At 54.7% G+C, this 50,620-nt stretch carries 43 protein-coding genes and 1 pseudogene; 32 read left to right on the top strand and 12 right to left on the bottom strand.

The window, feature by feature from the left end:
• Nucleotides 1-187: 187 nt before the first annotated feature.
• Genes BF12_RS0114435 through BF12_RS0114445 form a run of 3 tightly spaced genes read right to left on the bottom strand, consistent with a single transcriptional unit; the run spans nt 188 to nt 1,603 of the window.
• Nucleotides 188-595, bottom strand: a complete 408-nt coding sequence (locus tag BF12_RS0114435; RefSeq protein ID WP_024952880.1) for a DUF2069 domain-containing protein — start codon at nt 593-595, stop codon at nt 188-190.
• The gene (gene wrbA / locus BF12_RS0114440; RefSeq protein WP_024952881.1) at nt 596-1,213 is read right to left on the bottom strand and encodes an NAD(P)H:quinone oxidoreductase; all 618 of its coding nucleotides are present in this window, start codon (nt 1,211-1,213) and stop codon (nt 596-598) included.
• A gap of 30 nt (nt 1,214-1,243) precedes the next feature.
• A complete protein-coding gene (locus BF12_RS0114445) occupies nt 1,244-1,603 on the bottom strand; it encodes an arsenate reductase family protein (protein WP_024952882.1) in 360 nt (119 codons plus the stop codon).
• 105 nt (nt 1,604-1,708) lie between these two features.
• On the opposite strand from BF12_RS0114445, the gene BF12_RS20380 reads away from it, so the two are divergent.
• The 7 genes from BF12_RS20380 (at nt 1,709) to smrA (ending at nt 9,425) form a co-directional block, all read left to right on the top strand.
• Nucleotides 1,709-3,022: a YihY family inner membrane protein gene (locus BF12_RS20380; RefSeq protein ID WP_088743838.1), complete on the top strand. Its 1,314-nt coding sequence runs from the start codon at nt 1,709-1,711 to the stop codon at nt 3,020-3,022.
• A gap of 325 nt (nt 3,023-3,347) precedes the next feature.
• Entirely contained in the window at nt 3,348-4,340 is a 993-nt protein-coding gene (locus BF12_RS0114455) for an alpha/beta fold hydrolase (RefSeq protein ID WP_084488136.1), read from the top strand.
• Nucleotides 4,341-4,679: 339 nt separating this feature from the next.
• On the top strand, nt 4,680-5,831 hold the full coding sequence (gene potA / locus BF12_RS0114460; protein WP_024952885.1) for a spermidine/putrescine ABC transporter ATP-binding protein PotA: 1,152 nt from the start codon (nt 4,680-4,682) through the stop codon (nt 5,829-5,831).
• Entirely contained in the window at nt 5,828-6,709 is an 882-nt protein-coding gene (gene potB, locus BF12_RS0114465; RefSeq protein ID WP_035160254.1) for a spermidine/putrescine ABC transporter permease PotB, read from the top strand. The genes potA and potB overlap by 4 nt, the downstream gene beginning before the upstream one ends.
• On the top strand, nt 6,706-7,494 hold the full coding sequence (gene potC / locus BF12_RS0114470) for a spermidine/putrescine ABC transporter permease PotC (RefSeq protein ID WP_051511041.1): 789 nt from the start codon (nt 6,706-6,708) through the stop codon (nt 7,492-7,494). Before potB ends, potC begins: the two co-directional genes overlap by 4 nt.
• A gap of 1 nt (nt 7,495) precedes the next feature.
• Nucleotides 7,496-8,587, top strand: a complete 1,092-nt coding sequence (locus BF12_RS0114475) for an ABC transporter substrate-binding protein (RefSeq protein ID WP_024952888.1) — start codon at nt 7,496-7,498, stop codon at nt 8,585-8,587.
• Nucleotides 8,588-8,789: 202 nt separating this feature from the next.
• Entirely contained in the window at nt 8,790-9,425 is a 636-nt protein-coding gene (smrA, locus tag BF12_RS0114485) for a DNA endonuclease SmrA (protein ID WP_246116550.1), read from the top strand.
• A gap of 131 nt (nt 9,426-9,556) precedes the next feature.
• Here smrA and BF12_RS0114490 read toward each other — a convergent pair whose 3' ends face one another.
• Entirely contained in the window at nt 9,557-10,099 is a 543-nt protein-coding gene (locus tag BF12_RS0114490) for a hypothetical protein (protein WP_035160255.1), read from the bottom strand.
• A 287-nt stretch (nt 10,100-10,386) separates the two neighbouring features.
• On the opposite strand from BF12_RS0114490, the gene BF12_RS0114495 reads away from it, so the two are divergent.
• Both BF12_RS0114495 and BF12_RS0114500 read left to right on the top strand, forming a co-directional pair.
• Complete coding sequence (locus BF12_RS0114495; RefSeq protein WP_024952892.1) at nt 10,387-12,411, top strand: BCCT family transporter; 2,025 nt, start codon at nt 10,387-10,389, stop codon at nt 12,409-12,411.
• A gap of 458 nt (nt 12,412-12,869) precedes the next feature.
• Nucleotides 12,870-14,540 (top strand): AMP-binding protein, encoded by a 1,671-nt coding sequence (locus BF12_RS0114500; RefSeq protein ID WP_035160266.1) that lies wholly within the window; start codon nt 12,870-12,872, stop codon nt 14,538-14,540.
• A gap of 134 nt (nt 14,541-14,674) precedes the next feature.
• Here BF12_RS0114500 and BF12_RS20385 read toward each other — a convergent pair.
• Nucleotides 14,675-15,921, bottom strand: a pseudogene (locus BF12_RS20385) (dicarboxylate/amino acid:cation symporter).
• A gap of 606 nt (nt 15,922-16,527) precedes the next feature.
• On the opposite strand from BF12_RS20385, the gene BF12_RS0114510 reads away from it, so the two are divergent.
• The 5 genes from BF12_RS0114510 to BF12_RS0114530 all read left to right on the top strand — a co-directional run bounded on the left by BF12_RS0114510 (nt 16,528) and on the right by BF12_RS0114530 (nt 23,272).
• Complete coding sequence (locus BF12_RS0114510; protein WP_084488138.1) at nt 16,528-17,730, top strand: thiamine pyrophosphate-dependent dehydrogenase E1 component subunit alpha; 1,203 nt, start codon at nt 16,528-16,530, stop codon at nt 17,728-17,730.
• Between the two features lie 98 nt (nt 17,731-17,828).
• Nucleotides 17,829-18,797, top strand: a complete 969-nt coding sequence (locus BF12_RS0114515) for an alpha-ketoacid dehydrogenase subunit beta (protein WP_035160270.1) — start codon at nt 17,829-17,831, stop codon at nt 18,795-18,797.
• Between the two features lie 88 nt (nt 18,798-18,885).
• Nucleotides 18,886-20,625, top strand: coding sequence for a dihydrolipoyllysine-residue acetyltransferase (locus BF12_RS0114520; RefSeq protein ID WP_024952896.1), 1,740 nt, complete (start codon nt 18,886-18,888; stop codon nt 20,623-20,625).
• Between the two features lie 65 nt (nt 20,626-20,690).
• A complete protein-coding gene (locus tag BF12_RS0114525; protein ID WP_024952897.1) occupies nt 20,691-22,625 on the top strand; it encodes a protein kinase domain-containing protein in 1,935 nt (644 codons plus the stop codon).
• A gap of 194 nt (nt 22,626-22,819) precedes the next feature.
• Nucleotides 22,820-23,272, top strand: a complete 453-nt coding sequence (locus BF12_RS0114530) for a hypothetical protein (RefSeq protein WP_024952898.1) — start codon at nt 22,820-22,822, stop codon at nt 23,270-23,272.
• Nucleotides 23,273-23,383: 111 nt separating this feature from the next.
• Here BF12_RS0114530 and BF12_RS0114535 read toward each other — a convergent pair whose 3' ends face one another.
• On the bottom strand, nt 23,384-24,793 hold the full coding sequence (locus tag BF12_RS0114535; RefSeq protein WP_248623731.1) for an aspartate ammonia-lyase: 1,410 nt from the start codon (nt 24,791-24,793) through the stop codon (nt 23,384-23,386).
• Between the two features lie 322 nt (nt 24,794-25,115).
• Here BF12_RS0114535 and BF12_RS0114540 point away from each other — a divergent pair, with 322 nt between their 5' ends.
• Entirely contained in the window at nt 25,116-26,048 is a 933-nt protein-coding gene (locus BF12_RS0114540; RefSeq protein ID WP_024952900.1) for a LysR substrate-binding domain-containing protein, read from the top strand.
• Nucleotides 26,049-26,177: 129 nt separating this feature from the next.
• On the opposite strand, the gene BF12_RS0114545 is transcribed toward BF12_RS0114540, so the two are convergent.
• The 3 genes from BF12_RS0114545 to BF12_RS0114555 form a co-directional block, all read right to left on the bottom strand.
• The gene (locus BF12_RS0114545) at nt 26,178-27,335 is read right to left on the bottom strand and encodes a bifunctional nicotinamide-nucleotide adenylyltransferase/Nudix hydroxylase (RefSeq protein ID WP_024952901.1); all 1,158 of its coding nucleotides are present in this window, start codon (nt 27,333-27,335) and stop codon (nt 26,178-26,180) included.
• Nucleotides 27,336-27,681: 346 nt separating this feature from the next.
• Nucleotides 27,682-28,635: a nucleoside hydrolase gene (locus tag BF12_RS0114550; RefSeq protein WP_024952902.1), complete on the bottom strand. Its 954-nt coding sequence runs from the start codon at nt 28,633-28,635 to the stop codon at nt 27,682-27,684.
• Nucleotides 28,636-28,794: 159 nt separating this feature from the next.
• Nucleotides 28,795-29,715 (bottom strand): ribokinase, encoded by a 921-nt coding sequence (locus BF12_RS0114555; RefSeq protein ID WP_024952903.1) that lies wholly within the window; start codon nt 29,713-29,715, stop codon nt 28,795-28,797.
• A 170-nt stretch (nt 29,716-29,885) separates the two neighbouring features.
• On the opposite strand from BF12_RS0114555, the gene BF12_RS0114560 reads away from it, so the two are divergent.
• The gene (locus tag BF12_RS0114560) at nt 29,886-31,814 is read left to right on the top strand and encodes a PDC sensor domain-containing protein (protein ID WP_024952904.1); all 1,929 of its coding nucleotides are present in this window, start codon (nt 29,886-29,888) and stop codon (nt 31,812-31,814) included.
• Between the two features lie 169 nt (nt 31,815-31,983).
• On the opposite strand, the gene BF12_RS0114565 is transcribed toward BF12_RS0114560, so the two are convergent.
• Complete coding sequence (locus tag BF12_RS0114565; protein WP_024952905.1) at nt 31,984-33,039, bottom strand: NAD(P)-dependent oxidoreductase; 1,056 nt, start codon at nt 33,037-33,039, stop codon at nt 31,984-31,986.
• 314 nt (nt 33,040-33,353) lie between these two features.
• On the opposite strand from BF12_RS0114565, the gene BF12_RS0114570 reads away from it, so the two are divergent.
• From BF12_RS0114570 to BF12_RS0114630, 13 genes are all read left to right on the top strand, one after another.
• Entirely contained in the window at nt 33,354-33,578 is a 225-nt protein-coding gene (locus BF12_RS0114570) for an FmdB family zinc ribbon protein (protein ID WP_024952906.1), read from the top strand.
• 118 nt (nt 33,579-33,696) lie between these two features.
• Nucleotides 33,697-35,481, top strand: coding sequence for an aspartate--tRNA ligase (gene aspS / locus BF12_RS0114575; RefSeq protein WP_024952907.1), 1,785 nt, complete (start codon nt 33,697-33,699; stop codon nt 35,479-35,481).
• A 240-nt stretch (nt 35,482-35,721) separates the two neighbouring features.
• Nucleotides 35,722-36,300, top strand: a complete 579-nt coding sequence (gene ruvC, locus BF12_RS0114580; RefSeq protein WP_024952908.1) for a crossover junction endodeoxyribonuclease RuvC — start codon at nt 35,722-35,724, stop codon at nt 36,298-36,300.
• 302 nt (nt 36,301-36,602) lie between these two features.
• Nucleotides 36,603-37,217: a Holliday junction branch migration protein RuvA gene (gene ruvA / locus BF12_RS0114585; RefSeq protein ID WP_024952909.1), complete on the top strand. Its 615-nt coding sequence runs from the start codon at nt 36,603-36,605 to the stop codon at nt 37,215-37,217.
• A gap of 202 nt (nt 37,218-37,419) precedes the next feature.
• Nucleotides 37,420-38,463 carry a Holliday junction branch migration DNA helicase RuvB gene (gene ruvB, locus BF12_RS0114590; RefSeq protein WP_024952910.1) on the top strand — a complete coding sequence of 348 codons (1,044 nt, stop codon included), beginning with the start codon at nt 37,420-37,422 and terminating at the stop codon, nt 38,461-38,463.
• Nucleotides 38,464-38,480: 17 nt separating this feature from the next.
• The gene (ybgC, locus tag BF12_RS0114595) at nt 38,481-38,894 is read left to right on the top strand and encodes a tol-pal system-associated acyl-CoA thioesterase (protein WP_051511042.1); all 414 of its coding nucleotides are present in this window, start codon (nt 38,481-38,483) and stop codon (nt 38,892-38,894) included.
• A 123-nt stretch (nt 38,895-39,017) separates the two neighbouring features.
• Nucleotides 39,018-39,695 carry a protein TolQ gene (gene tolQ, locus BF12_RS0114600; RefSeq protein WP_035160274.1) on the top strand — a complete coding sequence of 226 codons (678 nt, stop codon included), beginning with the start codon at nt 39,018-39,020 and terminating at the stop codon, nt 39,693-39,695.
• Nucleotides 39,696-39,708: 13 nt separating this feature from the next.
• Nucleotides 39,709-40,155: a protein TolR gene (gene tolR / locus BF12_RS0114605; RefSeq protein WP_024952913.1), complete on the top strand. Its 447-nt coding sequence runs from the start codon at nt 39,709-39,711 to the stop codon at nt 40,153-40,155.
• A 3-nt stretch (nt 40,156-40,158) separates the two neighbouring features.
• Nucleotides 40,159-41,388, top strand: coding sequence for a cell envelope integrity protein TolA (gene tolA / locus BF12_RS0114610; RefSeq protein WP_024952914.1), 1,230 nt, complete (start codon nt 40,159-40,161; stop codon nt 41,386-41,388).
• Nucleotides 41,385-42,677 (top strand): Tol-Pal system beta propeller repeat protein TolB, encoded by a 1,293-nt coding sequence (gene tolB / locus BF12_RS0114615; protein WP_024952915.1) that lies wholly within the window; start codon nt 41,385-41,387, stop codon nt 42,675-42,677. Before tolA ends, tolB begins: the two co-directional genes overlap by 4 nt.
• A 72-nt stretch (nt 42,678-42,749) precedes the next feature.
• On the top strand, nt 42,750-43,259 hold the full coding sequence (gene pal, locus BF12_RS0114620; protein WP_024952916.1) for a peptidoglycan-associated lipoprotein Pal: 510 nt from the start codon (nt 42,750-42,752) through the stop codon (nt 43,257-43,259).
• A gap of 138 nt (nt 43,260-43,397) precedes the next feature.
• Nucleotides 43,398-44,159: a tol-pal system protein YbgF gene (gene ybgF / locus BF12_RS0114625; RefSeq protein WP_024952917.1), complete on the top strand. Its 762-nt coding sequence runs from the start codon at nt 43,398-43,400 to the stop codon at nt 44,157-44,159.
• Nucleotides 44,160-44,323: 164 nt separating this feature from the next.
• On the top strand, nt 44,324-45,088 hold the full coding sequence (locus tag BF12_RS0114630; RefSeq protein ID WP_024952918.1) for a YciK family oxidoreductase: 765 nt from the start codon (nt 44,324-44,326) through the stop codon (nt 45,086-45,088).
• 175 nt (nt 45,089-45,263) lie between these two features.
• Here the strand turns inward: BF12_RS0114630 and BF12_RS0114635 are convergent, their stop codons facing one another.
• Complete coding sequence (locus BF12_RS0114635) at nt 45,264-45,950, bottom strand: HAD-IA family hydrolase (protein WP_024952919.1); 687 nt, start codon at nt 45,948-45,950, stop codon at nt 45,264-45,266.
• On the bottom strand, nt 45,947-46,714 hold the full coding sequence (gene ubiG / locus BF12_RS0114640) for a bifunctional 2-polyprenyl-6-hydroxyphenol methylase/3-demethylubiquinol 3-O-methyltransferase UbiG (RefSeq protein WP_035160276.1): 768 nt from the start codon (nt 46,712-46,714) through the stop codon (nt 45,947-45,949). Before ubiG ends, BF12_RS0114635 begins: the two co-directional genes overlap by 4 nt.
• 225 nt (nt 46,715-46,939) lie before the next feature.
• Between ubiG and mtnA the strand changes: the two genes are divergently transcribed.
• From mtnA to BF12_RS0114655, 3 genes are all read left to right on the top strand, one after another.
• Nucleotides 46,940-48,058 (top strand): S-methyl-5-thioribose-1-phosphate isomerase, encoded by a 1,119-nt coding sequence (gene mtnA, locus BF12_RS0114645; protein ID WP_035160257.1) that lies wholly within the window; start codon nt 46,940-46,942, stop codon nt 48,056-48,058.
• Between the two features lie 172 nt (nt 48,059-48,230).
• A complete protein-coding gene (gene galU, locus BF12_RS0114650) occupies nt 48,231-49,115 on the top strand; it encodes a UTP--glucose-1-phosphate uridylyltransferase GalU (protein WP_024952922.1) in 885 nt (294 codons plus the stop codon).
• A 3-nt stretch (nt 49,116-49,118) separates the two neighbouring features.
• A complete protein-coding gene (locus BF12_RS0114655; protein ID WP_024952923.1) occupies nt 49,119-50,408 on the top strand; it encodes a nucleotide sugar dehydrogenase in 1,290 nt (429 codons plus the stop codon).
• The last annotated feature ends 212 nt before the right edge of the window (nt 50,409-50,620 follow it).

The raw sequence follows: 50,620 nt of genomic DNA on the forward strand, positions 1-50,620 counted from the left end.
CATGAAACGTCGAAGAGCCCTTTATCTCATGTGCTGCAATCGCGCGCAGGTGTGGCGCACTACCCCTGCCAGTCTAGTGAATGCTGGACAAGCAGGAGTAGTGCGAAGCATCCAAGGGGATAAATAATCAGGTATCACCACGCAATGTGGCTTGGCGCATCAGAGATGTATTATCAAGCAGAGCGCATCATGACTGGCGAAGACGCTTCTGGTGGCGAGAGCGAAAACGCGCATATGCCACGCTGGAAACGAACAAGCCCACCGCGGCGAGTGCTTCCAGTACGCCCATCACAGCATGGCCTGGCACACTGGCCAGCATGACGCCTTGCATGATGTAGAGAAGGCTGACAAAAGCCAACCAGACGTGACCGCGTGCGCGACGTGTCAACACGGCCGGCAGAAATAGCGCAATAGGCAGCAAGCGAATCAATAGCGGTAACAGGCCATTGTTGTCGCTTTGCATCATCAATTGAATTCCTCCCACTAACAGCAGGATCGCTAGCGCAGTAAAGCTGAAGATGACTCCGCGGCGACTCTGTGCTTCCAAGGACTCAAGTCCTTTTTCGCGTTCTACTCGTTCAAGCCAGGCGCGCATCTATTTCTCCCTCAAGGGCAGCATGGAAAGAGCCAAGCGTGCGATACGCTTGCCTTGTGCGTGGGCCAGTCGACACTCATGTTGATCGACATCATTGTCACCACGCTTGCCGCTGACATGTGTCGTACCGTAAGGCGTTCCGCCTTGAGTCGTCTCGAGTAGCTCAGTGGCGCTATAGGGCACGCCCGCATAGACCATGCCGTGATGCAGCAACGGAATCAGCATGGTGATCAGCGTGGTTTCCTGACCGCCATGCAATGAGCTTGAGGCGCTGAAGGCGGTGGCGGGCTTGTCGATCAGTGCACCATTCATCCACAGCTCACTGGTGGAATCGAGGAAGTACTTGAGTGGCGCCGCCATGTTGCCAAAGCGGGTTGGGCTACCGAGGGCAAGACCGGCGCAGTGGCGTAGGTCGTCCAGCTCGACATACATCGCGCCGCTGTCAGGGATCTCTGCCTGTGTTTGCTCGCAGGTGGTTGATACCTCGGGGGCTCGACGCAGGCGGGCTTCGATGCCGCCCACTGACTCGATACCCGACGCGATTTGCTCGGCCAGTGTTTGTGTTGCACCGTGGCGTGAGTAGTAAAGCACCAGTACGTAAGGTGTTATGACTGACATGGATATCCCTTCAGATCAGGTGAACAGACTTCAGGCATCATCGAGGAGGGCAAGGACATCCTCTGGTGGTCGGCCGATCATAGCCCGGCGCCCGGTATCCAGGATGGGCCGTTGCATCAGCTTCGGTGTTGCGGAGATGGCATCCAGTCGTTGCGCATCGCTGGCATCAGTGAGCGTCAATGCCTTCCATTCGGACTCGTTCTCACGAGTGAGTGCACGAGCCCCACCCTCCAGGCGCGTGGCGAGTGCCGCCAGTTGTTCTCGATCAAGTGGGTTGTCCAGATAGCGAATGATCTCGAAACCCTCGCTGCCGAGGCGAGACTCCAGCAGTGCTAGAGCCTCGCGTGACTTGGAGCAGCGCGGGTTGTGGTAGAGTTTCAATATTGGCATGACTGTCTCCGTTTTCGGACAGGCTAATGGCAGAATGAAAGCGTCATGGGCTGAGACCTACGACAGCTTAAGAATTAGGCACGCATTGTAGAGGGGCGCACAAGAATGCCACAACTGCCAGGGATGCAGCGGGTGATGCTCGCTATCGGCGTAGTACTCAAGTTGGTGTCACGTTTCAACTTTCATGACGGTAAAAAAACAGCATCGGCACTGACATACACCACACTATTCGCCGTGGTGCCATTGATGACGGTCATCTATTCGATGTTTGCTGTGATCCCGAGCTTTGATGGTGTGGGCGATCAGCTCCAGACCACCGTATTTGCTCAATTTCTGCCGTCTACCGGCGAAACGATACTGCAATATCTCAACGAATTCTCTGGTCAGGCACGCAACCTGACCTCAGTCGGGTTGATCTTTCTGTTCGTCACGTCGGTGCTGATGATGATCACCATCGAAGGTGCTTTCAATGCCATTTGGCAGGTGCCAGAAGGGCGCAAGGGACTCTCGAGTTTCTTGATGTACTGGGCCGTATTGACGTTGGGTCCGCTGATGCTGGGCTCAGGCTTCTTGCTTTCATCCTACCTGACATCACTGTCCTTCTTTGACTCGGCGGCGTCACTGCTGGGAGGAAAGGCAGTGTTATTGCGTTTGTTGCCACCGTTGCTGAGTGCTGCGGCGTTTACCTTCATATTTGCCGCGGTGCCTAACTGCAAGGTGCGCTTGCGAGATGCAGCGGTTGGAGCACTGACCACTGCGCTGGCACTGGAGTTGGCCAAGGGCGGCTTCTCGATGTACGTGACGCACTTCCCGTCTTATCAGGCGATCTATGGTGCTTTTGCTGCTGTGCCGCTATTTCTGCTATGGGTTTTCCTGTCGTGGTGCATTGTACTGCTAGGGGCAGAAGTGGCTGCATGGATGGGGGAACGCTCGCATGCTGATTGGCATCGCTGGCCGCCGTTCTGGCAGACCCTCGGGGCGGTGATGTTGCTCAAGGATGCCCACGAACGCGGTGAGCCGTTATCAGATGATAGCCTGACCGACGTACTGGGCAGTCGCTATCGTCGAGTACTAAAACCGCTGATTACCGAGAATATTGCCAGTCAGACGCAAGATGGCCAATGGGTGCTGGGACGTGATCTCAATATCTACTCCCTCTGGGAATTGGCGCATGCGCTACCTTGGGATTTACCTGCAGGAGATGCCGGAGAAGCACCACATCCGCGCCTTGAACCACTGCGTGAAGCGTTGGCGATGGCGCGTGAGGCTGAGAAGGCACGGTTGAGTTGTGGTCTGACGGAGGTGTTGCCGGGAGTCAATGATGTCGAGTCTGAAATGACGCAAGCATTAGCTGCGGGTGAGTCAGATCCGTTGGGTGAATCGGCAACCAGACATGCAAAGACCAGCATGCACCGCTAGAACAGGACTGCATCTTTTTGAGATGTCTGTTCGTAATGAACAGAGGGTTTCGTGGTCAGCGACTGCATCATTCTTGAGACATGGTCGATAGCACCGACATGAAAAAGGCCCGCGGCTTCGCTGGGCCTTTTTCATGTCAGTCATCGGGTGCGCCTACCACAAGCCTGCCGATAGAGGACAATACCAACAGGCATTTCATTTCAGGAAGACGTCCATGATGTTATCTACGCAGAGTACTCCGGCGGTACGATATACCGCGGCTACCGGGAAGTTACGGAGCCGTTATCCAGTGCGCTCGTCAGCGATATTGTGCGCCGCCGTCATCATGTCACTCAGTGCTGTGATGGTGCCAGTGGCTGGGGCGAATGACGCGACCCAGGCAGGCCCCTTGGCCGGTGGTCAATCAGCGGATGTACTTGAGTCTACTGATGCTGTCTGGCCTACCAAGACGTATTACAGATATGCCATGGTAGAAGGGCAGCGTCTTTTCTATCGCGAAGCGGGTGAGCAACATGCTCAAACGATCGTACTACTGCATGGGTATCCTGCCTCTTCACATTCTTATCGAGAGCTGATTCCGTTGCTGTCGGGCCGCTATCATGTCGTCGCACCGGATTATATGGGGTCTGGCTATAGTGATCGTCCTGATCCTGAAGAGCAGCCCTATACCTTTGACCGTCTTGCGCGATATACCGAGGGGTTGCTCAAGGCATTGGGCGTCGAGCGCTATAGCCTGTATGTCCAGGACTTCGGTGCACCCGTCGGCTTTAGAATGCTGCTCAATGACCCGGATAAGCTACAGGGATTAATCGTACAGAATGGCAATGCCTATCTGGCGGGACTGACGCCTGCCAGACAAGCCTTCTTCAAGAGGGCTCATCAAGACACATCACAGGCTCAACGCGACATGCTCTATGCATTCACTGGACAGCAAGCCATTGTTGAAAAACAATATCTGCGCGATGTGCCCACGATGCCTCATGTGATGAGTCCCGATAGTTGGACACACGACTTGCACTTTCTGGAAGCGCGTAGTGATAGAATGATTCAGGTGCAACTACTTCAGGATTATTATAATAACTTACTTGATTATCCTGCATGGCAAGCTTATTTGCGTGAGCGTCAACCTCCGACCTTGATTGTATGGGGCAAGCATGACTCTGCCTTTATCGCGGCAGGCGCGGAGGCCTATTTGCAAGATGTTCCCAATGCTGAGCTGCACTTGTTGGAGGCAGGGCACTTTGCGGTTGAGGAAAAGCCCGTCGAAATCGCCAAGTATATCGTTGACTTCATGAACAGATTGCCGAAAGTAGAATGACCCTCTGATATATCGTGATTGATAGGCCTTGATGAGAGACGCCAGTGGCCAAGAGTCATCGGCGTCTTTTTTTTCATGTGCTATCGCTACCGCATTGCATCCCTCTCATGGCTGAGATATCAGCACGTTTCTTGCGCGCAACGCCTGCGGTATCCTTTCTCGCAGGTGACTGATGGTCATGATAATATTCACTGCACATAAGCCGTTCAGGTAGCACCAGACCTTGCAGTGGTGTTGACAGGAATAGCACAAAGTTTGCGTATGGGCGCGCCTTGATCGGCGCGCCTTTCATGTATCAGGGAGGCGCTCGCGTTTCCCCTTGGAGGTGACAGCCTGCCGATGAAAAGTTCTGCTCTTGCGCCTGCCCCTCTGATCAAGCTGCGTTCCATTTCCAAGACATTTGGCGATCGCAAGGTACTTGATAACCTGGATCTGGATTTGAATGATGGTGAGTTCGTAACGCTGCTAGGTCCCTCTGGGTGCGGCAAGACGACCGTGCTCAGAATGATCGCCGGCTTTGAAGATCCTGACTCGGGCAGTATCACGCTCGAGGGTGGCGTCCTTCATGACATGCCCGCTCATGAGCGCCCAGTCAATACGGTCTTCCAGAGCTATGCGCTGTTTCCGCACATGAATGTCTATGACAACGTGGCATTTGGCCTGCGAATGGAAAAGGTCGCCAAGGCCGAGATTCATGAGCGGGTGCGCGAAGCCCTGGAAATGGTTCAGTTGGCGCATCTCTCGGATCGCCGCCCGGATCAACTCTCTGGTGGTCAGCAGCAGCGTGTGGCCATTGCCCGCGCTGTGGTCAAGCGTCCGCGCGTGCTTCTGCTGGATGAACCGTTGTCGGCTCTGGATTACAAGCTGCGCAAGCAGATGCAGAATGAACTCAAGCGTCTGCAGCGCCGGCTGGGGATTACCTTCGTCTTCGTGACACATGATCAGGAAGAAGCACTGTCGATGTCAGATCGCGTCGTGGTGATGCGCGAAGGCGGTATTGAGCAGATTGGTACACCGCGTGAAGTGTATGAATCACCGAATACTTTATTTGTGGCGCGTTTTGTCGGTGAGATCAATCAGCTCGCGGCGCAGATCATTCGACCACTACCCGCGGGGCGTATCGAGATTCAAGTGCTGGACAAGCGCCTTGAGCTCAGCAGTCATGGCCGTGAGTATGCAGGCGGTGAGGCCGTGCAGGTGCTGTTGCGCCCTGAAGACATGCGCCTGAAACTCGTCGATGCTACGGAAGGTTTCCCCGCGCGCGTCATTGAGCGTAACTATAAGGGGATGACACTGGATACTGTGCTGGAGCTCGATAGTGGCCAGCAGATGCTCGCCAGTGAGTTCTTTGATGAAGATGATCCGGACTTTGATTATCGGCTCGGTGAGCGGGTACGTGTCAGCTGGGTGCCTGACTGGGAGATCATTCTTCCGGACGATGAAGCGCCCGCTAGACCCGTATCTCCCGCCTCGACAGGAGCGGGTGCATGAGTCTGGTGCGCAACCCATTCAAGACTGCCACGCTGACCATCATCTGGGGCTGGCTGATTCTGCTGGTATTGGCACCTACGCTGTTGGTGGTGCTGGTGAGTCTGATGCCGGAAAGTACAGGGCAGTTGAATTTCTCTGACCTGAGTCCAGCAGTGCTGTGGCAAGGTTTCCTTAGTAACTACGGTCAATTGATCAGTCCGGTCTATATCGGTGTCTTTGGTCATTCGTTGTGGATCGGCCTGATCACGACAGTGATATGCCTAGTGCTCGGCTATCCGTTTGCCTGGATGATCTCACGCGCTAGCCCGCGTCTGCAGCCACTGTTATTGCTGCTAGTGATCATTCCGTTCTGGACCAACTCGCTGATCCGGATCTATGCCTTGCGTACCCTGATCGCTACGCGTGGTCTGCTCAATGACGTGTTGATGAGTCTTGGGTTGATCGATGCCCCCCTACGGCTGCTGTATACCGAAGAGGCCGTGATTGTCGGACTGGTCTATATGTTGCTGCCGTTCATGATTCTGCCGCTGTATGCCGTCTTTGAGCAGTTGAGTCGCGCAACCCTTGAAGCTGCGCGTGATCTGGGCGCCAATGGAGCTGCCTCCTTCCGCCATATCGTACTGCCGTTGACCATGCCGGGCATCATTGCGGGCGTGCTACTGGTCTTCCTGCCGGCGATGGGCATGTTCTACGTCTCCGATTTGCTCGGTGGCTCACGCCATCCGCTGATCGGCAACATCATCAAGGGCCAATTCCTGGAGGCCAACAACTGGTCCTTCGGGTCTGCCATCAGCGTGATGTTGACGATGATAATGGCCTTCCTGCTGCTGGCCTATTATCGCAGTGTGAAGTTGTTCAAGCGCGAGGCGACCTTATGAGCTTGCGTAATGCGGTGAGCCTGCGCATGTTCAGTCGTTGCTACATGACGCTGATCTTTACACTGCTGTACGTACCCATTCTGGTGCTGATCGGGATTTCGTTTAACGACTCACGGAATCCGTTTGCGTGGGGTGGCTTTAGCCTGCGCTGGTACGATAAGTTGCTGGGGAATAGCAATCTGATGGAGGCGGCAGTCAATACGCTATGGCTTGGAGTGACTGCCGCGACGTTGGCGACGTTGATCGGCACGCTGACCGCGACGGCACTTCATCGTTATCGTTTTCGGGGCAAGCCGTTGCTCAATGGCATGCTGTTCACGGTAATGATGATGCCGGACATCGTGATGGCGATTGCATTTCTGGCGCTGTTCATCGCCCTTGGCATTCAGCTGGGTTACTTCTCGTTGCTCGTCGCTCACGCCACGTTCTGTCTGCCATTCGTCGTCATTACGGTCTATTCACGCCTGTCGGGTATCAATCCGCAGTTGCTAGAGGCAGCGCGAGATCTCGGAGCCAGTGAGTCGCGTGCGGTATGGCATGTGCTAGTGCCAGCCTTGCTGCCTGCCATTGCTTCCGGTTGGCTACTTAGCTTTACTCTATCGCTGGATGATGTGGTGATCTCGACCTTTGTGACCGGGCCAACCTTCGAAGTGCTACCGCTGCGCATCTACTCGATGGTACGTCTGGGGCTAAAGCCTGAAGTGAATGCATTGGCGACCCTATTGCTGGGCTTGTCGTTATGCCTGCTGGTGGTTTCCCAGTTGTTGATCAAGGAGAAAAAGTAACATGCAATTTCTGTCTTCCCGTATCGCTCCCCGTACTGCGCTAGTCACTGCTGTAGCAGCGGTAACGGCCTCCTTCATGACGCTGGGTAGTGCAAGCCAGGCTATCGCCGATGATAGTGACAAGGTGCTGTATGTCTATAACTGGACTGAGTACATGCCTGATGAGGTGATCGAGCGTTTCGAGGAAAAGACCGGCATTGATGTCATCTACTCGACCTTCGATTCCAATGAAGCGATGTATGCCAAGCTCAAGCTGCTGGACAGCAACAACAGTTATGATCTCATCTTCCCGTCGACCTATTACATCGACAAGATGGCACGAGAAGGGCTGCTTCAGAAGCTGGATATCAGCAAGCTGGGCAACTTCAAGGATCTCGATCCGAATCTGGTCGATCGTGAGTTCGACAAGGGCAATCAGTACAGCGTGCCTTATATGTGGGGCAGTGCCGGTATCGGCTATAACCCTGATTACGTCGAGACGGGTGAGCTGAGCAGCTGGAATGATCTGTGGAATGACAAGTATCGCGACAAGCTGTTGCTGTCCAATGACATGCGTGAAGTCTTCCACGTCGCACTGGCAAGTCTCGGCTTCAGTGGTAACACCACTAATCCTGACGAAATCAAGGCAGCTTACGAGAAGCTGACCCAGCTGATGCCGAATGTGCGTGCGTTCAATTCTGACGCTGCGCGGGTACCCTTCATGCAGGGTGAGGTCGATGCAGGATTGATCTGGAACGGTGAGGTCTATCAGGCCAATGAGGAAGGCGTGCCAGTGGATTATGTCTATCCCAAGGAAGGCATCATCCTGTGGATGGATACCATGGCCATCCCGTCCAATGCACGCCACGTAGAGGCGGCGTATCAATTCATGAACTACCTGATCAGCCCGGAAGTCAGCAAGGAAATCAGTGAGTATGTTGGCTATACCACGCCGAGTCTGGCAGCCAAGAAATTGATGGCTCCTGAAGTGCGGGACAATCCGGTCGTCTTCCCGACCCAGGCAGATCTTGAGCGTGGTGAGTTCCAGACTGATGTGGGAGATGCCTTGCCGATTTATCAGAAGTACTGGGAAAAGCTCAAGACCGGTCGTTAAGTATCAGTACGACAAAATACGGTCAATGACTTGAGTCTGACCAACGCCCCGAGGCATGCTTTGTTTCGGGGCGTTATTGTGTATGGACAATGACAAGTGGATAGCAGGGGGCGGCAGGAAAGTGCGCTTCCGGAGCGACTCCCGCACACCGAAGTCTATTGCCAGTAGCGACCCCTCATCCTGATCGATCGTGGAGGGTGCCATGTCTCGTTTTTCCCCGGTGATGATATCTGCGTCGCGCGAAGTGAGTGGTGCCGAGGTGGATGACCTATTTCGGCGTGAGATGCTCGATGTCACACCACTGACGCGCGGCATTGATCGAGCAGATGTTGCTGCTAGGTCTCAGGGGCCTAGCAATGCGCAGCTTGTGCGTCGTGAGGACGCTCAGAAATCGCTCGGTAATGAACTCGATGGACTGTCTGATAGCTATGTGGAGCATCTGTCACCCCACGACCCCATCGAGTATCGTCGTGATGGCATTCAGGTGGGGGTGTTGGAACGCCTCCGCCACGGCGGCTATCCACCAGAGGCGCAGCTGAACTTGATACGCCGGCCTTTGATCGAATGTCGGCGAGAAGTACAGCGCTTTGTCCGTGATGGATGGGAGAGCGAATTACGCTCGTTGCTAGTCATTCATGGCAGAGGGCGCGATAGCGAGTCTCACGCAGCCCTCATCCGCGCCTACCTGGTGCACTGGCTAGAGCAGATCCCTCAAGTGCAGGCATGGTGCAGTGCTACGCCGCGTCATGGTGGGTTGGGTGCCACGCTCATCATGTTGCGCAAGTCGCGTTCAGCGCGCGACACCAACCGTGAGCGTCACCAGAAACGTCGCGGTTAGTGATGACGACCAGTGAGGTCTTTCTATTCTTGAGGCCAGCGGAACAAAAACGCTCGTTACATGGCGCTCGTGGCGGGCGTTTTTGTGTCTTATTGGCTCATGCCGACTCATCAAGCGTGTACTGCGTGCGACTACTGAACGCTGTACCCACGACCGGCCAGACAGGCGCTTAATGCACGGCGGTAGATATCGGCATTGCCTGCGGTAACAGGTGGGGCTACCGAGTTAACCTCAGCGTCACTCTGCTGGTTGGCCCAGCGATGGCATTCATAGCGATCACGAGCGATCTGGTCTTCGTGTTGGCCTTTGGAGGGGTAGGCAATGACATCCACTGCCGGTGCTGACAACGTCGCGGGTGCCGGTGCCTGAACTGGAAGATATTGCTCCTGACTCGCGTCCCAAAGATAGTAGGTGCCGGCGGCCAGGAAGAAGAGAGTCGCACCGACCCAGATACCTCGCGCGTTGCCAGGTAGGCCATGCCCATGCCCCGGGCCTCCTGGTGCCCAGTGAGCTGCTCTGCCTGGTCCTCCATGTCTTATCACGATGCCTGGCCCCACAATACCGTGCTCGTAAAATCCGCCACGGCCTGGTTCCGCCATGGCTGGAGACATGGGGAGGGCGGCGACCAATGCCAAGGATATTCCTAGCGAGCGGATTGTGCTTTTTGTGGCCATGTTGACACCTCCTCTAAAACGCATGTCGTCATATTATGTTCTTTGGATAGAGTGGCAGTGTGTAAAAAGCAGGGAAAGAAACGTCATCTCAGGGATGAGAAGGGAGGGAGTGAAGGTTGCTGAAAAAGAAGATGCAAGGACATGGAAAGCAAGCGAGTCTACTGCGTTGGTTGTAGATACATAAGGTGGTACTATCCGCGCCAAAATTGATGGTTTCTTTGCTGCTAATACGATGTGCAGAGAATTCTTGCGCCTCGTCTTCCTGATAGTCTCACAAGGATATTTCCATGCGTTCTACCCCTGCTGCGGGTGGCGGCGACCCCGCCAATGCCCCGCTGCGTAGTGGCGTGTTTGCCAAGGTCAACCCGCCCGTCTTCTTTAGTGCCAATGCTATTATCCTGCTGCTGGTGATCTTTACGGCTTTTTTCTCGGAAATTGCCGTATCGATGTTTGAATCAGTCCAGCATTGGATTACTGAGACTGTCAGTTGGTTTTATATCCTGTGTGTGGCCATTGTGCTTGTTTCTGTCGTTTATGTCGGGTTCTCACGTCACGGTGAGATACGCTTGGGCCCAGATCATTCTCTACCTGATTACAAGAACGTGACCTGGTTCGCGATGCTGTTCTCGGCAGGCATGGGGATTGGCCTGATGTTCTTCGGTGTAGCCGAGCCCGTCATGCACTTCCTGAATCCGCCAACGGGAACTCCCGAACAGGTAGAGACTGCACGTGAAGCCATGAAGCTGACCTTCTTCCATTGGGGGCTGCATGCCTGGTCTATCTATGCCATCGTTGCGCTGATCCTGGCTTACTTCAGCTATCGCCATGAGCTGCCGCTGACCTTGCGTAGTGCGCTATATCCACTGATAGGTGACCGCATCTATGGCCCGATCGGGCATGCGGTCGACATCTTTGCAATCGTGGGTACTGTCTGTGGTGTTGCCACCACGCTGGGCTATGGTGTCGCGCAGGTCAATTCTGGGCTCTCGCATCTGACAGGACTGCCTAACAACGATATTACTCAGGTCGCGATTATTGTCATCATCACTGGTCTTGCGACCATTTCGGTGGTGACTGGGCTCGATAAGGGCATTCGCATCCTGTCCGAGTTGAATCTTGGGCTGGCGGTAGTGTTGATGTTGTTCGTGCTGCTGCTGGGCCCGACAGCATTCCTGCTCAAGGCATTTGTCCAGAATACCGGCTTCTATATGGCCGATATTGTTGGTAAGACCTTTGAGCTTTATGCCTATGAGCCAAATGACTGGATCGGTGGTTGGACGCTACTTTATTGGGGCTGGTGGATGTCCTGGTCGCCGTTCGTGGGGATGTTTATTGCACGTGTTTCTCGCGGGCGTACCATTCGTGAATTCGTGATCGGCGTATTGTTTGTTCCGGCAGGTTTCACTCTGCTATGGATGACTATCTTCGGTAACACTGCCATTTCGATGATTCTCGATCATGGCGTCACTGCACTAGTGGATACGGTTAACGACAACTACTCCTTGGCACTATTTACCTTCCTGGAGCAGTTGCCATTATCGTCCATTACCTCTGTGATCGCACTGGTGATGGTCATTGTATTCTTCGTCACTTCAGCAGATTCAGGCTCGATGGTCGTCGATATGCTGGCCTCGGGAGGGCGCGAAGATACGCCAACCTGGCAGCGAATTTACTGGGCCTTTGCGGTAGGTGTCCTGGCGATCGTGTTATTGCTGGCGGGTGGATTGGGCGCGCTACAGACCGCGACCATTGCGACAGCGTTACCTTTTGGCGTGATTCTACTGGCATCCATCTTTGGGCTGTTACGCCAGCTTAATCTTGAGTCGGTCAAGCGTCGTTCGCTGTCGGTGAATACCGCTGCGGCCACGCCGATGGGCGAGAAGGGCAACTGGCGCAAGCGCGCTCAACACCTGATGAGCTTCCCGACGCGTACGATGGTCCGCGGCTTTGTGCGTGGCACCGTCGCTGAGGGGATGCAGGAATTAGCTGAAGAGCTGCGCGGTCAGGGGCTTGAGGTTGAGGTGACGGTCAGTCGAGACCGTGTCTACTTCAAGGCGCGTCACGGCGAAGAATATGATTTCATCTATGGAGTGCGGATTCGTTCTCACCTGCGTCCGGACCTTGGGCTGGACCAGGAAGATGAAGGCGATGAAGAGGATTACTGTCGTGCCGAGGTATTTCTCAAGGAAGGTGGCCAGTCCTATGATCTGATGGGGTATAGCAGAGATCAGGTTATCAATGACTTGCTCGAGCAGTACGAGCGACACATGCATTATCTGCATCAGCTGCGTCTGAGCCACACGAACAGCTAAGGTCTGAGACTGGCTACCATCGCTGGTGATAAATCGCTCGCTATCACTAGCGGGTCAACATCATCAGGTTGTGAACGGTACGCCTCGCCAAAATAACATGCCCTGCAGAGTCTTCTGTGGGGCATGCTGCGTTTCATGGTGTGAGTTTTATCTTGTTTCCTATTGTGCACTCCAGAGTTGCGCCTGACACCAAGGTCGCAAGGCGGCATGAAACAGTCGTATGTTTCAATGTGATAACAAAGCTGCTGAATCAGCCAACGGCGTTTGATGCAGGTTTGAGGCTATGCTTGCGTCACATGTCTGTGAATCATGCCTCTTGTTCAAAACAATAAAGTGGCGGGCATCATCACTCGGATGAGGCCACGCGCTGATATAGGAGACTTGCCATGCATAACGCCAGCGACGCCTCATCTCCCGAAGACAACTCGACACAGGATGCGCGCATGGAGCCCGAGACCATGGATGGAAAGTCCTGCATACGTTCGCCGGACGAGATTGATTTCACAGGTCTTGATTCGCTGATGGACATGCTTGAGCGTGCCTGCCATGAGCATGCTGAGCGCTCGGCCTTTACCTGTATGGATCGTACCATGCGCTTTGCTGAGCTAGAGGCGACCAGCCGCCAGCTGGCGGACTGGTTCCAGCATGAGACAGACCTCAAGCCTGGTGATCGCGTTGCGATTCAGCTGCCCAATACGCTGATGTTCCCGGTGGTAGCCTTTGCTGTCATTCGTGCTGGGCTGGTGCTGGTCAATACCAACCCGCTGTATACCGAGCGTGAGATGGAGCATCAGTTCAATGACTCAGGTGCTCGTGCCCTCGTGGTACTGGCCAATATGGCCGATAAGGTCGAGCGCGTACGTGCCCGGACTCAACTGGAGTACGTGCTGGTCTGTGAATTAGGTGACATGCACCCACCGGTGAAGCGTCTGTTGATCAATACGGTGGTCAAGCACGTCAAGAAACTCGTGCCGAGCTATCATCTGCCGGATGCGATTCCGCTACGCAAGGCGATTGCCTCAGGCAAGGCTGAGCGCTGGGAGCGCCCGACGTTAGCGCTTGATGATGTTGCTGTGCTGCAATATACCGGCGGTACGACGGGGGTTGCCAAGGGGGCGATGCTGACGCATCGCAATCTGCTGGCCAACATGCTGCAAGGGCGCATGGCGCTAACTCAGGGGCTAGTGGCAGGGCAGGAAACGCTGGTTGCGCCGCTGCCGCTTTATCATATATACGCCTTTACCATTCATCTGGCCTGTATGTTGGGTGAGGGAAATCACTCGTTGTTGATTCCCAATCCACGCGATATCCCCGGCTTCGTAAAGACGCTCAAGAGTGCTGATTTCACGATGTTCGTCGGGCTCAATACGTTGTTTGTGGCACTTTGCAATAATCCTGGTTTTCAGGCGCTGGACTTCTCGAAGCTCAAGATCACCACCTCTGGTGGGGTCGCGCTGACGCGTAAGGCGGCAGAGGAGTGGAAGCGTGTGACGGGCAGTGATATTTCGGAAGGCTACGGCATGACAGAGACATCTCCTATCGTGTCGTTTAATCCACTGGATGCCATTCAGCTCGGTACCATCGGTCGGCCAATGCCTTCTACTGAGGTACGACTCTATGATGAGGAAGGTGGGTTGGTGCCCATGGGTGAGCCTGGTGAGCTATGCGTCAAGGGGCCGCAGGTGATGAAGGGCTACTGGCAGCGTGAGCAGGCTACGCAGGAGAGCTTTACTGACGATGGTTTCCTGCGCACCGGTGATATTGCAGTCTTCCAGGACGATGGCTATATGCGCATTGTCGATCGCAAGAAAGATATGATCATTGTCTCTGGCTTCAATGTGTACCCCAACGAAGTTGAGGATGTCATCGTGCGTCATCCTGAGGTGCTGGAGACAGCCGCCGTTTCCGTTGCCGATGAACGAAGTGGTGAGGCCATCAAGCTTTATGTGGTGCTCAAGGATGGCAGCCGTCTGGATGCCGAGACACTGCGCGATTGGTCACGCAAGGAACTGGCTAGCTACAAGGTACCGCGTCATGTCGTATTCATAGATGAGCTCCCCAAGACCAACGTCGGCAAGGTGCTGAGGCGTGAGTTGCGTGATTCTCCTCCCGAAGATGTTGAACATTAGACGACTTCTGGTGGATGACACCGGAGCCCTTGATACCGACTGGCCTGATATTTGACCATAAAAAATGCCCCGCTCATTGAGCGGGGCATTTTCATATCCAACCATCTTCATGACACAAGACGGTACCCGTGTAATTACTGCTTGTGCGGCGCGTTGTAGATTTCGAAGTCCAGCTCTTTCTCGGATTTACCGACCAACGTGGTGACCATTAGGTCGCCTGCCACGTTCACGGTCGTACGCGCCATATCGAGAATACGGTCGATACCTGCAATCACTGCGATGGCTTCCAGTGGTAGGCCGACCTGGCTCAGTACGATGGATAGCATAATGAGGCCAGCGCCCGGGACGCCTGCAGTACCAATCGATGCCAGCGTGCCAGTCAGCACGATCATACCGTAATCCATCATCGACAGTTCAATGCCGGTCAGCTGAGCGATGAAGAGTGCGACGACGCCCTGATAGATCGCGGTGCCATCCATGTTGATGGTCGCGCCGACGGGCAGCACGAAACCAGATACCCCTTCAGAGACGCCGAGATTTTTGCGTGCACAGCGGATCGAGATCGGCAAGGTGCCGGAACTGGAAGCAGAGGAAAATGCCACGACCAGAGCATCAAGGATGCCGCGTAGATAACGCACCGGATTGAGCTTGCCCAGCAATGCCAGCAGGCCGGAATACACCACCAGTACATGCAAGATGCTGGCAAGGTACGCAACGCCGATCACCTTGCTAGCGGCAGCAGTACATCCATGCCGTAATTGCCGGAGACATGCGCCATCAGGCCGAAGACGCCAAACGGAGCAAAGGCCATCACGAATTCAGTCAGCTTATACATGACTTCCGCAAAGCTATCGAAAACGCGCACGACAGGTTCGCCCTTGTCACCAATCATGATCAATGAAATGCCGATACCAATGGCAAAGACGATGATTTGCATGATGTTGCCATTGGCCAAGGCATCAATCGGATTGCGGGGGACGAGATCAACGAGGATCTGCACCAGGGAAGGGGCTTCCTTGGCATCCATGCCTTTCTCAAAGCTGAAGTCCACACCAGCACCCGGCTGGAAGATGCTCGATGCGAGCATGCCAATAGTGATGGCAAAGGCCGTGGTCAGCAGATACAACGCGATGGTCTTACCGCCGATACGGCCCATCTTCTGCGGGTCGCGCATTGACGTGATACCCACGACCAATGTGCTAAATACCAGCGGTACGATAAGCATTTTGATGGCATTGATGAAGATGTCGCCCAGCGGCTTGAAGGCGCTAGCATCCTTGCCCATCAAAGCACCGGCCAGAATACCGAGCGCGAGACCACCAAGGATTTTCTGCCACAACGGCAGGCGACGCCACAGATTAGGGCGGGAAGAGTCACTCATGGGACTGTCCTTACTCGAGGAGGCGATGTCAGTCGCTATTGCACACAGGATGACCCGAGCGCTTTTGGATATGAAATGCCCAAAAGCTTGAGGCACTGATTTGGTGCGGGAAGGTTACCAGTCCACTCACTGACGCCATCTGCACCTTTAGTCTTAAATTTTGCTTGTTTAACGCAAATTCTGATGATCATGCCAATGTTGCATGCCCCCATGCCGCAAAAGGTTCAACCAAAGATGTAGTAAGTCAGCAGGACTATTCACTGCATTTGGGTGTCTTTTACGTTAACGTCAACTGCTAACCCTGTCGTGACAACTTCAACTACGCTGACAGATGACAGATGCCTATTCGGATCTGTTGGCATGATGTTGCTACCGCCAGACCATCTGCCTGCCCGTCCTCACAAGGGGCTGGCAGGACCCTCAAGCACCTGATCGGTAAAGGGGATGATGAGCATGTCCGATACAAGAACAACAGGATCCGAGACAAGTGGATCAAAGACACGCACTCCTGACTCGGCGACGCGTTCAGTGGACGAGTTGACTGCGACTCCCACTGCCCAGCAGCTGTCACCTGACAGCGCCGATGTACTGCATCGTGTTGCCTTCATGACCGGAGATGAGCTGACCATTCCCATCTTCAAGCGTCTGCGTCAGGACGGCACTCTCTATCGTGAGGGAGATGAAGTCAGTCTTGAACGCGACAAGGCGCTCAAGATCTATCACACCATGTTGTTCACCCGTGTGTTGGACGAGCGCATGCTGGCGGCCCAAAGACAGGGGCGCTTGAGCTTCTATATGCAGTGCACCGGTGAAGAGGCCACTGTCATTGGTAGCGCTGCGGCGTTGGAAGACGATGACATGATCATGGCGCAATATCGTGAGCAGGGCGCGCTGGCGTGGCGTGGTTTCAGCTGTGACGAGTTCATGAATCAGATGTTTGGTAATGAGCTCGATTATGGCAAGGGCCGTCAGATGCCGATCCATTACGGCTCACGTGACCTGCATTACATGACGATTTCCTCGCCCTTGGCAACGCAGATTCCCCAGGCAACCGGCTACGCCTATGGCCAGAAGCTGGCCGGTAAAGGCCGTTGCACAATTACCATCTTCGGTGAAGGCGCTGCCTCTGAGGGTGACTTCCATGCCGCGCTCAACATGGCATCCGTGCATCGAGTGCCGTGTATCTTCCTGTGTCGCAATAACGGCTATGCCATCTCAACACCGTCTAGCGAACAGTTCGCGGCTGACGGTATTGCTCCGCGTGCGTTCGGGTATCACATGCAATGCATTCGCGTAGATGGTAATGACTTGATTGCCGTTTATGAGGCCACGTGCGCTGCGCGCAAGATCGCAGTTGAGACTAACCAACCGGTGCTGATTGAAGCTATGACGTATCGTCTGGCCGCACACTCGTCTTCTGATGACCCCTCTGGTTACCGTAGCAAGGAAGAGGAAGCTATCTGGCGTGACAAGGACCCCATTCTGCGCATGCGACACTGGCTTGAGGCTCAAGGCTGGTGGAGTGAAAAAGAGGAAAAGGCAGCCGGTGATCAACTGCGTCGCGAGGTACTGGAGTCGATGAAGCGTGCCGAGAAACTGGCGCCACCACCGTTGGACTCCTTGATCTCAGATGTCTATGACATGCCGCCGCCGTTACTTGAGCAACAGCTGAAAGATCTCAAGCAACACATACGCAAATATCCTCATGCCTATCCCAAGGGCGCCAGTAGCATGGGATTTAGTGCTCAGGAGATTGAACAGAGTCGCAAGACGCATGAGCAGTTGCAGCAAGGAGGCGAGCAGTCATGAGCGAACAACAGGCGATGTCATCTGCTAATGCAGAGCAGGCCGCTGGGGCTGCGAGAGAAGGGAATACTTCGCCCGTCAGCGGGACTGGCAGCAAGAAGATGAACATGTTGCAGGCGATAAATGATGCGCTTGATATCGCGATGGACGCCAACCCACAGGTAGTCCTGTTTGGTGAGGATGTTGGTGTCTTCGGCGGCGTCTTTCGCGCCACCAGTCACCTGCAAGACAAATATGGCCGTGATCGCTGCTTCAATACCCCGCTGACTGAACAGGGCATCATTGGCTTTGCCAATGGCTTGGCAGCACAGGGGTCAACGCCAGTCGCTGAAATCCAGTTTGCCGATTACATCTTCCCTGCCTTTGACCAGATCGTGAATGAGGCGGCCAAGTTCCGTTATCGTTCTGGGGATCTGTTCAATGTTGGCGGGTTGACCATCCGTACTCCCTACGGCGGCGGTATCGCGGGTGGGCTCTATCACTCCCAGTCACCGGAAGCCTATTTTGCACATACTCCCGGGCTCAAGGTCGTGATTCCGCGCAACCCGCACCAGGCCAAGGGGCTGCTACTGGCCTCGATTCGTGATCCAAATCCAGTGCTGTTCATGGAGCCAAAGCGCCTCTATCGCGCCTCGGTCGGTGAAGTGCCGGAGGGTGACTATGAGCTACCACTGGGTGTGGCGGAGGTCATTAGCGAAGGGCGCGATATCACCTTGCTAGGCTGGGGCGCGCAGATGGAAGTCATAGAAAAGGCCGCCGTCATGGCTGAGCGTGATGGTATCGACTGCGAGGTCATTGATCTGCGCAGTATCTTGCCTTGGGACATCGAAACCATATGTAAGTCCGTGCTCAAGACCGGTCGACTGGTAGTCAGTCATGAAGCGCCATTGACAGGTGGTTTTGCCAGCGAAATTGCGGCCACAGTCCAAGAACGCTGCTTCCTGTATCTGGAAGCTCCGATACGTCGCGTCACTGGCCTCGATACACCGTTTCCGCTAGTGCTCGAGAAGGAGCACCTACCGGACGAGCTTAAGATTTACGAGGCCATCAAGCAAAGCTTGAGCTACTGACAGTCTGTTCATCCAATCTGTTGAGCAATGCTCATGCTTGAGTGACAGCTTATGTTTTCGTGAAAAGTACCAGGGAGTGACGTGCGCCATGAATGATTTCATCCTGCCCGATATCGGCGAAGGCATTGTCGAGTGCGAGCTGGTCAAGTGGTTAATCAAGGAAGGTGATCGGATCGAGGAAGACCAGCCGGTCGCTGAAGTCATGACAGACAAGGCACTAGTGGAAATTCCGGCGCCGCATGCCGGTATCGTGGTCCGCCTTTACTGTCAGGAAGGTGAGATTGCGCGTGTTCATTCACCGCTGTTTGCGGTGGATGATGGTGTTGGGGAAAGTGACGAGACACACCAGAGTGAAGCTGACGTGAGTGCCGATCACGAGAGTGCCGATCACGAGAGTGATACTGCTGTAATGGCTGGGCAGCGACAGACTCAAGCGCCCGAAGCTGCCATTTCATCGACGGCTCAATCCCAGATTCATACGTCTATTGTTGAGCGTCGCTCGCGAGACTTTATTTTGCCGGATATCGGTGAAGGCATTGTCGAGTGTGAGGTGGTGACCTGGCACGTCGCGGAAGGCGATACGGTAGAAGAAGATCAGACGATCGTCGACGTGATGACCGACAAGGCACTGGTGGAAATCACCGCCTCCGAGTCCGGCCGCATTGTACGCTTCCATTATGCTCAGGGAGAAAATGCCCGAGTGCATACGCCGCTCTATGCATATGTACCAGATGACATCTCCGAGGCAGAGGAACTCGGAGAATGTGATGATGGTGCCGCCGAGGCGGTGTCTCATTCAAGCCGTGCTCCGCAAGATAGTGAACGTCAGCCCGGCAACTCAGGCGCGACACCCGTGACCTCTCATCAGGCTCGGATTCCTGCCACGCCTGCTGTTCGTCGTCTGCTGCGTGAGCATGCTCTAGATATCACTGTCATCGCGGGCTCCGGTCGCAAGGGGCGTGTACTGAAAGAGGATGTACTGGCTTATCTGGCTCGAGCAGAGGAGAGCGCTGGAGACGCAAGCGTATCCTTCCCCCAAGCGTCAGTAGGCAACCAGCGTGATGATTCGCCACCTGACCATGAGAAACGCGATGACATCAGACAGACGGCTCCCGTACGTCTTGAGGCTCGGCGTGTTCCTCTCAAGGGTGTGGCGGCCGTGATGGCCCGACGAATGGTGCAGTCCAGCACCCAGATTCCGCATTTCCATTATGGTGATGAGCTGGATGTCACGGACCTGCTGCTGCTGAGGGCACGCCTAAAACCACGTGCGGAACAAGAGGGCGTTCGTCTGACGCTCATGCCATTCATCATGAAGGCGATGGCATTGGCTGTGATCGCAGAGCCTGTGCTCAATGCACGACTCAGTGAGGATGGTGAGTCCATCCATTATCAGGATTCCTGCAATATCGGCATGGCTGTCGATGGCGCCGCGGGACTGATGGTGCCTAACGTCAAGGGAGTCGAGCGGTTGAGCATTCTCGACATTGCGCGTGAGGTAGGACGATTGACTGAATCAGCGCGTAGCGGACGAGTGGCCCAGGCAGACTTGAAGGGCGGTACGCTATCGATTTCCAATATCGGCGCATTGGGCGGTACCTATGCGGCGCCGATCATCAATCAACCTGAAGTGGCGATTGTTGCGCTGGGACGCACGCAGCGTTTACCACGCTTTGATGCCGAGGGGCAGGTATGTGCCCGTGACATCATGACCATCACCTGGGCGGGTGATCACCGCATTATTGATGGCGGTACCATCGCGCGCTTCAGTAACCTGTGGAAGCATTATCTTGAGCATCCTGATGAGATGTTGCTGTCATTGGCGTAATGATTGATGCAGACATCCCGTTATCGACGGCTGGATAGCCACCCTCTGATCCGCGAGTTGACCGTATGAGCGATGCCCGCGCCCACGAGCGGCTGCAGCAGTTTTACATCCCAGAAGAGCAGTCCATCTATCTGCTCTCGCATCATGATGCCAAGAAACTGAAAGACTGGGTGGCACTATGTGTTGCCCAGTTGGAAGGGCTTGGCTACAGAGATATCCACCTGGTTGGCAAAGGCGCCTATGGCTTCGTGTTTGCCGGTTGGCGTGGACAGGGTGGCAGGGATGATGAAGGTGTCCGTGAGGAGCACGTCTTCAAGTTCACGCGGGTAACATTGCCACAAGCGTTACAGGACCGCCTCGAGGAAGAGGCTTATATGCTGGATCAGGTCGCGCATCCGCGTATTCCACGCCTGATCAGTTATCAGAGAGTACGTCGCCAGTCGATTCTGGTGATGGAACGCGCGCCGGGGATCAATCTGGAAGAATACTCGCTGCGTCATGGCCGAATGTCACCAAGATTGGTGGTCAAGATTGCCAGTCAGCTAGCGGATATTCTCAAATCACTGCGCGGGACTGGCCCAGGAAGTCGCTCTGGCGTTGGCGCGGCGTCGAGTACGCCTCACAACAGTCGTCCTGTGGTACACGGTGATATCAAACCTTCCAACCTGGTATTTGATGCTGAGCAAGAGCAGGTCGCGCTGATTGACTGGGGAAGTTCAGTGTTCGCTCAGCTGGATGAGCGGTTGCAGTTTGTCACGACAAACGTCATGCAGCTGATGTCGGACAACCTACAGCAGACCAATGCGCGGTTAGGTGATGTCTACTTCATCGGCGAGGAGCAGCTAGGAGGCGCACTCTCCTCGCCGCGCTTCGATGAACAGGGTGTCGCAGCTACGCTCTATGCACTCGCATCCGGACAGTCATGTCGATTTGGCGTACAGGCTATACCAGCTGTCTCACTTGGGTTGCCGAGAGAGTTTGCACGTCTGTTGGATAGCTTGCTGTCAGATATCCCCGCGCAACGAATGCAGGCTGGGGACTATTTTTTGCGTGAGATGCCCAGGCTGGCCCGGCTTGTCATGCCAGAGCTCGGTTTACCCTCATCGCAACCTTTGCTACCGGTCTGGGTGCGCCCCGCAGTGCGTGACATTGATACGGTTGTCTACACCTCTCGCAAGTCGTTTTTGCGGGAGGCTTTTGAACCGGCAGGTTATCAGGGCAATAATGTGCTCGATGAGGTTAATGATGTGCAACTAGATCGTTATTACAAGAATTTCATGCAGGGCATGGGAGAAACGGAAAAAGCCTTTCTTGCCGCGGTCAGCCGACTGGGAAAGTATCCCATCGTTGGTGGATTGGCGATTCGCTGGGAGCCACAGGGCATTTATATCGACACGGCCCTGCATCTTCATGACCCCACATTGAAGGCTGCCTTTGTCGTCGCGATCAATAACATGGTGGCATTGGCACGCGCTATTTATCGGCAAGGTGTGTTCAAGGCGTGCCTCTTCAATGCCCGCGACACGCTGCATCTTGAACGTGAAGATCCTGATACCGCTTTTGTCTTCTCCCAGTATTCGGTTGGTAATGCGATGCCGAGATTGCCCTACGAAGTCAGTGCCGTACCAGAACTTGAGGACGAGTCACGCATTCATTCGTACTTCGAGGATGGGCCAGATCCTGAAGAGCTATTGGCATTGCCTGGCGAGATAATGAGCGCGCTGGCGGAGCTCAATCAGATTCACCACACTGGCATGCTCATTTTTGAGGCCTTGCCACATCACCTCAAGATTCACAGTTATTATCGACTGCTGGATCCAGCACGCGAGGCCGATTTCGCCCGCCTACTGGCAGCGATACTGGACGCAGTGCCGCTGATTTCGGGGCTTGGTATATCAGGCTTCATGAAAATGCCTTACAAGAACACTAAACATTTTCATCACGTTGAGTCGCAGCCAGAGGATTTCTATCCACGTGATCCACGTGAGATGGCACAGTAGTCGGATGAGGTCATGCTTAGAAATAAGAGGGAGGAGGATGTCAGAGAATTATTGATGCAATAAATAATACTGTGCATGACTTCTCGTTAGGGATGTAAAGGTTATCTGGTAGGTAGGTCGATATTAATATAGCATCGCAGCTGTCGATATCGTTCGACACATTTACATCTATACCTATAAAACAGGGAACGTCTATGACTTTTTTCAATCGTGTATCACTAGCGATCTTGCTAGGAGGCCTTCTCGCTGGCTGTAGTGCCAATACGACGATCAGTAGTCCATCCGAAACCGCGAAAATTAATCTCAAGGATGTCAGTCGTAACCAGTCCACGGTGCAGCAAGAATTGCCGACCACTAGTTTTGGTAATTATGAATTTGAAGTGATGGATGAGCAGAAGGCACCGATGTACGGCATTCTACCGCTGAAGTTCAACGGTGGTTATCTGGCACTCGACATCCTCTTGTTTGCACCGGGAGCGTTCTTTAACTTGCGTGAAGTTTATCCCTATTATGAGATTGACCACGATCAGGGCGTGGTACGTTATCGAAGCGAAAAGGGTGGCGAGTGGACCACCTATACGCCTACGCAGGAAGAAGCTGAACGGGCACGTAAATACTTCGCTGCACAGAAAAGTGCCAGTCAGTAGTCGTTTCTCGGTAGTGTGAGGATTGGTATCAAAAAAACGCCGCATCAGCAGTGAGCTGATGCGGCGTTTTTGTGTGTGCGACTTAACATGGAGATAAGTCGTCGAAAGACATTAGTCTTTCATCTGACGAGGGCGTGTCATGGCCTGCGGTGAGAGAAGCGCCTCGAGTCGTGCGTCATCAAGCAGACCTTCTTCCCGTACCAGTTCTAGTACACTACGGCCGCTGACAAGAGCTTCCTTGGCGATACGCGTCGCATTGTCATAGCCAATATACGGATTGAGTGCGGTGATCAAGCCGATAGAGTTATTGACCAATTCGGCGCAGCGATCGCGATTTGCAGTGATACCAATGACACAGCGGTTCCTGAGCATTGTCATGGCGCGACTTAGCTGTCGGATAGAATCGAATAGCTTATAGGCGATCAGTGGTTCCATCACGTTGAGCTGTAGCTGACCCGCTTCTGCCGCCATGGTCAGTGCGGTATCGTTGCCGATAACGTCGAAGGCGACCTGGTTGACGGCTTCTGGAATCACCGGGTTGACCTTGCCTGGCATGATCGAACTGCCCGGCTGTTGCGGAGGTAGATTGATTTCGTTAAAGCCGGTACGCGGGCCGGAAGACAGTAAACGCAGGTCGTTACAGATCTTGGACAGTTTGACCGCCAGGCGCTTGAGCATGCCGTGGAACAGTACAAAGGCTCCCATGTCGCTGGTAGCCTCTACCAGATCAGATGCTGGGCGGAAGTCGATACTGGAACGGCGTGCGAGCGCTTCGATGGCCAGTGCGCTGTAGCGTGGATCAGCGTTAATTCCGGTACCAATGGCGGTACCGCCTAGATTCACCTCTTTCAATAGCTCATTCAGGTTGGCGATACGCTCGACATCTTCGCGTAGAGTGTTGGCAAAGGCACGGAACTCCTGACCCAGGGTCATCGGCACTGCATCCTGCAGCTGAGTGCGGCCCATCTTGACCACATCGTCAAACTCCAGTGCCTTGGTGGCAAAGGCGTTGGCCAGCTCGCTCAGGGCATCGACCAGCATCGAATGACTGCGCAGCAGTCCCACGCGAACAGCGGTGGGGTAGGCATCGTTAGTGGACTGCGCCATATTGACGTGATTGTTGGGATGCAGTTGCTGGTAGTCTCCTTTTTCCAGGCCAAGGTACTCCAGGCCAAGATTGGCGATTACCTCATTGGCATTCATGTTGGTAGAGGTGCCGGCCCCTCCCTGGATCATATCAACCACAAACTGGTTATGATGATCGCCGTTCATCAGGCGAGCACAAGCATGCTGAATAGCATCGTGTTCGCGTGTCTCAAGATAGCCAAGTGCATGATTGGCTTCGGCGGCGGCAGCTTTCACCAGTGCCAAGCCCTCGACCAGTCGTGGGAAGTGTGACAGGGGCACGCCTGATAAATGAAAGTTATTGAGTGCGCGTTGCGTCTGGATGCCGTAATAGGCATCAGATGGCACAGGTTCACGCCCGAGCAGATCCTTTTCGAGACGGAAGCCGTTGGCCAGTGCCTCGCGCTCGGCATAGTTCAGGTCTGTGAGCGATGATGAAGTCGTGCTGGCATTGGAGACTGGGGTGGCTTCCGGAAGACTGTTCACTTGGGCGGAACTCCTGGCTGAAGTACACTGTTGCGCTTGAATGGCGGTTGAGGTGGTCAAGGGTAACCAGCCCAGCACCACGCCGACCAATGCCATTCACTGCTGCCGTATACGCGAAACGCATAAGACGAAGGTGGTATCACGGGAAGTACCGTCAACCACCAGTCATGAGACCCTGCATGCTCGGCCTGTGAAATCTTATCCGGCATGTTCGAAATAGATGGGAGTTTGGGTGAATCTGGAATCAAAATGGCTGGAAGACTTCGTCGCGCTGTCCAATACGCGCAGCTTCTCTGCCTCGGCGCGTCAGCGTCATGTCACCCAACCTGCATTTAGTCGCCGAATTCGGGCACTTGAACAGGCCGTAGGTACCACTCTGGTGGATCGCTCTACCACGCCCGTCAGCCTGACACCGGAGGGGCAGCTATTTCTGGTGACGGCGCGCAACCTCACAGAGCAGCTTTCGGAGTGTCTCGCGCATCTGCGAGGCCTGAGCATGGCCAATGAGACACTGGACATTGCAGCAGCGCATTCGTTGGCTTTAGCGTTCTTCCCAAAGTGGATATCTCGACTTCAGCAGGGTCTAGGCGAGTTGCCGACGAGGCTCTCGGCGATGAATGTGGGGGATGCCATTCACGCGTTGCGCGAGGGCAATTGCGATCTGATGCTGGCCTATTACGATCCCTATGCCAGCATGCAGCTCGACGCGGAGGTCTTCCCGTCTTTCTCGGTGGCGAAAGTCAACATGCTGCCGGTCTGTGCTCCTCTTGAGAATGGCGCCCCGCGCTTTCCACTGACGGGGCAGGACGACACCAGCCAAGACGTGATTCCACTGCTGTCTTACACCCAAGGGGCATTTCTGGGTCGCAGCGTGAAGATGTTGCTCAAGAACGATCCGTTACGTTTGCGGTTACGTACCGTCTTTGAGATGGCGATGGCAGAAGGACTGAAGGGCATGGCGCTGCAAGGTGTTGGAATGGCCTGGATTCCGGACTTCTGTATTCGTGATGAGCTCTCGAGTGGCAAGCTGGTGCGTGCTGGCAATGAAGCATGGGATATCCCGCTGGAGATTCGCCTTTATCGCTGCTCATTGGTCCACAAGCCCGGTATTGACAAGCTTTGGAAGCAGCTGATGAATCTGCCGCGTGACTTTCTGGAAGCTTGATGATGTAGATCTCGCCGGTATGGGGCATCATGCACCAATAGAAATGGTAGGCCATTGGCCTACCATTTCTATTGGTGCCGCATAAGGTGTAGAGCCGTCATGCAAGGTGTCGCGGTGTAAGGCTTGAAGTCAAAATCCTGTCTGGCCAGCATGTAGCCCGAGAAAGTTCTGAATGATAAAGAAATGGTCTTCGAACAGAGTATCTGGCTCTAGATCTGCTAGCGCGACCCAACGGGCTTGCTCCTCGCTTTCTTTACCCCCACTGCGCAGTCTCGGCAGTTGCTGCTCTGGTCTTAGTGCGAAATAGAAGGCTTCTGCCAGCGTTCTTCCTCGCCAGCTGCGATGCGGTGCATCAAACATGCGCTGGCCACGCAGAGAACCCCGCAAGACAGGCTCTGGCACCTTTAGGCGCACTCGCTCTTTCAGCTCACGTAGGCAGGCATCCAACAGGCGTTCTTGCGGCTGAACAAAACCGCCGGGGAGGGCATAAAGCCCCTTGCCAGGGGCGGCACGGCGAGTCGTGAGCAAGACATGCCCTGACTGTACGACGACAGCGTTGACCGTAATGAATAATGGCGGGTAGGGCGCATCGCTCCAAGCGGTCCTGTACTGCTCCAACAAGCGTCGTTCTTCGACCAGTCCTTGCCATGCCGTCTCGTTTAGAAAACCGTGCAAGTGTTCAGCAACTGAGGCTGGCAGCAGCTCACAGCCTTCGTTGTTCAGCCAGTCTTCGGCGCGTGCGCGTTCGGTAAAGATGACTTCACGAATACGGCTGGCCACCATGCCTTCGCGCAGTGGTACGGCGACGGATTCCCACTGAGGAAACAGGCTGAGGTAATAGCTTGATTGCGTACTGCTGTCGTGCCGATTAGCGCCTATCAGCGCAATGCGCGGCATTCGATTGGCTTGAGGGCGGGCAATGTCACGCACCTTGCGCTGTACATCGCGCACCCAGACATCGTCGTTGTAGAGCGCATCCAGCAGCGGGACGATTTCAAGGCGCGTATTGGCAGAATCGCTGAAACAGCTCCGGATCATACGGGTACGTTCATCGAAGGTAAAAGGATTGCGCAATGAACGCGCTTGCCAGGCCGAACCCACCAGAACGATCACCTGCCGAGCGATACGTAGTGCCTCCTCCATGACGGCGACATGTCCGTAGTGAACAGGTTGGAAACGTCCAATGAAGACAAGACAATCATACTGATAGTTCTTGGATCTGGGGTGATCCTCCGTACTGACCGATGACTGGTGATGTGTTGCAGGCAGAATGGAGGACGATGGCATATGAGGCTCCGTAACCGTGCAGGGAATAAAATCGGCCTCGCGTAGAGTCGCAGGTTATCACTAGCGTATCAGATTATCTGCATGCGACGAACGACATTGAATCCTGCTGACGAGTCACTATCTCGATTCGTTATTTATAGCGTTATCTTGCAGCGGAAAGATACTCAATCTATTAGAGTGCTTAAGTCATCGTGATTATGCGAAAGCTGCAACATTAGGGATGTGCGAGGGGGCAATGAGAAAGAGTGATTCATCAATGCACGAAGGGCCCCCGAGCAAGCCATTCAAGCACTTGCTCGGGGAGTGCGACCGTCATATCAATAAACGGCGATCATCATGGTAGCGATCAAGCCGTTTTTGCGGTGAGAACGTCAGTGATCCATTCGACCACCTTGTCGCCCTGTGCATTGACGCAGACATCGACGAGTGGAGTCTGAGACCACTGATTGCCCAGGAATTCGCGTCCTTCGGGGGCGAACAGGGTCTGGCCTTCTGCCAAGCCTTCAACTTCGACATTTAGATGGCCACGTTCGACAGTGAACATCTCCGGCTTCATCAGCCAGGCCAAGGCGCAGCTATCGTGTGGGCAGCAGCCGTCGATGCCACGCGCTTCCTTATAGAAGGCCTTGTAGAACTGATAGCTGCCAGAGAGCACTTCACCCAGCGCGCCTTGTGCGACACGAATGCGCTCGACATGTGCCGGCGTGAGTATGCAGCGATGAGTGGCGTCGAGACCGACCATGGTCAGCGGCCAGCCAGCGGTCAGCACTTTCTTGGCAGCATGGGGGTCGTTGAAGATGTTGGCTTCGGCGACAGGAGAAACATTGCCACCTTCACGGATGGAGCCCCCCATGACGATGACCTGTTTGACCTTGCTGATGATACTTGGGTCTAGTTGCAGAGCAGTCGCCAGGTTGCCGAGCGGACCGACAGCAACGAGCGTGATTTCACCGGGACGTGCATTGACCTGTTCAACAATGAACTGCGGTGCACTGATGGCAAGCGCCTTGCCCTTGGGTGTCGGGATATCCATGTTGCCCAAGCCGTTGGCACCATGGATGTGTGCGGGTGCCGGGAACTTATCCTTGACCAGCGGCTGAGAGGCACCCTGTGCAACAGGAATACTCTGACCTGCCAACTCGCCCAACAGCAGAGCGTTTGAGGTGGCTGTTTCGATGGTGACATTACCGAAGGTCGTCGTCATGCCGAGGAATTCAATATCTGGATGTGCCAGACAGATAGCAATGGCTTGCGCGTCATCAACGCCCGGATCGGTATCGAAGATAATAGGAGTGTTCATGATGTCCTCTTTAAATTGGATCTGCACATCTTGGCAGTACGTCTGGCAGCGGTACCTCCCCGCTGCAGATGAATTGCAACGAAAAGATGCGAAACGAGTCAGTGGCACTTGGCTCGCAGGGCGTTGTCTAGTTGCTCAGGTTTTCAATTGCCCAGGCGGTCAATGAGTTAGCATATCCAGTGCCGGCCATTCGGCCAGCGCATCAGCAACATCACTGGCGACAGGAATGCTGGGTGCAGCACCTTCTCTGCTGACACATAAGGCAGAGGCGGTACTGGCACGGCGCAGACTATCCTCGATGCTCAATCCTTCAATCTGACTGGCGAGATAATAGCCAATAAACGTGTCGCCAGCCGCCGTGGTATCGACGGCTTTCACGCGATGTGCGGGAAGTTGAATGCGCAGTTCGCCTAGCTGATAGCAGACGCCTTCACTGCCAAGTGTCATCACGACCTCGGTATTAGGGAGTCGTGAATGCAGAGCGTTGAGCAGGGTGTCGACCGGCGCGCTTTCTTCAAGTTCGACCAGTTGAGCCGCTTCGCCGCGATTGAGGAAGAGAACCTGGCAGTGCTCTAACGGTAAACGCAGTACCTCTGCGCCCATCGGGGCCGGATTGAAAGCGATTTTCATCTGTTTGGCATGTGCTAATTCAATGACCGTGCCAAGCGCGTTGCATTCATTTTGCAGTAGCAGCCAATCGCCTTGCGCCACACTTGAGAACAGCGTGTTCAAGTGCTCATCGATAAAGCCGTGATTGGCGCCCGGATGCAGGATGATGCTGTTCTCGGCGTGGTCATCAACCTGAATGATGGCATGGCCACTTGCATTGGCACTGAGCTCTATCTGTGAGGTGATGACTCCTGCGCTTTCCAATGACTCAAGAGCCCAGCGATCGCTGTTGCCGAGACGGCCCCAGTGAGTGACGCCTCCTCCGGCCCGTGCGAGCGCAAGGGATTGGTTGGCACCCTTGCCGCCCAGTACCTGACGGTAGGAGAGGCTCGCTAGGGTTTCACCGGGCCGCACAAGGTGGGATACCCGATAGACGTGATCAATATTGATAGAACCGTAGTTGTAAAGCATGCAGCCTCCTTGGGGTCGAGCATCCTAGCAAAGCCTTGGCCGCCTGTCCCCAGTCCTGTTACCAATGTCTGACCTGTTGGTCATGTTTGAGCGTTGAAGTCAGTAGACTCTCAGAACGCAAGGGAAAGCGCATACTCTTTCTATCGCAGCAGGACTCAGGATATTGGCCCATGCAGGCACCGACACGTTCCACTATTACAATCAAGAAGTGGGTTTGGCGTGCGCTCTTTACCAGTACCATGATCCCGTTATTTCTGGTAGAGATGGCGCTGGTCGGGGTGTATTTTCTGTCGAATGATGAAATTCGCGATGCCAACCTCAGCTATCTACAGGCGCAGTCCAGTAGCGAACTCAATCTGGCGGTATTACGAGAGGCCGGATCGCTTGATCGTCAGTTGGAGCATGTTCAGAATCTATCCAGCAGCATGGCCTCACAGGCAAGCGATATTGCAGTCGATATGGATGTTGTCATCGCGCCTGCTGAGTTGGCACGTCACGCCGCACGCGCCAATGGGGTATGGGCGACACAAGGCAATAATGGTAACCAGGCCAGCGGTTATTATCCGCGCTTGCCACAGTCAACTCAGGATATTCCGCTGGCACTAAGAATGACGGGCATTGATCCCATCATGCGCAATATCGTGTCCTCGCATTCTTCAGTCGTGCAGACGTTCACGACCTTGGCCGATTGTTATGTGCGGATCTATCCCTATGTGAACCTGGCCGAACTCGTGCCGCCCAATCACGATTGTCGCAATTTCTCTTTTTTCTATCGTGCTGCACCTGATGAGAATGCTGCCCGCAGGACCATCTGGACTGATGTCTATGAAGATCCGGCCGGGAATGGCTGGATGACATCGGCCGTGACCCCCTTTTATGTCGATGATCACTTCCTCGGTGTCGCGGGTGTCGACATGACGTTGGATGTCATCGTCAATCAGATACTCGCGATGGAATTGCCCTGGAGCGGCTTCGCCATGCTGTTTGATCAACATGGGCGTTCATTGGCAGTGCCTCAGCGAGGCGAAAGCCTGCTGTCGTTGATGCCAATTGAACGGCCCGATGTTCAAGGGGTACTGGAAGAGGATGTTATTCGTCCCGCGCAGCTGGAGTTGGAGCAGCATGTCGTCTTCGCGAATCTTGCGACGGAAATTCTGACACAGCGGCGTGGCTCAAGCAGTGTCCTGGTGGAAGGCGCGCCCTATAAAGTGGCGTGGGAACATTTGGAGAGCAATAACTGGATCATGCTTAGCATGGTGGCAGAAGATGCCGTGTTTTCGCGTACTGCCGAAATTGGGCGTAACTTCCAGTTGGTTGGTATGGCATTGGTCGGTGGACTGATCCTGTTCTATTTTAGTTTTTTTATTCTGATGAGTTGGCGTACTCACCACATCAGCCGTCGGCTCTCAGTGCCGCTGGCAGAGTTGTGTGATCGCCTACATCGCATCGGCCTAGGGGCAGAGGTCGAGTCAGCGGGTGCCAGTGGCCTTGTCGAGCTCGATGAAGCCAATAGCACTGCGGAAGAGATGTATCGGCGCTTGCGACACACGCAAAAGGAATTGCAGGCTAGTGAAAGACGTTTGCTGGATTCCTTGGAAGCCAGTGGCGACAGCCTGTGGGAGATGGATATTCCCGAGCGCATCATTCGTATCCATCCGAATCTCTGGAAGATGTTGGGTGCCAGTGGTCATGAACCTTTGGTCATGCGTGAGATCGATTTTGATCGTTTGATACACCCTGAAGATCTTGAAGGGGTGCATATGCTGCGTTATAAGGTTTTCACTACTTTTGGCGAAAGTTTTGAATGTCAGTATCGAATGCGCGCCCCGAGAGAGGAAGATCTGCAGCATATTGAAGATATGGGGGTGGCTAATAGCGCCTCGATCAGTGATGAGGCAGACAACGTCGAAGTCGCATTGCCCGCAGAAGAGCCAGCACTTTCGTTCGAGGAAGAAGTCGAAGAGGATCAGACGTGCTGGGTACTGCTTAGCTCTCGAGGGCGCGTAGTATCATGGGATGCCGAGAGGCGCCCGCTCAAGGCGGCAGGCATGCATATTCTTATTGATCAGAGTGTTCGGCTACGGCCGGTGTCCTCGTAGAGATGTGCTAGACGTAATATCAGAACAGTGCACTTTCCGACATGGCCCAGTATTTGGGTGGGGCACGACTCAACACATGTGAATGTGAGTCGTGCTTGCTGTCGACGTTCCAACAACTATCCTTCTGGCCGGCCTTACTCTCTATGCGTTATTACCTGATTCAGACCACTCACTTTCCTTGCTTCAGGTTCTCGCCAGACGCCTTGTTACGCAAATAGGTGTCAATGTTGGCCAGGCTCAGATTCAGCATGTTCTGACGGGCTTCCTGGCTGATCCATGCGTTGTGTGGTGTAACGATCAAATTCAGCGCCTTGCTCTGATCGCGACGCATGTCTGCAAGCGCTGACAGCAACTCATGGCCTTCCTTGGGGGGTTCTACCGGCAGGCTATCCACTGCAAGCCCCCCCAGTCGACCAGATTTCAGTGCTTCAAGGGCTGCTGACTCGTCAATGATGCCACCACGAGCACAGTTGACCAGTAATGCACCGGGCTTCAGTTGCGACAACGCCGTTTCATCAATCAGGTGCCGGGTTTCTGGCGTCAACGGGCAATGCAAGCTGATGGCATCTGCCTCGGGTAATAAACTTGCAACGCTGGGCCGCTCGGCTGTCGGCTCACTACCCGGGCGAGCGGCAAAGGTCACGCGCATGCCGAAGGCCTCACCCAGCTTGCCGACAGCACTGCCAAGCTCGCCCTTGCCGACGATGACCAGGTGTTTGCCAGCCAACTGGATGACTGGGCGGTGCATCAGGCAGAACGTGGCGCTACGTTGCCAGTCACCTTCCGCGACATCTGTCTGATAGCTGGCTAAGCGCCCCGCCAGTGCCAGCAACAGCATCCATGTGTGCTGGGCCACGGATGCTGTGCCGTAGGCATTGACGTTCATCACACGAATTCCCTGCGCCTCAGCGGCAGCGATATCCACATTGTTGGTGCCTGTCGCCATGACAGCGATCAATTCAAGCTTGGGTAACTGCGTAAGATGATGTGCTTCCAGGCGTACCTTGTTCACCAACACGATAGGTACGCCTGTCAGACGTTCAACCACTTCATCGGGCTGAGTTGCTTCATGGCAGATCAGCCCATTCACGCCTGCCTGCAACTGGCTGAAGTCCATGCCATCACCCAGTGAGGCTGCATCGAGCATTACCGCTTGCGGGAGAGGAGAAGTCAGGCTGGAGGACGGAGTGGAATCTACCTGAGAAGTGCGATTTTGATCAGACATCTTGTTCCTCGTGACTAGGTGAGGTTGCAGGATAGAGTCGGCAATGAGACCTAGCAGACAATGCCTTGTGAGGGATTGTCTGAGGGTGTTGCCCCGCACGGGGCCGAGCACGCTATAATGTGCCCCTTTCGCTTTGACTTGAAAGCCGCTCAACTGGCCTTATGTACGTGTGCTAGAGGCATCGCCCGTGAATGTTGCGACATTGGGGCATTCGCGGCGCACTCAAGCTTAAGGTACGCCGCAAGGCATAACTTTGTCATGGTGTGTGAGCTGCCCCTGCAGTTTTCGCCCAGTATTGTCAGGAAAGAAAAACCATGCCGATCTATGAATACCACTGTAAGGCCTGTGGCCATCGGATGGACAAGTTGCAGAAAATCAGCGCTGCGCCGCTGACGGAGTGTCCGGAATGCAAGGCAGATCAGCTTGAGAAGCTGATTTCTGCCGCCGGCTTCCGTCTCGCGGGAAGTGGCTGGTACGAGACGGATTTCAAGTCCGGCAACAAGAAGAATCTGGCCGGTGGTAATGACAGCGCTTCGTGACAGCACTTTCTGAAAGTCAGTGATGGAAATCAGTTATCACAGACGTCATTACCAACGGCCACTGAGACAGGTACGCAGTGCGCGTATCGATCACGAATTTGAGCAACAAGGAAACAACATGCGCAGCCACTATTGCGGCAAACTGAACGAGACCCTGATCGATCAGGATGTCACTCTGTGCGGGTGGGTGCACCGCCGTCGCGATCACGGTGGCGTCATCTTCCTCGATATGCGCGACCGTGATGGTATCGCCCAGATCGTTGTCGATCCTGATACCGTCGATGCCTTCGCCACTGCCGACAAAGTGCGTAGCGAGTATGTTCTGCGTATCAAGGGCCGTATCCGTATGCGGCCGGAAGGTACCCAGAACCCGAATATGCCGACAGGCATGATCGAGGTGCTGGCCAAGGATGTTGAGGTGCTCAACACTGCACAGACTCCACCGTTCCAGCTTGACGACCACAACAAGGTCGGTGAGGAAGTTCGCCTCAAGTATCGCTACATCGATCTGCGTCGTCCCGACATGATTGAGAAGTTGCGTCTGCGTTCACGCATTACCCACAGTGTGCGTGCCCAGCTTGAAGCACTTGGCTTCCTCGATATCGAGACGCCGATCCTGACGCGCGCCACGCCAGAAGGTGCACGTGACTATCTGGTGCCGAGCCGCACCTATGCCGGCAACTTCTTTGCACTGCCGCAGTCTCCTCAGCTGTTCAAGCAGCTATTGATGGTCGCGGGCGTTGACCGTTACTACCAGATTGCCAAGTGCTTCCGTGATGAAGATCTGCGTGCCGATCGTCAGCCGGAATTCACCCAGATTGACCTTGAAGCCAGCTTTGTCGACGAGCAGGACATCATGGGCATGACCGAGACCATGATCAGTGGCCTCTACAAGGAAGTGCTGGGTGTCGATTTCGGCAAGTTCCCGACCATGCCGTACTCTGAAGCCATTCAGCGCTTCGGCTCTGACAAGCCGGACCTGCGTATTCCGCTGGAACTGGTCGATGTCGATGACCTGATGAGCAGTGTGGACTTCAAGGTCTTCTCCGGCCCGGCCAAGGATGACAAGGGCCGCGTCGCGGCGCTGCGTGTTCCGGGCGGTGCTAGCCTGTCGCGCAAGGAAATCGATGCCTACACCAAGTTCGTTGGTATTTATGGCGCCAAGGGTCTGGCATGGATCAAGGTCAATGAGCGCGCCAAGGGCATCGAGGGTCTGCAATCGCCGATCGTCAAGTTCATGGAAGACGTGGTTGATGAAGTGCTGGACCGCTGTGGCGCCGTCGATGGCGACATCGTGTTCTTCGGTGCCGACAAGTCCAACATCGTTGCCGAAGCGATCGGCGCGCTGCGCGTCAAGCTGGGTGAAGATCTCAACCTGTATACCTGTGAGTGGGCGCCGCTGTGGGTCATTGATTTCCCGATGTTTGAAGCCGATGCCAACGGCCGCCTGAGCGCGCTGCATCACCCGTTCACGGCGCCGTCCTGCAGCCCGGAAGAGCTCAAGGCAAATCCGGAAACTGCACTGTCACGCGCTTACGACATGGTCATCAACGGCACCGAATTGGGTGGCGGCTCCATCCGTATTCACGACCAAGCCATGCAGCGTACCGTGTTCGAAGTATTGGGTATCGGCGAAGAAGAAGCGGAAGAGAAATTCGGCTTCCTGCTCGACGCCCTGAAGTTTGGCGCGCCGCCCCATGGTGGTCTGGCCTTTGGTCTCGACCGTCTGGTAATGCTGATGACTGGCGCGAAGACCATTCGTGAAGTGATTGCCTTCCCGAAAACCCAGAGCGCCGGCTGCATGATGACTGACGCACCGGGTGAAGTCAGCGGTGAGCAGCTCAAGGAGTTGAACATCCGCCTGCGTCAGAAAGCGAAGGTAGAAGAAGAAGGCCAGGCCTGATATCTAGCAGGTCTGTCATACGATATCGCGGGCAAGTCCAAGGGTAATGTGGTCGTCCGCGATACCGTTGGGTTCAAAGCCCATAGGCGGTGTGATACTGAGCCCTGGCAGAGAATGCTGGGATAACGGTGTCGCACCGCCTTTTTTATGGCATGGTGGCTGGTTATATGAACAGTTGTTGGGAAGATGTTATGAGCAACTGCAGGAGATTTTAGTGACTTCGACTGACGAGAGCGTCGCATGATCATTCTTGGAATTGACCCTGGCTCGCGTTTGACCGGTTATGGCGTGCTGGACGTGTCGGCAGCGCAACCACGCTATGTGGACAGTGGATGTATCCGGATGTCGCAGGTCAGTCTTGATCAGCGCCTCGCGCAGATCTACGCCGGTATCAGCGAAGTGATAGCTCTGCACTGTCCAGCCGAGTTCGCCATCGAGCAGGTCTTCATGTCAAAGAATGCAGATTCTGCGCTCAAGCTAGGTCAGGCACGCGGGGCTGCCATTGTCTGTGCTGCCAATCATGGTTTACCTGTCTCCGAATACGGACCGCGGCAGATAAAGCAAGCGGTGACCGGCTCTGGAGCGGCAGACAAGCTACAGGTACAGCACATGGTCACACATACGCTGAAGCTCTCGGCCACGCCGCAGGCAGACGCTGCAGATGCCTTGGCGATTGCTCTGACGCATTGCTTTGCCCGTCGTCGTCTCACGCCGAGTAGTGCTCAGCTAGAGACGTTAGGGCTGGGTGCCACTGGCAATCGCAAGGGCTCACGTATACGACGTAGTAGTAGCTGGCGGGGATTCGAGCCAGACAAGTAATGTGCCTATCAGGTATAAATACGATATTGTGCTCAATAAATGCCATTTATTCAGTCACTTGTAAGCCTGCTGCCGTGATAGTGCGCAGAGAATTGCGCCGCTTGTTGATACGATAATGATGAAGCGTCAGGAGAGTGTTCCTGCTGACTGTCATGATCGTGCGACAAAATCGTCTTAACACTCGGACATGCCGCCGACGCTTCATCTTTGGTAGGCTTGCCCGCAATGTCATCATCAGAGCAGTGAAGGGGGCTGGGAAATATGCCCAGTACACATCACTGTAGAAAAGGACTGACTGAAACATGATTGGACGTCTAACCGGACGACTGCTTGAAAAGCAGCCTCCTCATCTGGTGCTTGATGTGCACGGTGTGGGGTATGAGCTTGAAGCATCGATGAATACCTTGTTGGGACTGCCGCCGGTAGGTCAAGACTGCCAGCTTTTCACGCATCTTGTGGTGCGTGAAGATGCTCAGTTGCTGTATGGCTTTGGCAAGGAGCCAGAGCGCCGTCTCTTTCGTGAGCTGATCAAGATTTCTGGTGTCGGTCCGCGTTTGGCGCTCGCCATTCTCTCTGGCATGGAGCAAGGTGATTTCATTCGTTGCGTTCATGACGAAGATAGCCGTGCACTGACGCGCTTGCCGGGTGTCGGCAAGAAAACGGCTGATCGTCTGATCATTGAAATGCGTGACCGTCTCAAACATTGGACCGTGTCGACAGATGATGGTCTCAATGAGATGGAGCGCGCTTCGCAGCCTCAGCCGCCGATCACGCACCCACTGGCGGATGCCGAAGCCGCGCTTGTCTCGTTGGGATACAAGCCCGTTGAAGCAGCCAAGATGCTGTCCGGGCTTGAATCAGGTGCCTCTACGGAAGCCCTGATCAAAGCTGCACTGGCACGCAAGATGGCCAGCTAGGCCTCATATTATGTGGCTGATAGTTTTGCTTTGAGAAAGCAGGCAATGTGATTGGTTTTATTGACTAGGGAGTGACGGATAAGTGGGATAGAAAGTGCGCGCTCTGACGTTAAAGCGCAAGATCGTTGCACGCTCCCTGCCATCCGTCTCTCGTCACTGTCCCATACATGCAACATGGGGCATCAGGAGTTGAGCAAGTATCATGATGGAGTCGGACCGACTGATCTCTGCAGCGACGCATGACCCGGAAGAACGGGTAGACCGTGCCAATCGCCCGCGTACGTTGAGTGAGTACATCGGACAGCCGGTGGTGCGTGAGCAGATGGAGATATTCATCAGCGCAGCCCGTCAACGTGGCGACAGTCTGGACCATACCTTGGTATTCGGACCGCCCGGACTTGGCAAGACAACGCTGGCGCACATTATTGCGAGCGAGATGGATGTCGATATCAAATCGACATCAGGACCAGTGCTGGAGCGGGCAGGGGACTTGGCTGCCATGCTGACCAATCTTCAGGAAGGTGATGTTCTCTTCATCGACGAAATTCATCGTCTGTCACCGGCGGTCGAGGAAGTGCTGTATCCCGCGATGGAGGATTATCAGCTTGATATCATGATTGGTGAAGGCCCTGCTGCACGTTCGATAAAGCTGGAGCTGCCACGATTCACGCTAGTGGGTGCAACCACCCGCGCGGGTTTGCTGACGGCGCCGTTGAGGGACAGATTTGGCATCGTTCAGCGTCTTGAGTTTTACGATATCGAGTCGCTGACCAGCATAGTGGCGCGGAGCGCCAAGTTATCGGGAATGGAAGTCGAGATGGACGGTGCGCTTGAAATCGCCCGTAGATCACGAGGTACTCCGCGTATCGCTAATCGTCTACTTCGGCGTGTGCGTGATTTCGCCGAGGTGCGTTCAGACGGACGTTTGACGCTTGAAGTGGCCGATAAAGCGCTCAATATGCTCAATGTCGACAGTCACGGATTGGATAACATGGACCGTCGCTTACTGCTCGCCATGATAGAGAAATTTGATGGTGGGCCGGTAGGCGTAGACTCTCTCGCCGCCGCCATTGGCGAAGAGCGTGACACAATCGAGGATGTGTTTGAGCCGTATTTGATTCAGCAAGGCTTCATGATGCGCACGGCGCGTGGGCGTCTTGTCACACGTTCTGCTTATCTGCACTTTGGTATCACGCCTCGCGAAGACCAGTCGCGCCTGTCTCAGGACGGATGTGATGCGTCATGACATCCAGGAACGAGAAAATGTCGTTAATTAGTGATGCTCCATGTTTTCGTCACATTGTGCGTGTCTATATCGAGGATACTGACGCTGGCGGCATCGTCTATTACGTGAACTATCTGCGCTTCATGGAGCGTGCCCGTAGTGAATGGTTGCGAGAGCGTGGTTTCTCTCAGCAAGCATTGCTTGAAAAAGGGATCCAGTTGGTAGTGCACAGTGTCACAAGTCGTTATCTTCGTCCGGCGTATCTGGATGACCTTCTGACAGTTACCGCATTGGCCGGCGAGCTTCATGGTGCGCGCTTGACCTTTCAGCAGCAATCACTCAGAGAAGGCACGTTATTGTGTGAAGCCGAGGTAGTGATTGTCTGTGTTGATGCTGCCTCCTTCAGGCCGCGTCGCTGGCCAGTTGAATTGCTGAGTGCACTTGAGGTCTGAAGAAAGCAAGAGATGCAGAACTCGCTAGTGCGAGATATGTATTTCAGCCCATTTTTAATGGTGTCACTGAGAGTCAGTGGCACTCACTGAACCAAGTAAAGAGGGAATTCCGTGGAAGATTCGATGTCGATCATTTCGCTGTTCGTGAACGCCAGTCTGGTGGTTCAGGTAGTCATGGTGATACTGCTGGCGGCTTCCATTGCCTCCTGGGTACTGATTTTTCAACGTGGCATGGCCTTGTCGCGCGCCAAGAAGGCTTATACAGCGTTCGAAAAACGCTTCTGGTCAGGCGTTGATCTGAATCACCTTTATCGTGAATTGCCTAGTGATGAAGAAGCGACTCCCGGTGCTGCGGGCGTGTTCCGTGCCGGCTTCCGCGAATATAGCCGACTCAAGCCAAAATCGGATGATGCACAAGCCGTGATGGACGGTGTGCAGCGCAGCATGCGTGTCACGCTGTCACGCGAGGAAGAGCGCCTTAACATCAGTTTGCCGTTTCTGGCGACAGTCAGCTCTGTTAGCCCTTATGTGGGCCTGTTCGGGACGGTATGGGGCATCATGGGCTCATTCCAGGCGCTGGGTACTGCTCAGCAAGCGACACTGACCACGGTGGCACCCTGGATTGCAGAGGCACTGGTGGCGACTGCCATGGGTCTGTTCGCGGCGATTCCTGCAGTCATCTTCTATAACCGTCTTGCCAGCCGTGCTGATCAACTACTGGGGCGTTATGAGGACTTCGCAGAAGAACTCCACTCCATTCTGCATCGTAATCTGCACAGCCGTGGCAGCAACGACGCTTGAAAGGAGGTAGGCAATGAAAGGACCGTATAGCAGAGGACACAAGCGTAAGCTGTCCTCAGAAATCAATGTGGTGCCCTTCATCGACGTCATGCTGGTGTTGTTGGTCATTTTCATGATCACGGCCCCCATGATGACGCAGGGCGTTCAAGTCGAACTCCCCAAGGTGACCTCCAAGCCCATCGATAATCCGGATGATGTCACGCCACTGATCGTTTCACTCGATGATAGTGGTAATTACTACATCGATATGGGTTCTGATGAAGACAAGCGCTCTCCGGTAGCACTGGATGAACTGGGTAGCAAGGTTGCGGCGATTGTGGCTGAAAAGCCCAAGACGCCGGTGCTGGTCAAGGGTGCTAAAACGGCACCTTATGGAGATGTCATGGGGCTGATGAGTACGCTTCAGGGCGCAGGTGTACCCAATGTCGGGCTGATTTCAGAACCACCGAATGAGGGCTGATGCATGAGTCAGCCGGAAATCGAGCAACGGGTCGGGTTAGGGCTACCAGTGGTGCTGGCCGTAGGCCTGCATCTGGTGATCCTGATTCTGACCTTGGTAAGTTGGCCAGAATCTGAGCCGGAACAGACCAGTAATACCATCGTCAATGCCACGCTGGTCAGTACCGAAACCACGACTAACCAAGCTCAGCAGGCCAAGGCCAGCAAGGCGCGTGATGCTGCAGAAAAGGCCAATGAGCAGCAAAGCGCCAAGGAAAAGGCGGCGAAGGAAGCTGAGCTGGCAGCACAGCAACAAAAGAGTGCTGCTCTTGAAAAAGCTTCTGAGTTAAAGGCACAGCAACAGAAGGCTGCCGAGCAGGAGAAAGCAGAGGCACAGGCCGAGGCTGCTGAGCAGCTGAAAGCCGAGCAGAAGGCGGCAGCAGAAGCTGCTGCGCAGGCCAAGGCTGATGCCGCGCGTCGTGCTGAAGAAGCCAAGGCGATTGCACTTGATCGCAAGAAGGCTGAAGCTGAAAAGCAGGCCAAGGAAGAGGCGCTGAAGAAAGCCGACGCTGAGAAAGCTGCCAAAGCCAAGGCCGAGCAAGAAAAGGCCAAAAAGGAGAAGGCTGCTGAGGAGGCGCGCAAGAAAGCGAATGCTGATAAGGCTGCTAAAGCCAAGGCCGACGCTGAAGCCAAGAAGACAGATGCCGATAAGGCAGCCAAGGCAAAAGCCGCTGCGGAAAAGGCTGAGAAAGATAAAGCCGCCAAGGCCGCAGCTGAAAAAGCGGCGAAAGAGAAGGCTGCCAAGGAAAAGGCTGCTGAGGAGTCGCGTAAGAAATCAGCTGCAGAGTCTGCGCGCAAAAAAGCATTAGCGGAAAAGGCAGCTCAGGCATCCGCAGGTTCGCTCGACAGTCTTATCGATAACGAAAGTGATGCTATCAGTGGCGCGAAGCAGGCAGCCCAGGCTGCCAATGGCTTTGTAGACCTGGTCAAGAAATATGTTGGCCAGAACTGGAGCCGCCCGTCGGGCACTACGCCTGGCAAGACGGTAACTCTTCGGGTTTCATTATTACCGACGGGTGAGCTGGTCTCGGCTGCGGTAAAAAAGAGTAGTGGTGATTCCGTCTTTGATCGCTCAGCGATTCAAGCGGTACAAAAAGCCGCCCCGTTTACGGAGTTGCAGCAGCTACCTTCGGGAGCGAGAAGCAAGTTCCGAAACTTTGATCTGTACTTCAATCCAGAGGACCTGGGCCGATGAGACGATTGACCACATGGATGATGGCGGCCGCTCTGCTGGTAGTCACCAGTATGGCAAGGGCTGACCTGACCATTGAAATTACCAAGGGCAATGACAGTGCTACGCCGATTGCAATTGTGCCGTTCGAAAATCTGACCGGTGGGAGTCTGCCTCAGGATTTGGCACGCATTGTCTCGGATGACCTGGCGCGCAGTGGCCAGTTCGAACCGATCAAGCGCGATAATCTTGTGGCATTGCCCGGGACGACCCAGGATGTCTTTGTCAATGACTGGAAGCGTCTAGGCGCCAGCTATATAGTGGTTGGCCAGGTTAAGTCCGCTAGCAACGGCGGCTATAGCATCCAGTATGAGTTGATGGATGTGCTAGGCAACAAGCGTATGCTTGGTGAAGTCATCACCGGTAGCAATGGAGAATTGCGCGCGCGTGGTCACTACATTAGTGATGAAGTTTTTGAAGAAATTACTGGGATTCGCGGTGCTTTCTCTACAAAAATCGCATACATTACCGCCAATGGAGTAGGTGACAATATCCGCTTTGCGTTGTATGTTGCCGACTCGGATGGTCATAATAGCCAAGAGATTCTTGCTTCTGATGAGCCGATCATGTCTCCGGCCTGGTCGCCTGATGGCAAAAAATTGGCTTATGTGAGTTTCGAGTCTGAGCGTCCTGCCATTTATGTCCAAGAGCTCGGCAGTGGACGTCGCGCCAAGCTGACGGGTTTCCGCGGCATCAATGGTGCTCCTGCATGGTCACCTGATGGCCGCAAGCTTGCGATGGCACTCTCGAAGGATGGCCAGCCAGAAATTTATGTGATGGATATTGCCAGTCGCCAATTCAAGCGTTTGACCAATAACCCTGCCATCGATACCGAGCCGGATTGGCTGCCAGATGGTAGCGGTATGGTATTTACGTCTGACCGTGCAGGATCGCCACAGATCTACCGTCTTGATCTGTCCGGCGGCACTGAACGCCTGACGTTCACTGGCAATTACAACTCTCGCGGACGCCTGACGTCTGATGGAGAAACCCTATTCATGATCAACCGCTCAGGCAATGGTTATCAGGTTGCCAAGCAGGATCTGAAGACCGGCCGGGTGACATCCCTGACAGAAACTCAGTGGGATGAATCACCAAGTATTGCACCGAATGGTACTATGGTGATATATGCCACTCAGCAAGGAACCCGAGGGGTCCTGGGCGAGGTGTCGGCAGACGGAAGGGCTCAATTTTCCCTGCCGTCACCACAAGGCGATGTGCGTGAACCTGCGTGGTCGCCGTACCTGAACTAAACCACTAGAATGCACCCGAGCCACTAAAAGAAAGGCTTGGCATTCGTACCCATTAGAGCAAGGAGTTTTACAATGCAGTTCACCCCGTATGCAAAAGGTCTGTTGGTTGCCCTGTCCCTCAGCGTCATGGCCGGTTGTTCCAGCAGCGGCGGCGCTCAGGACGGCGACATGGATTCTGCCAATAGCGGCGCAAACACTGCCGGTATGAACTCTGGTGCCAACACTAGCGGCAACCAGATGGGCGACGCGTCCATGCCTAACGTGCGCACTATCTACTTCGCATTCAACAAGGACACCATCCGTCCTGAATTCGAAAGTGTCCTGATGGGTCACGCTCAGTATCTGAAAGCCAACACCAGCGCTAATGCTGTTCTCGAAGGTCACGCTGATGAGCGCGGCACTCGTGAATACAATCTGGGTCTGGGCGAGCGTCGTGCCAAGTCTGTCGCACGCTTCCTGACTGTCCAGGGTGTTTCTCCGTCACAGATCGAAATCGTGTCTTACGGCGAAGAGCGTCCGGCTGTTCAGGGCCATGGCGAATCTTCCTACGCCAAGAACCGTCGTGTGGTCTTCGACTACTAAGTTCTGCACTCTCTCTGACCACATCTGAGATGTGACAGGAGACGCTAGGAACTTGTGTTGAGCAGGCCCGGGGGAAAAGGTTGCCTTGATTCCCGGGCCTGGTCACGCGATACCATGATGATTCGGCGGAGCGACAGCATGAAACACAGCCTGAAATGGTTGTGCGGTGCGGGAGCCTTGTTGCTCCCGTTATCCGTTATGGCCGCACCCGCGGTCGAGGATCTTACCGCACAGTCAAACTCCCTCTATCAGCAGGCCAATACTCGCTTGAGTGGTGGCGGCACCCTGACCCTTCTCAACCAGCTTGATGAACAGGCACAGGAAATTGCACGACTTCGTGGTCGAGTCGATGAATTGGAATACCAGTTCAAACGGATGACCGAGATGTCGCAGCAACGATATCTGGATCTTGAACAGCGAGTCTCTGGCGGAAATTCTGCCGGTGAGAACGGTCAGGTCGTCGATGCACAGGCCGCATCAGCGGTCAGTGGTAGCGCGAGTACTGCCAGCAGTGCAGCCAGTAATGGTGATGCTCAGAAAGATTATGAGAATGCGTTTGCCAAGGTTCAATCCAGGGACTTTGATGGTGCTATTGTCGCCTTCGAAGCATTCGTGGTTGATCATGGTGATTCCAACCTCGCTGCTAATGCACATTATTGGCTGGGTGAGTTGTATTCTGCCAAGAATCAACTGGATGCCTCTGCACAAGCCTTCGATACAGTGATCAGTGAGTACTCTCAATCCAGCAAGGTGCCGGATGCGATGTATAAGCTGGGCCTGGTCAAGGCACGCCAAGGTAAAGCGCAGGAAAGTCGTACGTTGCTCCAGACTCTGGTAAAACAGTATCCGGACAGCAAGGCCGGTACTATGGCCAAGGACTTCCTCGCCTCTGGTGCGTAAGACAGAATGTATTCCATAAAGCCCGTCTTGTTAGAATAATCCGTTATTCTAACAAGACGGGCTTTATGCGTTCTGACATGTGCTCGCATGTCATGATTCACTACATCCGCTTGCTTGTGCGACCTTGTGGTGCGCGAGGCGGGCGGCCAGGACGGGATATCACCATGGCAGAATGCAAGATCAACTATCATGCGCCAGAAGATTTGCTGAAAGGGCGTGTCATTCTCGTGACGGGGGCAGGGTCAGGCATCGGACGTGAAGCAGCAGTTGAATATGCGCGCCACGGTGCCACAGTGATATTGCTGGGCAGAACCATTGCCAAGTTGGAAGAAGTCTATGATGACATCGAATCGTTAGGTGCCCCACAACCCGCCATTTATCCGCTTAACTTCGAAGGCGCTACGCTGAAAGATTATCAGCAGATGGCAGAAACGCTGGACAAGGAATTTGGACGCCTCGATGGCATACTGCATAACGCTAGTCTACTGGGAAAGATCACTCCCTTTGAGCAATATGATCCTGCCCTGTGGGAGCAGGTCATGCAGGTCAATATCAACGGTCCCATCTGGATGGTGCAGGCGCTGCTACCTCTGTTAAAGGCCTCTAGTGATGCGTCTGTTGTGCTGACGAGTTCGAGCGTGGGTCGTAAAGGACGCGCCTTCTGGGGGGCTTATAGCGTCTCCAAGTTTGCAACAGAAGGGTTTTCCCAATTACTGGCTCAGGAGCTGGAAAACACCAGTCAGGTGCGCGTCAATACGCTCAATCCTGGTGGTACACGCACGGCAATGCGAAAGTCGGCGTTTCCGGCGGAAGATCCGCAAACACTACGGACACCTGCCGATATCATACCGACCTATTTGTGGTTGATCGGACCCGAGAGCCGAGGGCACACTGGCGAAATGTTTGATGCACAACCGCCTAAAGCTTAAGACGCATCAATATTCCTTGAGCTATGGCTGCAAGTTTTCAGCCTCGATATAGAAATGCGCCGCCGGCAATTGCCGCGGCGCATTTTTGTTAAGCAGAGCAAGAAGGGCACGTCACCGAGCGGACTGATAATCTACTAGGCGATGATAGGGAGGACACCGTTGACCCGCTCATGACTCAATGTAGTCCGGCAGCTCTCAGGGCTGCATTGACCACTTCTTCCGAGGTGTCAAACCAGACATCAGCAGGCCAAGCATCCACATCATCTCCTATACGAACATAGCCATAGCGCACTGCCACTGCGAGCATGCCAGCAGCGCGTGCAGCTTGCATGTCACGGTCGTGGTCCCCGAGATACCAGCATTCAGTGGCTTCGGCGTTCAAGCGTCGCGCCGCCTCCCATAAAGGTTCTGGGTGTGGCTTCTTGACGGGTAGGTCATCGGCACAAAGAAGGCAACCTGGCGTCAACTGTAGCGCTTCGATCAAAGGAGCTGCGAATTGGCGTGGTTTATTGGTGACGATGCCCCAAGGGAGTGAAGCGCGTTCACATGCCGCGATAAGGACATCGTAGCCGGGAAACAACACGCTTTCGGCGGCGACATCATTGGCATAAAACGCGAGCAGGCGTGTGCGTTCTTCAGCGTGCTGAGGATGTTCAAGTGCGAAGCCAAGCGCCAGCATCACAAGAGCACTCCCACCGTGAGAGACTTCGGCACGAATGACGTCATAGTCGAGTAGTGGCAGCCCATGATGCTGGCGCAGCTCATTCGTTGCACGTGCGAGATCTGGCGCGGTATCGACGAGAGTACCGTCCAGATCAAAGATCAATGCTGCTGGGCGAGGCAGTGCGGCGGGGAGGCTCATGCCAATTCTTCTACAGTTGGGCGTCGCGTGTGCATCAGATAATTGACCGACAGATCTTGGGGATTGAGGCGATATTTCCTGGTCAGCGGGTTGTAGGTCATTCCGGTGCTGCCTTCCATCTTGAGTCCCGCACTGCGCACCCAGTTACCCAGCTCAGACGGACGAATGAACTTGCTGTATTCATGTGTACCGCGTGGCAGCATTTTCAGCAGATACTCAGCGCCCAGAATGGCGAAGGTATAGGCTTTGGGGTTACGGTTGATGGTCGAGAAGAAGACCTTTCCGCCGGGCTTGACCAGGCGTGCACACGCAGCGATGACCGATGATGGGTCCGGCACATGCTCGAGCATCTCCAGGCAAGTCACGATATCGAACTGACCGGCCATCTCTTCTGCGGCGGCTTCCGCTGTTGTCTGGCGATAATCCACTTCGACCCCGGACTCCAGTTGGTGAAGACGTGCCACCGATAGCGGTGCCTCACCCATGTCAATCCCGGTCACCTGCGCACCACGGTGCGCCATGGCTTCAGACAGGATGCCACCGCCGCAGCCCACATCAATCACTCGTTTACCGGCCAAGCCAGCATGAGTGTCGATATAGTCGACGCGGAGGGGGTTGATGTCGTGTAGCGGTTTGAATTCACTGTCGCGGTCCCACCAGCGGCTAGCCAATGCGGAAAACTTGGCAATCTCACCGGCATCAACATTACCCAGGTAATCCGGAGTAGTGGCATTGGCATCTTGCTTGGCGTCGCTATGACTCATCATCGGATCCTTACCGTCACGGAAGTGCTGCATGTGAGCGTGCTGGGCCTGTACAGGCGCGCTACGCTCGGGCACGATTCCTCCATTCTAATCCGCCAGTCGTCGCGGGTCAGCGGTATGGGGAAAAAACTCGTTGCAACGGTGACTTGCGTTGTTGACGTTATGCACCTGTCACGAATGATATCGGTGCATTCCCATCATTATGTGCATCAACAGGGAGTGGTCATGAGCCTGATTCCGATCCGCTGGGTTAGCCAGCAAGCACGTTCCAATGCTTTAGAACGTGACATTGTTAGGCTGGCATTGCTTGATCAGAGGTTATTACCCGGAGAAACGCAGGAAGTCTTGCTTGAAAATGCTCAGGGCGTTGCATGTGCGATCACTGACATGGTGGTGAGAGGCGCGCCGGCTATCGGTATTGCGGCTGCATATGGTGTCGCGCTGGAAGCCTCGGTCTCTCTACGTGAAGCTGATGACTGGCAAACACGTCTTGCCACGGCTTGCGATGTTCTTGCGTCCTCGCGTCCTACGGCAGTCAATCTGTTTTGGGCACTGGGGCGTATGCGCGATGTGATCAAGGCGCATGGTTCGAGTACGAAGGCGCCTTATGACGCCTTGCTGCGCGAGGCCAAACGCATTCATGAGCAAGACCTGGAAGATAACCTGCGTATGGCCGAATTTGGCGCGCAGGTCATTGCTGCCTCCCTCGAGGATGGCGTGACACAATGCGAGGTGATGACACATTGCAATACCGGTGCGCTCGCCACGGGGGGACATGGGACGGCTCTGGGCGTCATCCGTACGGCATATGCTCAAGGGCTCATCACGCGGGTGCATGTCAATGAGACCCGACCCTGGTGGCAGGGCTCCCGCTTGACGGCGTGGGAGCTGGTCCAGGAAAAGATTCCTGCTCGGCTGGCTGTCGAGGGTGCTGCCTCATTGATCATGCAGCAAGGTGTGCAGTCACCGCAGGGGCTGCGCTGGTTGATCGTTGGTGCTGATCGTATCGCTGCCAATGGTGACACTGCCAACAAGATAGGCACCTTTTCGCTTGCAGTGCAGGCGCGGGCGCATGGTATCAAGGTCATGGTGGTTGCCCCCTTGGCGACCTTTGATGCCACGCTGACCAGTGGCGATGACATTCCCATCGAGACGCGTGACGCCAGTGAGCTCCGCCAGGCGGGTAATCGCCAGATTGCCCCTGATGAAATTGAAGTCTTCAATCCGGTGTTTGACGTCACGCCGCATCACTATATTGATGCTATCGTGACCGAGCACGGCGTTGTGGAGTCTCCAGATAGCGACGGTGTTGGGGCGCTATTGGGCCGTGCGATGCGCGGCTGAGAAAATCGAGATGTCATTAACACGCTGATATGCAGGGATTTCGCACTTGCGGCTCAAACTGGCATAATCCCTGCGTATATTTAGGGATAGCCGTCGAATGGTTTCGATGGCGGTTACTCGGCATTGCTGTTCGCAAGCTTTTGCCATGACATAGACACAAGGAAGACGCTTCATGATACGCAAGGCTGTTCTGCCGGTTGCCGGCCTCGGCACACGTTGCCTCCCGGCCTCCAAGGCTATCCCCAAGGAAATGATCACCATTGTCGACAAGCCGGTGATCCAGTATGTGGTGGAAGAAGCGGTGGCGGCGGGTATCAAGGAAATCGTGCTGGTAACGCATTCCAGCAAGAATGCCATCGAGAATCACTTCGACAAGCACTTCGAGCTGGAAACGACGCTGGAAGCCAAGGGCAAGTTCGAGCTTCTCGAAGAGTTACGCAACATCATTCCCGATGATGTCAAGATCATCAGCGTTCGCCAGCCAGAGCCGTTGGGGCTCGGCCATGCAGTGCTCTGTGCCAAGCCTGTCATCGGTGATGAGCCGTTCGTGGTCCTGCTACCTGACGTACTCGTTGATGGTGAAGGCCTCGAGAAGAATGATCTGGCACGTATGATAGAGGCCTATGAGGCCACCGGTGCTGCGCAGATCATGGTCGAGAACGTGCCGCAGGACATGGCGTACAAGTACGGCATCGTCGCCATCGATGGCGAAACACCAGAAGCGGGCAAGTCTGCGCTGATCACCGGCATGGTCGAGAAACCGGCGCCAGGTACTGAACCCTCCACTCTGGCTGTCATCGGGCGTTATCTGTTGCCAGGGCGCATCTTTGAGTTACTTGAGCAGACTCAACCAGGCGCTGGTGGTGAGATCCAGCTGACTGATGCCATCGACGCGCTACGCGATGATAAAGCTGTCGCAGCATATCGTATGGCGGGTGACACCTATGATTGTGGCCATCAGCTTGGCTATCTCGAAGCTATCATATCCTTTGCCAAGCGCCACCCGAAGTTCGGTGAAGGCTTCCGTGAGCTTCTTGCTCGCTACCAGGAGAAATAAGCCATGCAGGTGCTGGTGCACGGAAGCGAACTAGCGGCGGCAACGGCTAGCGCCGCTCTGGCAAGTGTGGGTCATCGCGTCTGGTGGTGGCCGCATGAAGATATGGATTGGGCGGCACTTGATCGTGTCGACTGGCTGAATAGTGAGCCTGGACTGCGTGAGCGCCTTGATCGTCATCAGCAGCGGGGAGACCTGACGCTGGTGGAAAGTCCTGATGAGTTGCATCGGATCGATATTCACTGGATCGCCGTATCACCGGACCAGCGTGAAAGCGCGCTGACACGTCTGGAACAGATGGTGGCGATACTGGATGAGCCGATGATCGTGATCAATAACTCCACCTTCCCGGTAGGGACGACTGAACGCTTTGAGGCGCTGCTGCCGCGTGATGACCAGTTTGCCGTCGCCTTGCCTGACATGCTCGAAGAAGGTCGCTCACTGGAGACGTTCGAACGGCCAGCGCGCTGGCTGCTGGGGAGTGAATCTGAGATCGCAACGCAACGGGTTCAGGAGCTACTGCGCGCCTTCAATCGTCGTGAAGATGTCTTCCAGATCATGCCACGCCGTGCCGCGGAGCTGACGAAACTCGCCATCAATGGCATGTTGGCGACGCGCATCAGCTACATGAACGAAGTGGCGGGGTTGTCGGACTCTCTTGGTGTTGACGTGGAGTATGTTCGTCAGGGTATGGGAGCTGATCCGCGTATCGGGTTCGGTTATCTGTACCCTGGCTGTGGCTTCGGTGGTCCCAATTTCTCACGTGATTTGATGCGTCTGGCAGATGTTCAGCACCAGACCGGACGTGAGTCGATGCTGCTTGAGCATGTCCTTGACATCAATGAGGCCAAGAAAGAGACGCTGTTCCGCAAGTTGTGGCAGCACTTTGATGGTGAGTTACGTGGGCGCACGGTGGCTATCTGGGGAGCAGCATTCAAGCCAGGCACGGCGCGTATCGATCATGCTCCTGTGCTGACATTGCTTGAAGCGTTGTGGGCACAGGGCGTCAAGGTGCGTGTTCATGATCCGGCGGCATTGTCGGCACTGGGCGAGGCCTGTGGTGCTCATCCGTTGCTGGAACTAGTGGATGGCAACATGTATGGCGCGCTGGAAGGGGCGGATGCATTGATGCTGGTGACAGAATGGAAGTGCTACTGGAATCCGGATTGGCAACGTCTCAAGCGTGAATTGGGTACTGGTCTGATACTCGATGGTCGCAATATCTATGACCCGCGCTATGTCGCGAATCAGGGATTGATCTATCGTGGCATCGGCCGTCGTGCGACACCTGACTGAGACTGACTGTATGGCACTGTTGTCAGCGCCATACATGATTGGCCCATCAGTTACGCAATAAAAAACCCCGCCAATTGGCGGGGTTTTTTATTGCGGCATCATCAGACTCACAAAGGGCGAGCCGAATACGATACGAGGTATCAGGCCGCGAAGTTCTGGGCAGCGAAGTCCCAGTTGATGATGTCCAATGCTTTCCAGGTACTTCGGACGCG

This window comes from Cobetia crustatorum (assembly GCF_000591415.1).
Classification (GTDB): Bacteria; Pseudomonadota; Gammaproteobacteria; order Pseudomonadales; family Halomonadaceae; genus Cobetia; species Cobetia crustatorum.

Excerpts from the sequence above, each read along its gene's own strand:
- BF12_RS0114435 (WP_024952880.1), bottom strand. The coding sequence starts at position 595 with ATGCGCGCCTGGCTTGAACGAGTAGAACGCGAAAAAGGACTTGAGTCC.
- wrbA (WP_024952881.1), bottom strand. The coding sequence starts at position 1,213 with ATGTCAGTCATAACACCTTACGTACTGGTGCTTTACTACTCACGCCAC.
- BF12_RS0114445 (WP_024952882.1), bottom strand. The coding sequence starts at position 1,603 with ATGCCAATATTGAAACTCTACCACAACCCGCGCTGCTCCAAGTCACGC.
- BF12_RS20380 (WP_088743838.1), top strand. The coding sequence starts at position 1,709 with ATGCCACAACTGCCAGGGATGCAGCGGGTGATGCTCGCTATCGGCGTA.
- BF12_RS0114455 (WP_084488136.1), top strand. The coding sequence starts at position 3,348 with ATGTCACTCAGTGCTGTGATGGTGCCAGTGGCTGGGGCGAATGACGCG.
- potA (WP_024952885.1), top strand. The coding sequence starts at position 4,680 with ATGAAAAGTTCTGCTCTTGCGCCTGCCCCTCTGATCAAGCTGCGTTCC.
- potB (WP_035160254.1), top strand. The coding sequence starts at position 5,828 with ATGAGTCTGGTGCGCAACCCATTCAAGACTGCCACGCTGACCATCATC.
- potC (WP_051511041.1), top strand. The coding sequence starts at position 6,706 with ATGAGCTTGCGTAATGCGGTGAGCCTGCGCATGTTCAGTCGTTGCTAC.
- BF12_RS0114475 (WP_024952888.1), top strand. The coding sequence starts at position 7,496 with ATGCAATTTCTGTCTTCCCGTATCGCTCCCCGTACTGCGCTAGTCACT.
- smrA (WP_246116550.1), top strand. The coding sequence starts at position 8,790 with ATGTCTCGTTTTTCCCCGGTGATGATATCTGCGTCGCGCGAAGTGAGT.
- BF12_RS0114490 (WP_035160255.1), bottom strand. The coding sequence starts at position 10,099 with ATGGCCACAAAAAGCACAATCCGCTCGCTAGGAATATCCTTGGCATTG.
- BF12_RS0114495 (WP_024952892.1), top strand. The coding sequence starts at position 10,387 with ATGCGTTCTACCCCTGCTGCGGGTGGCGGCGACCCCGCCAATGCCCCG.
- BF12_RS0114500 (WP_035160266.1), top strand. The coding sequence starts at position 12,870 with ATGGATGGAAAGTCCTGCATACGTTCGCCGGACGAGATTGATTTCACA.
- BF12_RS0114510 (WP_084488138.1), top strand. The coding sequence starts at position 16,528 with ATGACCGGAGATGAGCTGACCATTCCCATCTTCAAGCGTCTGCGTCAG.
- BF12_RS0114515 (WP_035160270.1), top strand. The coding sequence starts at position 17,829 with ATGAACATGTTGCAGGCGATAAATGATGCGCTTGATATCGCGATGGAC.
- BF12_RS0114520 (WP_024952896.1), top strand. The coding sequence starts at position 18,886 with ATGAATGATTTCATCCTGCCCGATATCGGCGAAGGCATTGTCGAGTGC.
- BF12_RS0114525 (WP_024952897.1), top strand. The coding sequence starts at position 20,691 with ATGAGCGATGCCCGCGCCCACGAGCGGCTGCAGCAGTTTTACATCCCA.
- BF12_RS0114530 (WP_024952898.1), top strand. The coding sequence starts at position 22,820 with ATGACTTTTTTCAATCGTGTATCACTAGCGATCTTGCTAGGAGGCCTT.
- BF12_RS0114545 (WP_024952901.1), bottom strand. The coding sequence starts at position 27,335 with ATGCCATCGTCCTCCATTCTGCCTGCAACACATCACCAGTCATCGGTC.
- BF12_RS0114550 (WP_024952902.1), bottom strand. The coding sequence starts at position 28,635 with ATGAACACTCCTATTATCTTCGATACCGATCCGGGCGTTGATGACGCG.
- BF12_RS0114555 (WP_024952903.1), bottom strand. The coding sequence starts at position 29,715 with ATGCTTTACAACTACGGTTCTATCAATATTGATCACGTCTATCGGGTA.
- BF12_RS0114560 (WP_024952904.1), top strand. The coding sequence starts at position 29,886 with ATGCAGGCACCGACACGTTCCACTATTACAATCAAGAAGTGGGTTTGG.
- BF12_RS0114565 (WP_024952905.1), bottom strand. The coding sequence starts at position 33,039 with ATGTCTGATCAAAATCGCACTTCTCAGGTAGATTCCACTCCGTCCTCC.
- BF12_RS0114570 (WP_024952906.1), top strand. The coding sequence starts at position 33,354 with ATGCCGATCTATGAATACCACTGTAAGGCCTGTGGCCATCGGATGGAC.
- aspS (WP_024952907.1), top strand. The coding sequence starts at position 33,697 with ATGCGCAGCCACTATTGCGGCAAACTGAACGAGACCCTGATCGATCAG.
- ruvC (WP_024952908.1), top strand. The coding sequence starts at position 35,722 with ATGATCATTCTTGGAATTGACCCTGGCTCGCGTTTGACCGGTTATGGC.
- ruvA (WP_024952909.1), top strand. The coding sequence starts at position 36,603 with ATGATTGGACGTCTAACCGGACGACTGCTTGAAAAGCAGCCTCCTCAT.
- ruvB (WP_024952910.1), top strand. The coding sequence starts at position 37,420 with ATGATGGAGTCGGACCGACTGATCTCTGCAGCGACGCATGACCCGGAA.
- ybgC (WP_051511042.1), top strand. The coding sequence starts at position 38,481 with ATGTCGTTAATTAGTGATGCTCCATGTTTTCGTCACATTGTGCGTGTC.
- tolQ (WP_035160274.1), top strand. The coding sequence starts at position 39,018 with ATGTCGATCATTTCGCTGTTCGTGAACGCCAGTCTGGTGGTTCAGGTA.
- tolR (WP_024952913.1), top strand. The coding sequence starts at position 39,709 with ATGAAAGGACCGTATAGCAGAGGACACAAGCGTAAGCTGTCCTCAGAA.
- tolA (WP_024952914.1), top strand. The coding sequence starts at position 40,159 with ATGAGTCAGCCGGAAATCGAGCAACGGGTCGGGTTAGGGCTACCAGTG.
- tolB (WP_024952915.1), top strand. The coding sequence starts at position 41,385 with ATGAGACGATTGACCACATGGATGATGGCGGCCGCTCTGCTGGTAGTC.
- pal (WP_024952916.1), top strand. The coding sequence starts at position 42,750 with ATGCAGTTCACCCCGTATGCAAAAGGTCTGTTGGTTGCCCTGTCCCTC.
- ybgF (WP_024952917.1), top strand. The coding sequence starts at position 43,398 with ATGAAACACAGCCTGAAATGGTTGTGCGGTGCGGGAGCCTTGTTGCTC.
- BF12_RS0114630 (WP_024952918.1), top strand. The coding sequence starts at position 44,324 with ATGGCAGAATGCAAGATCAACTATCATGCGCCAGAAGATTTGCTGAAA.
- BF12_RS0114635 (WP_024952919.1), bottom strand. The coding sequence starts at position 45,950 with ATGAGCCTCCCCGCCGCACTGCCTCGCCCAGCAGCATTGATCTTTGAT.
- ubiG (WP_035160276.1), bottom strand. The coding sequence starts at position 46,714 with ATGAGTCATAGCGACGCCAAGCAAGATGCCAATGCCACTACTCCGGAT.
- mtnA (WP_035160257.1), top strand. The coding sequence starts at position 46,940 with ATGAGCCTGATTCCGATCCGCTGGGTTAGCCAGCAAGCACGTTCCAAT.
- galU (WP_024952922.1), top strand. The coding sequence starts at position 48,231 with ATGATACGCAAGGCTGTTCTGCCGGTTGCCGGCCTCGGCACACGTTGC.
- BF12_RS0114655 (WP_024952923.1), top strand. The coding sequence starts at position 49,119 with ATGCAGGTGCTGGTGCACGGAAGCGAACTAGCGGCGGCAACGGCTAGC.